The sequence below is a fragment of the Pseudoalteromonas sp. ATL1 genome, assembly GCF_058933015.1.
Genome location: NZ_JBZYXL010000001.1, coordinates 3,017,501 through 3,075,171, shown reverse-complemented (window position 1 = coordinate 3,075,171; position 57,671 = coordinate 3,017,501). Strand labels below are relative to the sequence as shown.

The window sequence follows — 57,671 nt, the reverse complement described above, 5'->3', positions numbered from 1 at the left end:
ACACGCGAGCGCATGAGCCAGATTCTCCAGTATTTGTCAGACCATGATGGCCCTTGTGCTTTTCATGCCTTATTTACAATTGAGGAAGGTCGTAGTGGCGTGGTTGTTACCTTTATTGCAATGCTTGAACTTGTCAAAGAACAGTTGATCACCTGCTTACAAGTTGCACCCAACAGCCAAATTTATTTGAGTTTACAGCTACAAGAGTGAGGTAACCTCTGTCATAATAGAGGTTTGGGTGTAAACAAGTGGCAGATGTATGACAACGCGTCGAATAAGTGATGAACAACTTATTGAGCTAATTGAAGCAGCGATTTTTGTTGCTGATAAGCCGTTGTCAAAAAAGCGTTTAAAAGAAACGGTATTGAGTGACATCGTTGTTTCGAATGTTCGAATAGACAAAGCCATAAACAGCATCATGGAACATTACCAAACAAGAGGGATCCGTTTGGTTGAAGTAGCAACGGGATTTCGCTTTCAAGCTTGCTCGAGTCTCAGTCCTTGGCTGAGTAATCTATGGCAAGAAAAAGCCCCCAAATATTCACGTGCGACCTTGGAAACGTTGGCGCTAATCGCTTATCGCCAGCCGATCACCCGTGGGGAGATAGAGCAAGTTCGAGGCGTTACGGTAAGTTCTAATATAATTAAAAGCTTACAAGAGCGTGAATGGATTAAAGTGGTTGGCTATAAAGAGGTGCCGGGTAAGCCAGCACTGTATGCCACGACAAAACAATTTTTAGATTATTTTTCTTTATCTGGTCTGAACATGTTACCAAAGCTGCCAGAGCAGCATCATGTAAAAATTGATCAGATGTTGAACGATCCTTCTGTGAGAGAACCATCTTAATGAGTGAAAAGTTACAAAAAGTATTGGCCCGAGCGGGTGTGGGTTCACGCCGCGAAATGGAAAAATACATTGAATCAAACCGTGTGAGTGTTGACGGTAAAGTTGCCAGACTAGGCGACCGCGTGGAAGAAAATGCGGTGATCCGCGTCGATGGCCACGTGGTGAAAATTGAACAAAAAGAAGACAGAATTTGCCGTGTGATTATGTATCACAAACCTGAAGGTGAGTTATGTACACGTAAAGATCCTGAAGGGCGCAGAACAGTATTTGATCGTCTGCCTCGTTTGGATGGTGATCGTTGGATTGCGATAGGCCGATTAGATATTAATACTTCAGGTTTATTGTTGTTTACCAATGATGGTGAACTGGCAAACCGTTTAATGCACCCCAAATATGAAGTAGAACGCGAGTACTCAGCACGTGTATTTGGTGAAGTGAGCAACGAAACATTGCGTAATTTAACTAAAGGCGTTGAGCTAGACGACGGTCCCGCTAAATTTCTTAAAATTAAGCCGTTGGGTGGTGAGGGGATCAACAAATGGTTTAATGTGACTTTAACAGAGGGCCGTAACCGCGAAGTTCGCCGTTTATGGCAATCACAAGATGTTGAAGTTTCACGCCTTATCCGTATTCGTTATGGCAAGCTGGAGTTAAACAAGCGTCTACCACAAGGCGGTTGGGAAGAACTAGCATTAGAAGATGTGAACTATCTACGTAAGTCAGTTCAATTACGCAACGAAACCGAAACTAAGCTATCTGTTATGCCTGAAAAGCGCAAAGATAAGCGTAAAAAGGTAAATCAAATTCGCAAGGCAGTGAAAAAGCATAATCAAAGAATGCAAAAGCCAAAGAAACGCGGTTAATTAAAATTTGTCACTAAAAAGCCAGCTTATTGCTGGCTTTTTAGTTCTCGCCAGTTGCTAATGACGTTGTTAAAAAAACCACACTGCTGGTATGAACGTTTTATAAAGCCTACCTCTCTGAGCTTTTTTAATCCTGACTGGAGTGCTTCAAAAACGGCTTTTCCCATAGGGTGTGAGCGTGACACGGCAAAGTGGCGGCTGTCTTGTAAAGGGACTTTAATACCATCAATTGCTACAATTCGATAACCTTCGCCATTGTATTCGAATGGTTCGGTGTTGTTGAATGAAACGAGCATGCCGTCCACCCAGCCGCGGCTTACCATTTTAGCCATGATCACCCAGTCTGATTCATCAATTAAGTTTTTAGGGGTAAGGGAAGTTAATGTTTGCCAGTCCGTATGCCACGCTTTACTAGACACAATGGATAATTGGGATAGATCTTTATCAATTTTGACTTTGAGGGCTTCGATATTGTCTGGCTTAGTATAAATGCCAGCATAGTATTCACCTCTTCGAATAATAGGATCTGAAATATAAAGCTGGTCACGATATTGATTGGCCTGATCTAGCCAAATCGTATCAAAGCTGACTAACAGCATACCATCGACCAATAGCTTGATATTTCTCGCATCATAATTGCCTAAGTCAAATTCAAATTCTAGTGATAAGCCGCCGAGCGCTAGTGCCTTTTGTAAAATGACGTATTCTACAATGTCTCTTTGACATAGCGGGTGCTCAAAATTATCGATGGTATGAACGGTTTGCCCTTTGAGCATAATTTGTGCGTAGTCGTAAATATCTTTTTCTATCGTCACCGTGATGCGCTCAGAGGCGATAGCATTGAGTTGTATTGCAAAAAACAGGCTGACAATAAAGCGCATAGGGGCCTTTGCTGATAAGGGTAACTCTCCTAATTGTAGTGTATGCGTTCATGATGAGAGTTTTTAATGTGACTTTTTCATAGTTGTCTAATATTGTATTGATGTTCGGTGGTCATGAAGTGACATGTACATCGATTGTTAACTTCAAGGAGAAACGGAATGATGAAATTTGAACAACTACTTAACCACTTTGACAGTGGCATTTGTGTAGAGCAGTTGCAAAAAGAGTCACTTTTAGATTTAGCAGTATTATTTGTGGCAGTTGATGGTCGTATTTGTGACACCGAGTTAGCGGTTGTTAAACAATGGGCGAGCAAACTTAATTGGAACTCCGCAGTGAGTCTCGAAAATTACATCGTCGATATGTCAGGAAAATGTGTGCATGCCGTGCAGACGTCTGATGTTGAAGCATTTATTCAACACCGTATGAAGTACATCGTCGACAAACCAATGAGAGAGTTAGCACTTAAACTGGCGCAAAAAGTGGCTGCAGCCGATGGCACGATTGATAGCAAAGAACAATCTGCCATGGACTTTTTGGAAGAGCAGGTTTAACGACTGAGTATAAATTTACTTAGTCTTTATAAAATACCGCCAGCCAAAGTGTGGTTTCGTTGGCTGCGGTTTGACTCACTCTATGCTTGGTATGTGCGGGGATATTAATATAATCACCTCGCTTTAAAGTATGTTTTACGCCGCCTTCAAATTCGATAGTGCCTTCGCCTTCAAGCACGGTGACCCACTCATGTTCTGTTTGGTTATACCAAAATGAGTCTGGCGACCTTTGTCCGTGTGATGTGATACGTTCAATCCTGATGTGTTTATTTTTTATAATGTCTTCGAAATGTTCTACTGATTTATCAGTGGGTAAGTTAGAAAATAGGTTTTGTGTCATAACCAGTCGACCCTTTGAACTGCAGAATTAACTTATTAGCATGTTATTGATTCAAAATCATAGTTTGAACCCTGTTAGATTTATTTTGGACGTCTAAACATCTGGAGGTTGATATTTTTCGGATTATCTTCATAATGACAGCATCGTGATAGTTTGAGAGTGAACATGCCAATAACAGTAAAAGATGAATTGCCAGCCATTGTACGTTTGCGCCAAGAAAACGTGTTTGTGATGCCACAAAGCCGTGCAAAAACACAAGAAATTAGACCAATGCGCTTGGCCATATTGAACTTGATGCCAAACAAAGTTGAAACCGAAGTTCAGTTTATTCGTCTGTTGGCTAATTCACCGCTGCAAGTCAATGTCGACTTATTACGTTTGGATACGCATCGCAGTTCAGAAAACTCAGAGCAGCATCTAGACATGTTTTATCGTTATTTTTCTGATGTGAAAGATCAAAACTATGATGCATTGATAGTGACGGGAGCACCGTTAGCGCATTTAGAATATGACGATGTTGTTTATTGGCAAGAACTCAGAACTTTTTTTGATTGGGCGGAGCATCACGTTACGTCTACGCTGTTTTCTTGTTGGGCGGCACACGCTGCATTATTTCATCACTATGGGATTAAGCGTGATCTTCGCAGTGAAAAGTTATGCGGTGTATTTAAGCACCAGTGTTACTTTGAACATGGTGCATTGACTCGTGGTTTTGACGATGAATTCTTGGTGCCACACTCTCGCTATGGCCATGTTGATCCAGATAAGATAGCCAATGAGAAAGAATTGGTGGTATTAGCAGGCTCGCAAACAGTGGGGGCTTATCTGATTAAAAACTTATCGGGTAGTCAAGTTTATATTACTGGACATCCTGAGTATGATGCAGACACGTTATTGAAAGAATACCAGCGTGACTTACAGAATAGTCCTGATGCACCTAAACCAGCGCACTATTTCCCAAATGATGATGCTTTAAGCAAGCCGTCAAAGACATGGCAAAGTCATGCCTTTTTGTTATTCTCAAACTGGTTAAACTATTACGTTTATCAAACCACGCCTTATGATATTAACCTCGTTAGCCAAGATGTAAGGACTAACAATTATGCCGAATAAACGCGCAGCCTTAACAGAGGCATTAAAACAACGCATTTTAATTTTGGATGGTGCAATGGGCACGATGATCCAAAAACACAAGCTCGAAGAAGAAGATTATCGCGGTGAGCGATTCAAAGATTGGCATGTGTTGATCAAAGGCAATAACGATTTACTCAGTATTACCAAACCAGAGGTAATCGAACAGATCCATCGTGATTTTCTTGATGCGGGTGCGGACATTATCGAAACAAACACCTTTAATGCCACGACCATCTCGATGGAAGATTATGACATGGCCAGTGTCAGCAAAGAAATCAATGTAGCGTCTGCACAGCTTGCACGAAGATTGTGCGATGAGTACACTGCAAATAACCCAGATAAGCCACGTTACGTTGCTGGCGTGTTGGGTCCAACGTCTAAAACGTGTTCCATATCACCGGATGTGAATGACCCAGGGTATAGAAACATCACGTTTGATAAGCTTGTCGAAGCTTATGTTGAGTCAACACTCGCCTTGATTGAAGGGGGGGTGGATCTAATTTTAATTGAAACCATATTTGATACGCTGAATGCCAAAGCCGCTTCTTTTGCGGTTGAAGAAGCGTTTGAGCAAGCGGGACTCACTTTACCTGTGATGATATCAGGCACTATTACCGATGCATCTGGACGCACTCTGTCTGGTCAAACAACGGAAGCTTTTTACAATTCAATTCGTCACATTAAGCCACTTTCGATTGGTTTAAATTGCGCTCTGGGCCCTGATTTATTGCGACAATATGTGGTGGAATTATCAAGAGTGTGTGAAACGTTTACTTCAGTCCACCCAAATGCAGGTTTACCCAATGAATTTGGTGAGTATGATTTGGAAGCACCAGAAATGGCCAAAGAGATCATTGATTGGGGCAAAGAGGGCTTGATCAACATTGTTGGCGGTTGTTGTGGCACAACACCTGAGCATATTAAAGCGTTTGCGCAAGGCCTTGAGAACGTTGCGCCGCGCCAATTGCCTGAACTTGAAGTTCGCATGCGCTTAGCAGGTTTAGAAGCCTGTAACTTGAATTAGGAAGTATCTGATGACGCAACAATCTACCGCCATATTTACCAACGTGGGTGAACGCACCAACGTAACAGGCTCGGCTCGTTTTAAAAAGCTGATATTACAAGAAAACTACGAAGCTGCATTGGATATTGCGCGTAACCAAGTGGAAAATGGCGCGCAAGTCATCGACATCAACATGGATGAAGCCATGTTGGACTCAAAAGCGGCGATGGTAAAGTTTTTAAATCTCATTGCCTCTGAACCGGATATTTCCAAAGTGCCGATCATGGTTGATTCCTCCAAGTGGGAAGTGATCGAAGCGGGCCTTAAGTGTATTCAAGGCAAGGCCATTGTTAACTCTATCTCTTTGAAAGAAGGGGAAGCGCCTTTCATTCGCCAGGCAAAAATTATTAAGCGCTTCGGCGCTGCTGCGGTGGTGATGGCGTTTGACGAAGTCGGGCAAGCGGAAACGGCGCAGCGCAAATTCGAAATTTGTGAACGCTCGTACCGTATTTTGGTTGATCAAATCGGTTTTCCACCTGAAGACATTATTTTCGACCCCAATATTTTTGCAGTTGCGACGGGGATTGAAGAGCATGACAACTATGCGGTCGAATTTATCGAAGGCACGCGTCGTATAAAAGCTGGACTACCGCATTGTAAAGTGTCGGGTGGTGTGTCGAATGTGTCATTCTCATTTCGTGGTAATAACCCAGTTCGCGAAGCTATTCACTCAGTGTTCTTATATCACGCTATTCAAGCTGGCATGGACATGGGGATTGTAAATGCGGGTCAGCTGACCGTGTACGATGACATTCCTCAAGAGCTGCGCGAAGCGGTTGAAGATGTGATCCTCAACAAAGACTCGCAAGCGGGAGAGCGCTTGGTTGAGCTAGCACCCAAGTATTCAGGCATGGCACAAGCTGTCAAAGTGGAAGATTTAGAGTGGCGTAGTTGGCCTGTTGAAAAACGCTTAGAGCATGCACTTGTCAAAGGCATTACCGAATTTATCGAAGAAGACACCGAAGCGTGTCGTGCAAGCAAAGATAAGCCGATAGAAGTGATTGAAGGCCCACTCATGGATGGCATGAATGTGGTTGGTGATTTATTTGGCGCGGGTAAAATGTTTTTACCACAGGTAGTAAAGTCAGCGCGAGTAATGAAGCGCGCGGTTGCTTACCTTGACCCTTACATTGAAGCTGAAAAGCAAGCAGGGGAAACCAACGGCAAAATCATCATGGCCACAGTAAAAGGGGACGTGCATGACATTGGTAAAAATATCGTCGGCGTTGTGCTGCAATGTAACAACTACGAAGTGGTTGATCTGGGGGTGATGGTGCCTGCAGAGAAAATCCTGCAAACTGCCATCGATGAAAATGCGGATGTGATCGGTTTGTCTGGCCTCATCACGCCATCTCTTGATGAAATGGTACATGTTGCCAAAGAAATGAAGCGCCGAGGTTTTGAAATTCCCCTGTTGATAGGTGGCGCGACCACGTCAAAGGCACATACCGCAGTTAAAATTGAACCTCAGTATGATAAAGGCGTTGTTTATGTAAATAACGCCAGCCGCGCTGTTGGCGTGGTTTCAAACCTGCTGAGCAAAACGCAAAAGCCGGAATTTTTGGCTAAGACTGCTGCCGAGTACGAAAAAGTACGTGAGCAACAAGCGCGTAAAAAGCCTCGCTCCAAGCCGGTCACTTTGCAACGTGCGCGTGATAATGCAATCAAAATTGATTGGGATAATTACACGCCTCCGGTGCCAAAGAAATTAGGTGTTACAGAGTTTAAAGATGTAAGCATTAAAACCTTGCGTCAGTATATCGACTGGACGCCGTTTTTTATGACTTGGTCATTGGCTGGTAAATTCCCGCGTATTTTGGAAGATGAAATTGTCGGTGAACAGGCGAAGAGCTTATACGCTGATGCCAATGCGATGCTCGATGAGTTTGAAACAACGGGGGCCTTGCAGCCTTTAGGTGTCATTGGTTTATTCCCCGCAAACCGAGTAGGTGATGACATCGAGATTTATACCGATGAAAGCCGTACAGAGGTACTGGCCCTTTCTTGTCACTTGCGTCAACAGACCGAGAAAACAGACTTTCCAAATTACTGTTTAGCGGACTACGTTGCGCCAAAAGGTATAGCCGATTACTTTGGTGCATTTGCCGTCACTGGTGGACTTGAAGAAGATGACTTAGCGGACGCATTTGATACCAAGCATGATGATTATAATAAAATCATGGTTAAGGCGGTCGCAGATAGATTGGCCGAAGCATTTGCTGAGTATTTACACGAACAAGTTCGTAAGCAATATTGGGGCTATGCGCCACATGAAAACCTGAGTAATGAAGAACTTATTCGCGAAAACTACCAAGGTATTCGCCCGGCACCAGGCTACCCAGCTTGTCCTGAGCACACGGAAAAGAAAAAGATCTGGCAACTACTTAGTACAGAGCAACGTATTGGTATGAAGCTGACCAGTTCTTATGCCATGTGGCCCGGGGCTGCGGTATCTGGCTGGTATTTTTCACATCCTGATTCGAAGTATTACGCAGTTGCTGCAATTCAAAAAGATCAGGTGGAAGATTACGCAAAGCGTACCCATATGAGTTTGGAAGAGGCACAAAGGTGGCTGTCGCCGAACTTGGGCTACGAGCCGAGCTAATCGCTCGACTTTTATCCAAGGATAAGTTAAAAAAAAGAGCTTCCCGTGAAGCTCTTTTTTTAACTAAACAACTTTATGCGCTACGAGTTACTATCGCAGGAGAAACTTTAATCGCTTGATAAACCGGAAGCACAGTGGCAAATTGACTTATAAGCCACATGCATAATGCACCAAAAAACAAATAGCTGGTAGGCACTGAGTTGAGCCCTAATGTATCAATCAGATACATGTTCGTTATCACCGTCAATGCGATACCGATCGCAATGCCAATGCTACAAATAAGTAAGTTTTCCAACATAAAGAACCGTAAAACTTGCATTTTGTTTGCGCCAAGCGCGCGTCGGGTACCTATCTGCTTGCGTCTTGTAATGATTGAGAAGCGTACTTGTCCAAAGAGACCTAATGCGGTTGCTAGGCCAATGATCACAATCACAGCCCAGAGTATGCTCACCACAGCAGCATCGTTTTGATGTGCTTTATCACGTTGTTGTTTTTGCGCCAGCACAAAGGCTGTATTAATTAAAATGGTTAATGTCACTGAAATTTGTAACACGAGCAAAAATACCACACTTTTACGTTGCCTCAGCGATTTGAGAATGGGTAATAGGTCTTTCATCCTGAGGCCTTATAAGCTTTTTAATTGGCTAGATGGTTGTACTTGCATCGCTTTGTAAATAGGCCATAAGCCAAACAAACAAGTAGCCAACACTGACAGCGCAATCGTGCTTATCATGATGATGGCATTCATCTGTATAAAATTGGTATTAAGGAAGTGAAAAATGTTTCTTGCACCGAATAATCCAGCTTGTGCAAGCACTAAGCCAAGCACACCACCAAAAAAGCCAATTAGAGCCGTTTCACAGCCAAACTGAAGCGCAATATTTTGCTTATTTGCGCCTATGGCACGTCTTAACCCAACTTCGCTTCTTTTGTTATGAAACTTATTGATTAACAAACTCATACAGTTCAATAAACAAACGGCTAAAAAAGCAAATGCGAGCCATACTGCCATAGTGGAATTCTCTGGTACTACGCCTTCATAAAGCAGGTTTTCTGAAATGGTCCGTGTATTACTCGGCAGTGGTCTCGGAAAGCGACCCGCTTGTTTTTGCTGCGCATCGTAGTTATGCAGTAGTGCTGTGTAGTCATCTCTGTCTTGTGCACCCGTTAACTCTACCCATAAATCAATCCAGTGACATTCGGCTTGAAGGATCGTCTTGAAAGTAATTATGTCAGGCAATGTGGAGCAAAATGTTGGAAAATAGGGGCCGATATAAAGCTCCGATTTAATTTGTGTTTGAAAGGGTACGTATAAATCATATGGACGTCGATAAGAGTCTGCGGCATAACCGAAATATTTTGGGATGGGGTTCCACTCATCTAGTACACCAGAAATAGTAAACGTGTGTTTTCCAATCATCAGTTGTTGGCCAACAGAATTTTCCCCTGCATAAAGTACTTCATTTAAGTGTTTACTAATGACAACATCTAAGCCGCCTTGTGTATTAGCGCGATCTGTCCAAGGCGCGCCATACAAAAAGGGCGATTCAAACATGGAGAAAAAGTCGTTATTGATTGAATACATATACCGCATCTTGGCTTCATTGAGCGCTTGTGTCGTGGTTCGAACCAGATCTTTATGCGTTGCGACTGGTGTGTATGCGCTCACGAGGTTACTGTTGTCATGTAGCAAAGATAAGTTTACATAATCTTGGTAGGTCAAGACTGTGGGTGCTTGCTCTTCACCAAACCTTTCTTTGTATGGGCGACTTGCATTCCATGCGCTGAGGTATACTTTCACGACCGTGTCAGCTTTGTGTTCAAGTGGATGCTGAGACATCATATACGTTACAGTATAAGTGATCATAGAAGTCGCAATCCCAATAGCTATAATCAACATCATCAATGCACTAAGCATGGGAGTTGAACGAATACTTAGCCAAGCGAGCTTAATGTAATAGCGGATCATAGCTCCTCCATATAATGAGGCGTTTGACGGGAAAAATGCACAATTAGATTCCTTTTGTTAACTTCCGTGACAAGTTAGGATACATCAATTTAACCTATTTTGTCTCTATTTTTGTTACAAATTGTGCTAAGTTTGTGCAAAAAAACGTAATTGTAGGATTGATATTATTCGGCTTTTCTATGGTGTGGTGTTTATACCTTGGCGCTGTATGAAAAGCACCGAGGTATCTGGCGTTAGTTAGGCGCTTCGGGTCACAATTGCGGGTGATACTCTACTGGCTTGATATACAGGTTGCATGGTTGCTAGTTGACTAATTAGCCACATACAGACTGCACCAATGATTAAATAACTTACAGGTACTGGGCTTACTGATAATGTGTTAACTAAGTAGACGTTAGTCATGATTGAAAGCGCGATACCCACTAACACACCCACGCTGCTAACCAAAAAGCTTTCCAGCATAAAAAAGCGTAAAATCTGTAGTTTACTTGCGCCCAGAGCTCGACGCGTTCCAATTTGTTTACGTCGAGTAATGATAGAAAAGCGCACTTGGGCAAAAATCCCTAAAGCGGTTGCGATACTGATGATGCTCATCATGACCATTAAAATGACCACAACGGCTGAGTCGTTTTCATGTGCAGTTTGTCGAATTTGTTCAAAAGAGCGCATTTGATCGACCCACCTGCCCGGTGTTTTCATCAGTAACTCGGTGACATCTTGCATGGCTTGCTCACGCATTCCCGGTTTTGCACGAACAATGATCTTGGGTTCCTCTGCGAGGAAATTCGCATTGGTGACAATGCCATACCAATGGTTTTCCCACCAACTCCAACCACTGCTAGGAAACTGATAAGCAACACCGCGCACAGTAAATGCGTTGCCAGAAGCGTAGATTATTTTACCAACTGCTTGTCGCCAGTCATCAGGAAAGAGTTTTTGTGCTAATGCTTGGGATATCACAAGCGAGTTTTGTCCCATACGGTTTTCGCTCATGTGGGCGTAATAAAAGACTTCATTTTCCGTAAACCAGTCACCAGCTAGGAGTTGAATATCCCACGTGTCTTTCATATCGTAGCCGCCCCAGTGGCTAGCAGCTCGTACTATAACTTCGTCCGGATTGGGTGGTAGGCTGATGTTTTCCGTTCCCCCACGCTGAGAATATGGAATACTCGAGGTGTTCGTTGCATTATGCACACTTGAAAGAGACTTAATTGCTGCCAGATCTTGCTTTAACAAAGCTTCTAGTTCCGACGATTTACCCTGTAGGTTCATGATAAAACTGAATGTATCTGATTCAGCAATGCCACTATCAGCCGTTACGCGTTCTTGTTTTTGTTGCAGCATAAAGGCGGTATTTATCAAGATAGTGAGAGTGACCGAAATTTGAAGTATGAGTAGCAGTGCTGCGCCTTTACGTTGTTTCAGTGATTTTAAAATAGGTAATAGGTCTTTCATCCTTGGATCCTACAAGTTCTTTAACTGGCTAGAAGGTTGTACTTGTACCGCTTTATATATAGGCCAAAGACCGAATAAGCAAGTTGTAAATACCGCTAAAAGAATGGTGGCAATAATGAGTATTGCGTTCATTTGTATAAAACTGGTATTGAGAAAGTTGAAAATTCCTCTTGCACTTAATAACCCGAGTTGTGTAAGTAACAAACCAAATACACCACCCACAAACCCGATTAGTGCGGTTTCACAGCCAAACTGTAGCGCGATCTGTTGTTTACTTGCGCCAATTGCTCTTCTTAAACCTACTTCGTTCTTTTTATTATGAAATTTGTTGATTAATAAGCTCATACAGTTCAACAAGCAAACGATTAAAAAGGCAAAAGAGAGCCAAACCGCCATTTTGGAATGTTCAGGTATGGCCCCGCCGTATATCAAAACTTCTTCAATATTACGTGCCTTGCTGTGCACTGGGCGAGGAAAACGGCCTGCTTGCTTTTGCTGATTATCGTAGTCATGTAGCAGGCTTGTATATGCACCACGGTCACTGCCATTTTCAAGTTCCACCCACATGTTAATCCATAAGCATTCTGATTTTAAAATAGTCTGAAACGTGATTTCATCGGGGTAACTTGGGCAATATGTTGGAAAGTAAGGCAAAATGTAAAGCGGTATATTGATTTGAGTTTGGAATGGAACATAGAGATCATGAGGCCGTTGATATGCATAGCTTGCGTAATCAAAGTACTTGGGAATGGGGTTCCAATCATCTAAAACGCCAGAAATGGTAAAAGTATGTGCACCGATCAACAATGGGTTGCCTACAGAGTTTTCACCATAAAACAATATTTCATTAAGCTGTTTACTGATCACGACATTGAGATCACCACGTATGTCGGCTTCATCCGTCCAAGGTGCACCATACAAAAAAGGTGTGTCGAACATTGAAAAAAATGCATTGCTGATGGTGTACATGTAACGCATTTGTGCGTCGACTTTTGGCTGAGAAGGCGTTCTGACCAAATCTTTATGTGATGCAATGGGAGTTTGTGCTTTAACAAAGCCACTGCTTTTGTTTACTGCGGATAAATTGACATAGTCTTGGTAGGTGATTATATCTGGGGCCTCTTCGCGGCCTTTTTTTTCAACGTAGGGGCGACTAGCATTCCACGCACTTAGATACACCTTCATGAGTGTATCCGCTTTATGCTCTAGCGGATGTTTAGACATCATGTATGTAACAGTGTAAGTGATCATGGATGTAGCAATACCAATGGCAATAATTAACACCATTAATGAGCTAAGCATCGGCGTAGAGCGTGTACTCAACCATGCCAGCTTAAAATAATATCGAACCATTGTTTTCCTTCAGAGATATGAATATAGGCCGCGAGATAGAAAATGCTCGATAACGCAAAAAGCCTTTTATTTTTGATTCCTTTACCTTTTAGGATACATGAAGTTAACTCCGCTTGTCTTTAGAAATTTTACAAAAAAGTAACGTAGTATACATTTTGATGTCAGTTGGTTATTTAACGCTCTACCTTTATGAAAGAGCTAATACTTTTAAAGGTCAGTGCGTTAACTACCGTTGAGTGATTGGTTAGCGCAAAATCGCGCTTAATGAGAAACCTAGAGCATGTTAGAATCACAAAAACCGCTGTAATTAGAGTCAATTCTGTGCTGCCCATACAATCTGTATACCCTCAACTCATTCATGAATTTCAAAACAATAGTACGGTATTGTTGCAAGCCCCCCCAGGTGCGGGTAAATCCACATGGTTGCCTTTGCAGTTAATGCGAGATAACCACTTTAAACGTATTGTGATGCTAGAACCTCGTCGGCTTGCAGCGCGCAATATCGCCCGTTTTTTGGCGCAGCAGCAAAATGAAGCATTAGGGCAGAGTGTTGGCTTGCGTGTTCGCAATGAGGTGCAGGTTTCTGAGCATACGAGGTTGGAGATTGTCACCGAGGGTGTACTTACCCGTATGTTACAAAGTGATCCTGAACTAACGGGTATTGATTTAATTATATTTGATGAGTTTCATGAACGTTCGCTCGCAGCTGATACCGCCCTTGCATTTGCATTAGAAAGCCAAGCCGCATTTCGTGAAGATTTACGTATTTTGGTTATGTCAGCAACGCTAGACACCGAACGTTATCAACAATTTTTGTCCTGCCCAGTGGTAAGTTCACAAGGTAAAAGCTTTACAGTGGATGAGATATATCATCCGTTGCATGATGAAAGCAAGTGGTTAGATGCCTTGCCTAGTTTAACGTTAGAAGCCTTATCGAAACAGCATGGTAGTGTGCTGGTGTTTTTGCCTGGACAAAGAGAAATCACTTACCTCTATCAACAACTACAACACAAAGTGTCTGATGATGTGGATCTGGTCACTTTGTTTGGAGAACAAGATAAGCGTGTGCAACAGGCCGCAATTGCACCTCCAATGGCAGGTCGGCGTAAGGTGGTATTGACCACCAATGTGGCTGAAACGTCATTGACGATAGAAGGGATCCGTGTCGTTATTGATAGCGGAAAACGACGTGCGGCAGTGTTTAATATCAAAACAGGGATTACCGAGCTGACGACCGTGTCAATTTCACGCTCATCAGCGGTTCAAAGAGCAGGTCGAGCGGGACGAATTGAAGAGGGTGTCGTCTATCGATTAGGCTCAAAAGCCCAGTTTGAAAGGCGCTGCCAACATGATGTGCCAGAGATTCTAAGTAGTGACATTAGTAGCTTACTGCTAGAGGCTAAAGTGTGGGGAACCGACATTGACGAATTGCCTCTTTTAGATAAGCCTAGCCCTATCGCTGTAAAACAAGCACTAACGTTACTTAAGCAACTAGAAGCGATTGACGAGCTAGGGAAAATAACTCCCTTAGGCAAAAAAATGCAAGCTTTTGGTACAGAGCCAAGATTGGCACATATGTTAATTAAAGCTCAGCGCTTAGACGCGCAATTACCCGGAATTCTACCGCTAGCATGTTATTTTGTGGCGCTGATTGAAAGTCGAGTGAAAAGTGCGCCCGAGCTAAGAGTTGCGCTACAAAGCCAATGTGAAAGGCCGCATGCAAGCTTCACTCAGTCACTTTCTTCTTGGTTTAAACGTATGCGAGTCAGCGCGCCAAAAGCGCTAGCGTGCGAATATATTTCTATTCTTGTTGCACTTGCTTTTCCTGATAGGCTTGCTAAACGTCGTGGTAATGGCTTTGTCTTAGCGAATGGTGCAGGGGCTGATAGCCATGAAGACTACTGGTTGGACAGTAACTACCTTGCAATTGCGACGCTTGGCGGCCATAAAGGGCAGCGTATTTTCAGTGCAACAGAGCTGGATATCGCTTTAATTGGCGATTATTTACCGCATTTATTGAATGAGCAAGAAGTCTGCGAATTTGATGAAAAAATTGGGCGATTTGTGCAAGAGTGTCGAACGGTGATTGGCGCTTTGATTATTGACGCTAAACCAAGTAAAAAAGCGCTTGATGTTATAGCTCGAACATCAGCGTGGTTAGGGTTATTGCAAAAACAAGGCTTTAAACTTTTTGAGCAGTTTTCAAATGTAGAGCAATTGCTTACGCGAATGAGTTTAGCATGTCGTTTTTATCCAAAAGAGTTTTCATCACTTGAAGAGAGCGCTTTATTAGCGAGTGTGGAACAATGGTTGTCACCCTATTTAAATGAGGTAAAACAACTCGCTCAACTTAAAAAGCTGGATTTGCATCCAGCGCTACTGAGTAATCTAGATTGGTCACAACAACAACGTCTGGATGAGATATTGCCTACGCGTATTCAGGTTCCCAGTGGCTCAAACATTAAAATTCATTATCAACTAGATGGCCCCGCAAAGTTGTCAGTCAAAATGCAAGAGGTATATGGAATGACACAAACGCCCATGTTGTGCAATGGTCAGCTCCCTTTGCTTATGGAGCTATTATCCCCTGCACAAAGGCCATTACAGTTAACCCAAGATCTCGCCAACTTCTGGCAAACAAGCTACAAAGAAGTGCAAAAAGAGATGAAAGGGCGCTACCCCAAACATTTTTGGCCGGACGATCCAAGCACCGCACAGGCTACTAATAAAGTAAAAAGTCGTATGTAGCATTAGGTTAAGGAGAACTTAGAACACATATTTGGCTCTGATGTAAAAGGTTGAGCCTAAAAACGCAGCGCTATATGCACCAATCGAGTTTGTATTACCTGCAGTACGCATTGTTCGGCGAGGCTTGGTATTAAATACATTGTTGACGCCAATTGAGTACTCAAGGCTATCTGAAGCAAGATAATTTAAATTAAGATTAGAATACGAAAAATAATCTAACATTTTGAAAAAAGTGGTTTTTTATTTAGAAATGGTAGCCTAATGCGTTGGGGGGAGGGAGCCTAAACGTGGGTATGCAACTGGACGCAAAATATTGCTGCAGTCCAGTTATATTACTGCATTATGATGCGCGTTCGATTAGCTCAATAGGGACCTGTTGTATGCCATCTTGGATATTGTTTTTGAGAATATAGCAAACCGCTTTTGCAATATCGTCAGCATTTATTTTTACGGTACTTAAAGGAATACTCATCAACTTGGAGTCATCCAAATCATCAAAGCCGACTACACCTATGTCTGCGCCTGGCTTTAAGCCCTGCTCAGATAAAAATTCGATAACGCCATAGGCGACTACATCGTTGAAGCACATCACAGACTCGACATTGGGAACTTGAGCTAAACATTCAGACATAGCCATGCGTCCACCATGCCTATTCGTAGCGCTATTAAATACCCAACTCTGTATGTCATCTCGCTCTGAAATGGCTTTATTGAATCCACTTAATCGTTGGTGATAATCAGAGATTGACGCATCACCGCCAATAAAAGCAATGTGCTTATGGCCTCGGTTAATGAGAGATTGCGTTGCTTGATATGCGCCTAACTCATTGTCGGGTAATACACACGGTACTTGGCTGTTGGTCACTTGTCGCATAATACTCACAACTTGCGTTTGTGGCTTTTGCAATTGATTTAACCAACTGGCTTGGGTATTTGGAGTCGGACAGATGATAAAAGCGCGTACTCTGTATTCTTGTAGTTTTGAAACGATTTGAGTTTGCGTGAGCGCATTTTCGCTCGTGTTTACCAATGTGGCCATAAAGCCTAATTCACGGATATGCTTTTCAAGCGCTACGGCCAGTTTTGCTGAATATGGGTTAGTTAAGTCGTTAATAACAATGGCCACTAAATCCGATGACTTACTGCGCATTGCTGCGGCTTCTCGATTGTATACGTAACCCGTCTCTTGAATTGCCTTGAGTACCTTTTCTTTTGCACGTGTACTGGCTTTATCACTGCCTCTTAGAACCAGCGATACGGTTGATTTTGATACGCCAGCAACTCGCGCAACATCGTGTACTGTAACGGTTTGGTTGTTATGATTGTTCTTGTTCAAAGTGATGCTTTCTATAAAGGGTTGGCAAAGGTTGATGAAATTAAAATTGTGTAAATTTCATCTCAACAACTTGTATTGTAACAAATCGTTAAGTATCTTCAAAAGAAATGATTCGGAACGTTCCATATCGCAGTGAAGTAAAAGAGGTTCATAATGAAAATAACAAGCCATAGGTAGAAGAGCGTGAAACGTTTACCCCACTCGCTGTTTGCGGGAAGCATAATGATGCTGGTGACGTCCCAAGTTTTAGCAAATACACAATATGTCGACCCATTTATTGGCACTAAAGGACCATTTGATCACCGTCAAGCAGCTAATGTGCTTCCCGGTGCGGTTTTGCCATTTGGCATGTTTAACTTTGGGTCTGAACATGCGTATACACAGTCATTGCTCAGTGAAAGTGAGCGAATGAGCAAGCTTATCAATGACGAGAACAAGCGTGTACCAGTTTCTCCTGGTGGGTATAACTGGCAAGTGTCCACTTCCCCGTCAGTGAGACACCTGTAAACTAGAGTTTTCTAACTTTGCTCGGTAAGCTGCTGACGGCAGGTCGCCGAGACTTTCATGTGTACGTTCTTCGTTGTAATCTAATCGCCAGAGCCACACCATTTCTTTCACTTGATTGAGTGTTTCAAACAAGTAAGCATCTAAAAACTCTCGTCTAAATGAGCCATTAAACCGTTCAACAATCCCGTTTTGCTGCGGCTTGCCAGGCTGGATATAAACTAATTCGATGTTATGCGCTTCGCACCAATCTGTTAAATGCGCTGAGATTAATTCAGGCCCGTTATCTACTCGAATTTGTTTCGGTAAACTGCGCTCTGCTTTGAGTTGTTCAAGTGTTCGAACAATCCGTTCCGCTGGCAGCGAAGTATCTACTTCAATAGCCAAACACTCCCGAGTGCCTTCATCAACAATATTGAGCGTTCTGAATCGTTTTCCGCAGTATAAAGAATCATGCATAAAATTTAAGGCCCATTGCTGATTAGCTTGAGCTATTACTTCTAACGGCAGTGGGACTCGTTTTTGCAACACGCGTTTCACTCTGTGCTTTAGTTCAAACCCATTTGGTAATACACAAGATATAAGCGCTTATGGTTACACGGATAACCTTTAAAACGAAGACGACTATAGTATTTCCAGATTCTAGCTGTGGGGGCTTTTTAAATTCTTGCATTGATGGCATCAATGACAGCTGCGTCAGCCTTTCGTAAGTCTCGTTGTGGGCGGTAGTAGGTAGCATGGCCAATACCTACAAACTTACACGCTTTCAAAATACTTAAACCCGCTTTAACTAATTCACTGACGCAACTTCGCTTCTGCGCTGTCACCAACCTTTTTTGCGAATAATTCCTTAATCGCATGGTTCGCTAGGCTGACATCTGCGTACATCTTTTTAAGCTTGGCATTCTCTTCTTCAAGCTCTTTCAGGCGCTTAACATCCGACGCTTCCATGCCGCCATATTTGGCTTTTCAGTTGTAATATGTGGCGCTACTTATCCTATGCTTGCGGCACACTTCTTCAACTTTCATACCCGCATCTGTTTCTTTAAGCACAGTGATGATCTGAGATTCTGTAAAACGTGACTTTTTCATTGTTGTCTCCTGTTTGTGATATTACAGAAAACTCTAATTAAACATGTCTCATGTTAAGGGAAGTGGACACATTGTTGAATTGTCTAGCGCTGTCATTTTGTTCAATATGATAAATTTTCAATATAATAAATGACTTATAAATCAGTGTGCTAAAGAGTTGGGTTTACTTGACATGGTTTCATTGCTTGCATTGTGTACATTTTATGAACACAGTGATGTGCAGGTAAGGCGTTATTCGCTTTATCTGTTAAAGAATATAATCATAACTGAACAACAGGAAACAACATGAAACTCAATAAAGTACAGCTAAAAAAGCTAAACAATAATAAAAACTTAACTGAAAATCAGACACGTCAAATTGCGGGTGCAGCTTATACCAAAGATTATGGTGCGTGTTACACAGCCCCCGTATTTTGCCCAACTGCAACTATTTGCTAAAAGGCAATAGCCCAGTTTAGGCTGGGCCACTTATAAATAAAAAGCCTACAACTAGTCGATTTGTTCGAAGTACAATAAGAAAAAACAACAAGTTTGCATATGAATCGTGCAAATACCTGCCAAGAGTTAATTTCGATATGAATTCGACATTTGAACTATTCGGTTTGACGCTAACGCTCAAAACGGTTGTTACTTTCTTCCCCGCTTTTTTCGCGCTATTTGCGATCACGTTCGCAAAACGGCATGTATCTTTATTTTTGACTTTCTGCTCGGTCTTGCTTGCGCTTTACTTCGAATTGATAGAGGGAGTGGCGCTTTTTAGCATTATGGGTTTATTTATAGTCTGTATTGGATTTGCTCGTGCCGAACACAAAGTGGCTAAGGTTATGACCGGTATCGGGATCTTTGTGCTGTCAGTTTTGCTATTTATCCATGTCGCCCCGGGTTTTAACAACCCATTGATAGTAGAATCTTATCAGGTGAGTAGCGGGGCAGTGCCATATTCGAAACACCTTAATTTCGATAAGTTGTTAGTTGCTTTAGCATTACTTTGTTTGGTCGTACCTTTGAAAAAGGTGAGTATAAACCAACACAAAACCAAAATATTCGCCGTGATAGCTGCGACCTATGTCATAGGGTTTTCAAGCGGCGTGCACTTTGGCTTAGTGCAATGGGATATGAAGCTCAGTCCGATTTTGTTTAGCTGGATACTGACTAACTTGTTTATTACCTGTTATGCGGAAGAGGCATTTTTTAGAGGGTTTATACAAGTTCAATTACAAAACATGTTGACTCGTTTTCCATATGGTAATGTGGTTGTAGTTATCTCTTCAGGCGTCTTATTTGGTCTTGCCCATTTGCCCGGTGGTATGGCCTACACGTTCATTGCATCCATGCTGGGTATTGGTTGCGCCTACAGCTACCAAAAAACACACAATATTTTTGTGCCAATATTAGTGCATTTTGTCTTTAACTTTATTCATTTCTGCTTTTTTACTTATCCGTTCTTAACGCAAGCTCAAGCTACTTAACAAATGAAAGGGTGCAATAGTAAGGTTTAAGCCAATTATGGGCATTGTGCTTTACTTACACCTCGTTTTTAGCCAAGTCTTCATTTGTTTGTTCCATTCACCTTCGCATATGCAAACTTGCCTAATCAATCCATTGTGTTCATTCGCTGCATTGCTCTACTTGTATTATGTGGCGAAGAACACGTAAAAGGCGCTTTAAACAATGTCGCATTATAGGAAGAGTTGAAGGGGGTTTCGAGTATGGCGTATGTGTCAGAATTCTAATCCAACCTGGTCGTAAAATAGGGAAATAAAGCGATAGCAGATAACATAAAGCACCTATTTATTGAGTTTTTATTCTATTTTATGACAGTGTGGAAAACACAAAAATAATGAAAATCTAGCCTGTCACTTAAATTTAATTGTTGCATATGACGGTGTTTTATATGCGTGTTCTAGTATGTGAAAAATCGATAAAACTAAATAATTAGTCTTTTTTCTATTTGAGCATAACGCCACCGGTATTAAATGTAATTTAACCTTAATATTTAAGTGTTAGAGATAATCTTTTTTGTTTCAAGTTCGCTCAAAGAGTGGCCAGTTCTAACTTTGCTTCAATCAGCTTCAACTTCGCATTAAAAAAGCAATCGTCCTTGGTTGTTATTATGCTGTATTTTATGAGATTTTTCATATCGCATGTTATTTTCTCTGAACTGACTAGCATTTTTCGAGTTTTTACTCTCCAGTGTCATTATTTTGAAATGCATTATATTTTTATCCTATTTGTTTTGATAATTGGTTTGTTTACAACGAATAAGCTGACTTAAACTGAAGTGTAATTCAAACTTCACATTGGTTGCGAAGTTGTTAACTATTATGATTTAAGCCCTTTCTTTTCAGTTGTTTTTTGCATTAACATGTTTATGAAAATAATCATATGCGCTATTGATTCGAGAAATATAATAGTGTAAAAATCTCTCCGTACATTAATTGGGTAAAATGTGATCTATGGGCGTGCTGAAGCTATTAATATTCAATGGCTTTTGTTCCTTCGGTTTTTCTTTTTTTATTACTTTAGGTTTAAATGTTTTTATAGATTTTTTATTTTTTTCGATTAATTGCATTTTAATGTTGGCTGTAATTTTTTAGTCATAAAAATCCGTTATTTAAAATTTTTAAAGGAAGAAGTGAAGATGAGTAATGAGCTCTCATGTTCGGAATCAAAAGTAGATTCTGAAATTAAAGTTGAATCAACGATAGATATAGATTTAATAAGTCAACTAACACTGGAAGATATAAAAAAGTTTGTTTCCGAAAATTTTCCAAAAGTGCAGTTGAATGGAGAAGTTCATAAATCACTTATCGAAAGTAACCGCCGTTATATTGATAAGCGCATAGAAGACAGAGAAGATATTTACGGTGTTACAACTGGATTTGGTAACTCAGCAAGTAACCGTATTTCTCCCGCTTTATCCGAAGAGTTACAAAAGAACTTGATGGCTTACCATGGCTGTGGTGTAGGCGATTACCTAAGTGAAGTGGATTGTGCTGTAACCCTATTGATCCGTTTAAATTGTAATGCGCGTGGTTACTCAGGTGTAAGCTGGGAACTACTTAAGCAGATGGAGTTATTTTTACAGCATAAAATTTTCCCTGCAATTCCTGCCATGGGATCGGTCGGTGCAAGCGGTGATTTGACACCACTATCATATATTGGTGCGGCGCTAAATGGGCAAAGAGAGGTTTACTACCAAGGTGTTGTTAGACCTACTGCGGAAGTTTTTGAAGAACTGAATATCAAACCTTATACGCTTAAAGCAAAAGAGGGTTTGGCAATTATGAACGGCACTTCAGTGATGAGCGCGATTGCAGCCAATGCCATCAATGAAGTAGAAAAAGCCATTGATATTTCATGTAAGCTTATTGCTTTGTTTGTTGAACTGATTGATGGCAGAGCATCACCATTTCATCCAAAAGTACATGAATTAAAACCGCATCAAGGTCAAAGATATTGTGCTGATTTAATCTACAAACGCTTATCCGATCCAGAACAAAGATTAGGCCGCAGACAAAGAACGGAAGATTCATTTGAGCACGGCATGAAAGAGCAGTTCCGTCTGCAAGATAGCTACTCAATTCGTTGTTCACCGCAGGTACTAGGCTCATTGGTTGATACCCTAAACTGGGCTAAGTCAGTGTTACAAGTTGAAATTAACTCTGTAAATGATAACCCGCTTATCGATCATGAAAGCGACCTAATTCTAAACGCAGGCCATTTCTATGGTGGTCACGTAGCGGCTATTTGTGACGCGCTTAAGCCTCAGGTAGCCAATATGGGCGCTTTGTTGGAACGTGAATTAGGCATTTTAGTGGACGACAGACTCAATGGCGGCATTCCAAATAACCTAGTGGCAGTGGACGACTTGGGTAATAAAGCGTGGATCCATCATGGCTTTAAAGCCATGCAGATCAGTGCGTCAGCCTTGGTAGCAGAGGCACTTAAACAATCGAATCCTATGTCAGTGTTTTCACGCACAACCGAGGCGTTAAACCAAGACATCGTTAGCATGGGTACCATCGCTGCACGGGATCTTAAAAATATCATGTCACTTATCAAGTCGGTGATCGCAATTCAAGCCATGGCAATTCGTCAAGCTTATTATGTTTTCGATAAAGATAAGTCAGCAGAAAAGCTCAATGGGTTATCTCGTCCATTCTTCGATTCACTAACATCTCAATTTAATCCAGTTATTGAAGATAGAGCGATGGATAAAGAAATTAAGCAAATGGTTGATTATTTATTTAATTAGTTTCTCTAAAAATAAATACAAATAAACATTAAGTCGGAAAAGATAAAAGGAATAATAATGAACACTATCGAAGATATTATCGCATTCATCAAACATGACATTTTAGTTGAAGAGCTAGAAGTTGCGGATTCAGTAGAAGAAATTGATGAGCACGCTGAACTTGTTGGTGCTGGATTAAACTTAGATAGCATTGAGCTATTAGACTTAGTTGCTGCAGTAGAGAAAAAATACCAGCTTAAGTTTAAAGACTTTCCAAGTGACTTAGTCAAGCAAAAAATGGCGTCAATTCACACGCTAAGTGAATTCGTTTCTGAACAAGTAGCTGCATAAAAGTAGATTGCAATATGACGCTCTACACGGCTGGTAAAACATTTAGAGAGATCAGCGAAGGAGATTGTGCTGTGCATAGCAAAACAATCTCCGAATCTGATGTTTACAACTTCGCGGGAATAACGGGTGATTTTAACCCGTTACACGTGGATCGTATTTTTGCTCAGAAAATGGGGATGAAAGACCGGATAGCCCACGCAGGGATAGCGCCAGCCATGATAGCGCAAGTCATCGGCATGAAGCTTCCTGGGGTTGGCTCAATCGTCACCAAGTTGAGCATTGAGAATCATGAACCCCTGTATATCGGAGATACTGTTTATGCCCACGTAAAGGTGGCGCAAAAACTAGAAAATCGACAAGTTCGCTTAGCCATCACTATCTTGAATCAGCATCAAGTGTTGATCTGTAGTGGTGAGGTTGATGTTTTGCCACCCAAAGCATCATTCAAAAAGCGTGTCGCAGAAATAGATTTGAAGGAATCGGTAAATCTATGAATGAGTTTGAAGATTTAACCGCTCGGGTTCGTAAGCAAATATTACTGTCTGTTGAACTAGAACCTTCTGAAATCGAAGGGTTACAAAACCAAGATGACTTAATGGGTAGTCCTTTATTTCTTGATTCAGTTGATTTATTGCAAGTTTATTCGGATTGCCAAAGGCTATTCCACGTTACTTTCAATAATGCTGAGTATACCGGTAAGCATACGGTCGATCAGATAGTTCAGCGTATTACGCAAAGTCAAAATAATACGCTGCCTATTAATGACAATGGTTTTTTCTATTCACCGAACAACGACATTTATAGTTTGCAGCAGTTTGAACAAACCATTGCACAGCTGAAACAACGTTTAGTTGACGCAGACTTGGATCGTCACTTACCGGTCAGAGTGTTAGACAGTGAGCCGGTGAAAATGATGATCCTTGCATCGGCCTTGTTATTGTCTGGATACACCCCTTTGATCAGTGCGCAGCCTAGCGGCGAGAACGCGATTAGTTTCGATGTTTTGATGGCTATGCAAAGCGTGGATGAGCAAGGTGCAACGGCTGATAGTTTGTTAGCTCAATTGGAACGTCTTGCAAGCGATAGCATCATAGCGTTTGAAACATCGGGCAGTACAGGCAAGCCCGTGGTGATCCATAAATCAGTATCGAGCATGTTGCGTGAAGTAACTGAAATTGCCCAATTACTTGAACTAGGCTCACTCGATTTAATTGATGCATATGTATCACCTGTGCACATGTATGGATTTATTTGGTGCTTTTTACTGCCACTTAAACTCAGTTGTGCGGTGATGTATCAGTCAAACACGCAGCTTCGTACCATACCTAGCAACCATGCTCGGGTGATGGCGGTGATCGTGCCGACCATATGGCAAAGTCTTTCGAGCGCGTTATCCCGTCAATATGCTTATGTTGTGAGTTCTGGTGGCAAATTCGGCGAACAAAGAGACGAAGAATTTGCACGTTTAGTACAACAAGGTTCGTTATCTTTGCTGGGTATTGACGTACTGGGTAGTACTGAGACAGGCGCTATGGGTTATCGCTTTATTGGCGATGCACAAAGTAATGTCTATCACTTGTTGCCCACAGTTGCTCTTCAGCAAATTGGTGAAGGCTTTGCTATCCAATCCGCGTTTTTACCCTATGGCACCGATACCGTTAGCTTAGATGACCACATAGAAATTTTATCGGACAAGCAAATTAAACACTTAGGTCGTAAAGACAATATTTTTAAATTCAAGGGCAAACGTTACTCGCTCAAAGCGGTAGAAGACAAACTAAATCAATTATTCCCGGGTTGTGCGCTGCGTGTTTACTTCATAGAAGAAGAAAACAATAAGCGTGGCGGCGAGCTAGTCGCGTTTGTTGCAAAAGCACAAGACAGCTTTGCGGTAACCCAAGATATTAAAAATTTATTTCAAGACTTACCCATCCCAACCATTGAGTTTTTAGAAGCGCTACCAACCAACGCGATGGGGAAGGTCACACTGCAAGGTTTACAGGAGAAGGTAAAAAATGCCCGAGTTTAACTCACAGGTTGTGATAACCGGATACGGAGTGATTTCTTCGTGTGGAGATAATGCACAAGCCTTGTACCAATCAATGCAATCACAACAATCAGGAATTCAATCATTAGATTGCTTTGATGTAACTGGATTGCCAAGTGATAAGGCTGGGATCGTCAGATCTATTCGGGAAAAGTGTGCAGCAGAGCGCGACAACTTACCCGATTTTTCAACTTTATTTGCCATTGAAGCGATAGAAGAAGCGCTCAAAGCGGCGAATGTTTCAAAACAGTCTTTGGCGAATAAGCGCGTTGCTTTGTGTGTTGGTAATGCCAATACCGGCATGGAAAAGCTAGAACGAGGCGTGATCGACGGTCATCTAGAAGCGCTTCAACAATATCCAGCGCACCAACAAAGTGACAACATTGCCAAACATTTTGGCATTGTCGGCCCTGTTTTGACGTTTACCACAGCGTGTACATCAAGCAGCAGTGCAATTGGTTTTGCAAAGCAGTTGCTAGATGAAGGCACGGTCGATCTTGTGATCGCAGGTGGTACAGACGCCCTAGCAAAAACAATTTATGCTGGATTTCACTCGTTACAGTCCGTCGCTGAAGGCGTGTGTTCACCGTACGATGTGAAAATGGGTTTAAGTTTAGGTGAAGGTGCAGGCTTCCTTGTGCTTGAAAACCACGCCCATGCAACTGAGCGAGGTGCGTCAATTGTGATGCAATTGGCAGGCACGGCATCAAGTTTAGATGCCCATCATGCAACCGCACCAGAACCGAATGGTGCTGGGGTAACACGCTCGTTCACCACGGCGCTTGCCCATAGTGATGTATTGCCTACACAGTTGGACTACATCAATACTCATGGCACAGGTACACCTGCGAACGACTCCGCTGAACTGTGCGGTATTTTTGCATCCCTTGCAGGGCGCGACAAAGCATCATTGCCCGTTTCAAGTTCAAAATCGTATTTTGGTCATACGCTAGGGGCCGCGGGGGCGATTGAGTTTATCTCGGCACTGGTTGCCATTGAGCATGATGAAATTCCATCAACACTCAATGGCGAAGGTATTCGTGAAGATTGCTTGGGCTATGACATTGTCGTTAATGGCTTGAAAAAGCATCCGGTAGGTTGCTTTGCTGCCACAAACTCGGCATTTGGTGGTCATAACACCACGTTACTTGCGCGCAAGGACGTGAAAGACATTGCAATCGAGGCGAAGCAAAAAGTGTACGTGTTGAGCTTTGCGAACATCGCTGATAAGGCAGGGTATTCAAGCGCCGCACAAGACGCACAGTTAACGTACGAAGATGCGTTTTCACTGAATGCATTTCAACCAAGCCTGTTTAGAAGACGCATGAGTACGATAGGACAATATGCAATTGGCGCTTCACATCTTGCATTTTGCGCCGCCGATGTTGATTACACCGATGAACAAAAAAACCCGATTGGTGCGTATTTTGGTACCAGCACGGGCGCGTCTCAGGTGCAACAACGCAACTTGAGCGACTTAGTTGAGCGTGGCCCAAGCGGAGTAAAAAGCACGTTATTCCCAGATACTGTGTTAAATGCGCCCTTGGGCAATTTGGCAGTTGCATTTGATTTAAATGGCTGTTCAGCAAACTTCAGTGACTTAGGCAATGAAGGCATGCATGGCCTATGGCACGCATATACGGATTTAGGTGAAAACAAAATTTCTTGCGCCCTTGTCAGCAGTTCGGAAGATAAAAGCGAGACATCCGATCAACTATGGCAACAATTTAACGTTGCAGACGAACGTTTAGAATCCAACGCAAATGCCATGTTAGTGGTGAATGAAGGCGATCCTCGCAGTGCTCGCGCGTTGGCGCAGCTGAGCCACTTTAATGCGGGTCGCTGGGTTTACGATGAAGGCCAACAACAGTGGCAATGTCATGCACTGATTGACTACTCGCTGGTACCCGATGTGGTTGTACTTGCCATGGTAGATACCAGCTTGTTTGACCAATATGCCGAATCGTTAAAGCGTCAATTTGCCAATGTCGAAGTGCTTAACTTTAGGCAAATCAAGCAATCAGGGCTGGGTTGTCAAAGTTTGGATGCAGTCGGTGTGGCAACTGCGCTGGTCTCAAATAAGCCTGTTATGGGCAAACAAATCGACCTATCAGTAAAAGATCCTCAAACAGTGTTAGTCATGAGCGTGAATGTTCAACAAAGCGCATCAGTATGTGTTGTATCTAAGATAAAAGGGAATACCCATGTCAGTGATCATTGATGTTGTAGATCTGAAAAAGTCATATGACAAAAATGCAGTCAACGTATTGAAAGGTTTATCTTTTCAAGTGAAAAAAGGGCAGTGTTTTGGACTGTTAGGACCAAATGGCGCAGGCAAATCAACGACCTTGGAAATTCTCCAAGGCCTTAAAAAGCCTACATCAGGCAAGGTCTCACTATTTGGTTTGGAGTGGAAAAGCAACGAAAAGCAGATCAGAAAGAAAATTGGTGGCTTGATGCAAGCAAATAGCTTGTATGGCCGAACAACCATCAAAGAAGCGGTACGACTGTTTGCCAGCTTTTATAAAGATCCGATGGATGTTGATGAGTTAATCGGGCGATTTGGCTTAAGTGATCACGCCAATGCTTGGTTGGATAACTTAAGTGGTGGTCAAAGACAGCGGGTTTTTCTTGCCATGACGATTGTCGGTAAGCCGGAACTTATCTTTTTAGATGAGCCAACAACGGGTCTCGATCCAACCAGTCGTCAAAGCTTTTGGGAAATCATTAAAACACTCAAAAATGAAGGCATGACCGTTATTTTAACCACCCATTACATGGATGAAGCGGACTATTTATGTGATGAGTTATTGATCATTGAAAAAGGGCAGATCATTGAGTCTGGTACACCGGACGCCATCATTCACCGTACCTTTTCGGATCCAGTTATACGCGAGCCGCGCAAAGCAACGCTAAACGATGTGTTTTTGAAGCTGACGGGTCAAGATATTATCAAACAGGAACAAGCACATGCCTAACATACTTACCAGAAAACCATTTTGGCAACTTATGTTACTTAACATCAGGCCATTTTTTCGCGAGCCAGCAACGTTGTTTTGGACCTTTGGATTTCCGGTCTTTATGGCATTGTTGTTGGTGCAGGCATTCTCTGGCGAAAAACCACTAGAGTCGATTAACTTAGCCGTTGTTGATGCTGCGCAAATTGATGAGCAATGGTATCAATCAATCGAGAAAGATAAAAAAATCAACTTGCTAACGATTGAAGATCCACAGTTGATTGAAAAGCTGACGGAACATACGCAACAGCCAGACTCTGAGTTGGCACCGGGCAGTGCTTTAAAATCAATTTTATCAAGCCACAGCAACGTGTTGATCTTAACCCCAGAAGGGCTGTTTTCAACCCGCAATAGCCATGAGCAAGCCATTGCATTTAGTTATGTGACGGCACTTAAAAATAAAGACGATCATGACTCGTACATTGATGGCGTGGTATCGCTGGAAGGCTTCAGGTATATCGATTGGTTGATCCCCGGCATTATCGTGCTACAGATCATTGGTATTGGTATTACGTCCATTTCAAATGGACTTGTGTCTGACCGCCAGCAAGGCTTTTTTAAACGACTGAAGCTATCGCCGTTTAATCGCTTAGATTATGTGATTGGTATTGTTTTTGCTCGAGTATTTCTGCTGGTGTTCCAGTTAGTTGCGCTATTTATTACCTTTTATTTTCTATTTGGTTATCAGCCACTTGGTAACTGGCTGAACATTTTAACCGTGTTGTTATTGGGTTCTATTGTACTGTGCTTATTGGGTGTTTTGGTTGGTGCCCGCAGCCAAAAAGTGGAAGTGGCTACCGGCATTTCAAACTTGTTGTATTTTCCGCTGATGTTCTTATCTGGCATTTACTTTGATACCTCTAACTTCCCTCAAGCCATCCAAAGTGTTGTGCAATTTCTACCGTCAACAGCGTTTTTAGATGCATTTCGTTTAACTGCAAACCAAGGCGCTTCGCTTGCTGAGGTGAGCATGCAGCTTAACACCCTAATTGGTTTTGCACTGGCATTATTGGTGCTGATTTACTTCCTATTTGATTGGGGAGATGAAAAATGATTTCACCCAATAATTTACCGCATAAGCCGCCATTTAAGTTTGTTGACAACATCGTAGAGGTTCAGGAAAACGAGTACATCGTCGCGCAAAAGTTTATTGGCTACAACGAACCCGGATTGGAAGGTCACTTTCCCGATGAGCCAATTTTTCCGGGGGTGTTGATACTAGAAGCAATGGCACAAGCCAGTGGTTTGTGTATCACAGGAAAAACCAAAGGGGTGATAGCGGGCATCGATAAAGTGAAGTTTCTCACGCCTGTTTTACCGGGGCAAATTTTAGAAATTCGCTCAAACGTGGATGTGTCTTTGGGTGAGCTGGTGAAATTTAAAGTGACGGCGTTTGTTAATAACGAACAAGTTGCGTCGGCTGTGATAGCAATCAGGTACTTGCAAAGTGTAGGAGCCGCTCATGTTTAAAAACAAAGTGGTGATTGTAACGGGGTGCTCCAAAGGCATAGGCGAAGAAATTTGCCTGCAATATTTGCTGCAAGGCGCAAAGGTGTATGGCGTTGCGCGTTCGCCGGTCACTGAGCTGTTATCTGTACATGAAAATTTCACTTGGCTGCAAGGCTCTGTGAGTGATGAAGGTTTTGTCACCGATAGCATCGAGAGTATCCAACACCAACATCAACGCATTGACGTACTCGTAAATAATGCCGGCATTAACCACGATGGTCTCGTACAGTTGTTGGCACTTGAAGATTGGCGAAAAGTGTTACGTACCAACTTAAAAGGTACGTTCAATTTTTGCCAACAAGTGTTACCTACTTTTAAGACGCAGCAGTTTGGACGCATTGTCAACATGGTGTCCAAAAGTGGTGTGACGGGCCGTGAGGGGCAGCTTAATTATGCAACTTCAAAAGGCGCGATTATTGGGCTTACACGCAGTATTGCCAGAGAATACGGCCAATACAATATTATCTGTAATGCCATTGCGCCCGGCTTGGTTGAAACACAAATGGTGGATAACGCTGAGCAGTCAATCATTGCCCCCATTCTTGAGTGTACCAGTGTAAAACGTATGGCGCAGTGCAGTGAAATTGCCTGCGCTGTATTGCACTTAACCGCTGAGGAACCCAGCTACCAAAATGGTGAAGTTATTCACTTAGATGGAGGGTTTTTAATATGAGCCATACACAAACACTTATCGTGCTCCAAGCGAGCAGCGATTTCGATCAAGCATTGATCAATTTCTATCTTGAGGCGGGTAATTCAGTCGTGCTCGTTGAACCAAGTGAGCAGCTAAAGCAACACAATGCGGCTTTGCCTATGTTTGATTTAGCGCAGTTGCAAGAGATGGCACAAACGCAAAACCCAACATTCGCGCAAGCACTAGAGGCTTTAAATATTGATGTTGAAAGTACGCCTTTGCTGTTAGTGCAAGGCGTGCTTGAGGCAAACGAACACGCTTTGTTTGAAGGCGCGCAATGTATTGAAAACACCATGGCTTACCTCGATAGTGTGTTTTTAATTTACCAATCGCTCGCTGGCTTTATGAGAGATGTTGGATGCAATGTGGTTTTTCCTCTGCATTCCGACAGTTCACATTATCTGGGTCACGCGGTAAACACGGTTGCAAACCACGCTTTGAATTCGTTTATGAAAACACTCGCCAAAGAGCTAACAAGCGACAAGGTATTCATCAATGCGGTGACTATTCCCTATCTGGCTAAGGATGAAAAAATGCGCAAAACAATGCGCAGAGATCTAAAGCGCTCAGTGTTTGGTATGCGTCCTACCGTGTTTTTGGAGCAGCAGTTGATAGCGTTTATTGCCGACTTTAGTAAACACAACAAGATGATGACAGCGCAATGTTTGACCTTATCTCCAAACACTGAAATTACCGTTTAACGCCATATGAACACACATCGTATTTCATTGTGAAGTTTGGTACAGGTAGCAAAAAATAGAAGAAATGCCCTATGGAAACGATACAAAAAAACAACAAAGCGCTGCGAGTGTTGGTGCTCGGTGCAACCTCAGATCTTGGCACACAAACATGTAAAGATTTGGCTAACAAGGGCTATGAATTGCTGCTTTTGGGGCGCAATGCAGACAAGCTTGCCTCTTTGGCTTATTCATTATCCGGTGAGCACAAAATTGCGGTTGTTGACTTAGAACAACCCGACGATTTAACTCCCATTATTATCGATAATGCAAAGCAATTTGGACCATTTAAAGGGGGCGTGTTTTGTGCCGGTGTACATGCCATGACGACACTTCGTCAATCCTGCTATGCCGACTTTGAACAAATTTATCGCGTTAACTGCGGTGGTGCATTAGCCATGATCAAAGCGTTCACTCGTCGAAGTGTGCGCTTGAGCGATACGGTGACGTCACTGGTATTGCTCTCTTCGGTCAGTCAGGCCGTGGGAGAACAAGCGATTTCAGGGTATGCCGCCAGTAAAGGTGCTTTGGCAAGCTTGTGCCGCTGTGCCGCGCTTGAACTTGCTAGAGACAAAGTGCTGGTTAACTGCGTGGCGGCCGGCATGATCGAAACCAAATTAAACAGCGGCTATCAAGATATGGCTCCCCCAGGTCACTTCGAAAAACTTGCCAGCATGCATCCACTTGGTTTTGGCTCACCAGAGCACGTATCAAAAGAAATTATTAATTTATTAGAAAGTGAGTGGACGACCGGAAGCTCAGTGTTTGTAGATGGTGGTTACACATGTATCTAGTTTAATTCGTTAGTTTATCGAACAGTCACAAACAGTGTTATCTGATCTGTACCGATCAGAGTTTTATGCAGTTTTATAAAAATAAAGGAAGTATGCACCCCATGCGTAACGACAACTATCAATCACTTTCTCAGCGACAAATTCAAGTTTGGCAAGGTCAGGAAATTGCGCCGAACAATCCAGTATTTAACGTCTCTTGTGCGTTAAAACTCACCTTAACTGAGGGAGCTGCTCAACTAGAGCCCATTTTGGCAAAGCTGATAGCGCGCCACCCGGTCATTGATAGCAGAATAGACAACAGTGGTGTAGAGCCACAGCTTGCTATAAATGCCCAAGCATCAAGTGATGTGTGTTGGCAACCCATGGTTGGGGAAAACATCAGTGACGCGCAGTTATGTGACGCGTACAACAGCCAAGTGATTGACATAAGCCGTAATACTTTTGAGTTTTATTACAAAGCGCTGCACAACGATGAAGTGTTGGTACTCGTGAAAGGTCACCACATCGTATGTGATCAGTGGTCATTGCAAATTTTAGTAAACGATTTGCTCAGACTATTGGTACTCAAAAACGAAGACGAAACACTCGAACCTGATATTGAATATTACACCAGCAAAGAACTCGCTCTAGTAGACAGCAACGCTTACCCAGTTGATTTTATTAATAGAAAATCGAATAACCCTGAACTTGCTGGCAAAGTGTCAGTGCTGCTGGATAACACCACAGATAGCATTGCGCCAATCAAACAGGTTGCAGCAGAGCATGGTATTAGCCCATATTGCGTGATTTTAGCGAGCACCTTGCTCACGGTAAGCCGTTTAACCAACGATGCAGATATTACCATCGGTGTGCCTATCGCCCGTAGAACCCGTAAAAACCGCTACTTGCTTGGTCATTTTGTTGATCTTGAAGCGCTTACCATTGAAAACATTCACGACAAAACTGTACTAGAGCTACTTAATGCGGTGAATGAGCAATTAACGTCATTGTTACTGACAAAATCGTCTTCCACTTTAAGTAGTAAAAATATCAATGTGGTATGTAACTACTTAGCACAGTTAAAGACGGCACATATTATCCCTGAATTGATGTTGGTGCTTGCCGGGCTACCTGACCATCAAATCGTGATTGGCGATGAACAAGATATGGTCATAGAAGGTGTGCCTTTGACACCGGTTGCCGCTCAATTTGATTTAGACTTTACCCTATTTGAAGCGGGTGCAAACTTGTGGCGCAAAGTTGTGGCTGAAGCGGACCAATTTAGTGCACACAACTTAGCGCAAATTGGCGACGTACAAACAGGTTTCATAGCGCATTTAGCGCAAGATAATACGCAAGTGTGCGGTCAGATTAGCACGCTTACTACAGAGCAAAAAACACAGATTGAGCAACAGTGGAATGGCGATACGCGCCAATATCCCGCTTATAATTTAATTGACGGCTTTAATCAACAAGTTGTCGCACGCCCTGAGCATGTCGCGGTTATTTCATCCACTGAGCAAACTACTTATCGCGTCCTAAACGATTACCGCTTTGGTATTGCTCATGCGTTGTCAGCGCAATCTGTAGCCAGAGGCTCGTTAGTGGCAGTCATTTGTGAAAAAGGCGCGTATCAAGTGGCCTCATTACTGGCGATTAATACGGTTGCATGTGCCTATTTACCTATTAACGTGGCATGGCCAAACTCTCGTATTCACCAAGTCTTAATGGCTGGTGGAGTTAAGCATCTTCTGGTGAGTGAGACGTTATTTGCACGCTTAAAAGACGAGCCTTGGCTAACTGACTTTAACCTCATTCATGTGGAAGAGGCGGCTCAGCAAAGCGCACTTGCAACCGAACAATGGCAAGCGCAACTTGTTCCTGCAACGCCACAAGAAATTGCTTATGTTATCTTCACCTCAGGCAGTACGGGTCAGCCTAAAGGGGTGGTGATCACACACGAAAGTGCCATGAACACCATTTTTGCCGTCAATGAGCGCTTTAACGTCACAGACAAAGACCGCGTTTTTGCTATTTCAGACTTGAGCTTTGATTTATCGGTTTACGATATTTTTGGTGCGCTGGCGGTGGGGGCCGCGATGGTGATGCCAGATCAAGACAAAGTGCAAGATACCCATCATTGGCTGCAAATGGTGGATGAACATCAAGTGACTATTTGGGACTCGGTGCCGCAGCTTGCGCAATTGCTCGCGGATGAGCAAGGGCAGCAGTCTTACTCGGCAACCAGTATTCGTGTTTACATGATGAGTGGTGACTGGATCCCACTGAGATTGCCAGAGCAACTCTTAGCGATTAATCCGCAAGCGGATGTTATGAGTTTAGGTGGCGCAACAGAAGGTAGTATTTGGTCAATTTGGTACCCGGTTAAAGCCGTTGACCCAAGCTGGCAAAGCATTCCTTACGGTATAGCGATGCCTAACCAAGCGATGTGGGTGCTGGATAAGTTTGGTAACCATTGTTCGCCCGGGATCATGGGTGAGATCCACATCGGTGGTATCGGCGTCGCACAGGGCTATTTCAATGACCCAGAACGCACCGCGCTACAGTATTTTGAACATCCGACGCTTGGCCGTTTGTACCGTACCGGTGACAACGGTGCGTGGAATGAAAAAGGCTATATCGAATTTAAAGGCCGCAAAGATTTCCAAGTTAAGATCCGAGGTTTTCGTATCGAGATGGGAGAAATTGAGCATTGTTTACTACAACGTGATGACATCAAACATGTTGCAGTGATTGATAAAACCCACAATGGGCAAAAGATCCTCGTCGCATATTTGGTACCAGAAAGGCAAAGTGCGTTGAATGTTGACGCGTTACGTCAGTTTGTTGCAGCTAAACTACCTGAGTACATGGTGCCAGCGGCACTTATGGTGATTGATGCGCTACCTTTGACTCTCAATGGTAAGTTAGACCGTGGTGCACTGCCAGAGCCTGACTTTTCAGCGAACGAAGCATATTGCCCGCCAAGTACCGAACTTGAAGCGCAGTTGTGTGATGTATGGCAGCAAGTACTTGGCATGGAGCGCATTGGTGTTAAAGATAACTTCTTCCAAATTGGTGGTGACTCTATCGTCAGTATCAGCCTGATCTCGGCGCTACGTCGAGCAGGTTTCCAGCTACAGGTCAGAGATATTTTTACCGCGCCAACGGTGGCACAACTGGCATCATTGATAGAGCAACAAGGTGGTCATACCGTGGTGAGCGTGCAAACTGAGCAGGGCTTGCTATCAGGCCAGTTTGCGCAGCATCCAACACAAAAATGGTTTTTTGCACAGCAGCTAGGTAATCCGCATCATTTTAATCAGGCATTTATTGCATACAGCCCAACAGGCTTATCGCTTGATGCGTTAGCCGATGCATTAATGAAACTGAGTATTCAGCACGACATGTTGCGCTGTCGATTTACCTCAGAGTTGGATAACGAATATACAGACACAGGCTTATTCGAGTTAACTGAGCGTAACATTGCAGGCATGAGCGACGATGAACTCGAGGCGGTGCTCGGCGAGCAGCAAGGTGCGCTTGATATTCATCACGGTCCTACATGGCGTGTGATCAAACTAGTTGGCCATGCAGATAACCAAGATCGTCTGTGCTTTATCTTCCACCATTTGATCATCGATACCGTGTCTTGGTCAATTGTGCTAGGGGATTTGCAACAGTTGATTGCGGGACAGAAGTTGCTTGATAAGCAAACTAGCTACCGTCAGTGGGTTGAAGGTTTAAATCAGTATGCGTCAGCCAATCAGCAACAAACGACCTATTGGCAAACCGTGTTGAGTGCAACAACGAACTATCCGGTTGCTCAGCAATCTCAGCAACTATCGTTAATGCTTGAAAAAGCACAAACCGAAGCCTTGTTACAGCACGCTAACTCAGGCTACCAAACGCAAACCCAAGAATTGCTGTTAAGTGCTTTGGCGATCGCAATGGAAACCGTATTGGGTGGCCAGTCTCACACTATTTTGCTTGAAGGTCACGGTCGCGAATCCATCGCGGCTGATTTAGACGTGAGCCAAACTTTGGGTTGGTTTACCAGTATTTATCCGGTCAAACTGACTGCTGAGCAAAATATTGAGCAAACACTGGTTGCGACCAAAGAGATGATGCGTGCCATCCCAGACAAAGGAATTGGCTTTGGTGCGTTATATCAATTCGACGTTGCAAAAATGCCAAGCGACTTGCCTAAGGTGTGTTTTAACTATTTAGGTCAGTTCAAAGCCAATACAGAGGCGCAAGATTGGCAGATCACCGGGGAGTCAGTAGGGGCGCTGAGTGACTCGCAAAATCACAGCGATACGGTGCTAAATATTCTGAGCTTAGTGAAAAACGAGCAGCTAAGTGTTGAAGTAGAGTCAAAGCTGCCCGCAGAGTTGGGTCAGCAGTTTATGAGCGCCTTTGAGCGCGCGCTGGAGCAAGTCATTGCACAAGCGGTGAACGCCGCGCAAGCGGGCGGTGTTACGACACCGAGCGACCATGCACATGTTCAGTTAAGCTTCCCGTTATTAAAAGATCTCAACGAGCGTTACAACGTAGAAGCGCTTTATCCTGCCAATAGTTTGCAGCAAGGCTTTATTTATCATGCGCTAAATCAGCCAGATGACGATGCCTATCGTGTGCAATTGCTTCTGGACTATCACACAACGTTAGATGTTGATTTGTACAAAAAAGCATGGCAATTGGCGGCCAATAAGCATCCAGCTTTGAGAATGGCGTTCAACTGGCAAGAACAGCTACTTCAAGTTGTGTGTAAAGGCATTGAGTTGAATGCCCAGCACTTTAATTTGGTTGATTTAAGCGAGTTAACTCCCGATGAGCGTGATCAACAACTGGCCAGTTGGCTTGCCCACGACCGACTTAAAGCCTTTGATTTAGCACAACCCGGTTTGTTCCGCGTTACAGTGTTCAAACAAAGCGATACACATTACACGGTATTAAAAACAGAGCATCACAGTATTGGTGACGGTTGGAGTGTGGGCAATTTACTGGAAACTGTAAACACCTTCTATAACGCGCTCAATCAGGGCCATGTACCACAACTGGAAGTTGAAACTGGCTACTTGGCGGCGCAGGCTTATTTGTCTGAAAATAAGCAAGCAACCAGTGATTTTTGGCAACAAAAAGTCAAACAGTTTGAGCATGCTAACGATATTAACTATTTGCTGAGCCAGTCGCAGGATTTATCGCAAACAAACCTTGTGGCGCAACCGGCGAGACGCTGTTTTGAAATCGCGGGTGATGACTTCTTGCAATTGAGTAAAGTGTGTCGTGATGCGGGCGTGACGCTAAACGCAGCAATGCAATTTGCTTGGCATAAACTCATTCAAAGTTACTGCCAAGATCAGCAAACCTTGGTGGGTACTACTGTCTCGGGGCGTGATATACCCGTGAGCGATATTCACGCTGGTGTTGGTTTATTTATCAATACTTTACCACTGGCAGTGAATTGGCAGCCAGAACACAGCATTGCCCAGATAATGACGCAAATCCAGCTTGAGATTGCCGATGTAAATACCCACAGTGGTGCGCAATTATCGCGCATTCAAAGCCAAGGTGCCGCGCTGTTCCATACCTTGTTTGTGTTTGAGAATTATCCAATTCCAACGGCTGATGACACTAACCCTGATCGTATCGAAAGCGCCATGCGTTATCGTGAAACGCGTGAGAAAAGTGATTACCCGATCACCGTTATTGTAACTGCCACGCCAGAGCAGATTGAGTTTTCACTGAACTATTGCGAGCAGCAAATTGCACCAGAGCAGGCTGAGCGCTTACTGTCGCAACTGCAAATGATTGTCAGCGCTATCATTGCAGCGCCACAGCAGCCACATAGTCAAATCTCATTATTAACCGAGCAGCAGGCTAATGAATTGCTGATGCGCATTCAGCCAGAGATAAAAATACCGCAAAAACGAGGCACGTTAAGCGAGATTTTTGCTTCGCAGGTCGCACAATACCCAAACAACATTGCCTTGAAATACCAAGACCAAGCGCTGACCTATCAAGAGCTTGATAGCAAAGCCAAGGCATTGGCGAATGCCATTATTGCGCATTACCCGCAAGTGCTTGAGGCGTCGACTAGCAATCCGGTATTCATCGGTTTGAACTTTAATCCAAGCCTTGAGTTGATGATAAGCATGTTGGCTATTTTGAAGCTAGGGGCGACTTATGTGCCACTGACGCCGGAATATCCTAAATCGCGAACTCAGTTTATTCTGTCGGATACCAAAACGCCGATCGTACTGTGTAGCGACGATCTCGTAGAAGAACTAACGCACATCACCGACGAGTTAGAAACACCGCCACAGGTACTCAGCTATGAGTCGCTCGCGCAGCAACAAGCGCCAGAACAGTTGCATAATGTGACCTTAAGCGCCGATGATTTAGCTTATGTTATCTATACCTCAGGTACGACTGGGCAACCAAAAGGCGTGATGCAGTCACACCATAATGTGGTGCGTTTGTTTGATTCATGCGAGCGTGAGTACCAGTTTAACGACTCAGACGTATGGGTGATGTATCACGCTTGTACTTTCGATTTCAGTGTATGGGAAATTTGGGGCGCGTTTTTAAACGGTGGCTGTTTGGTGGTGCCAGATAAAGCCTGCACTCGTGATCCACGAGAGTTTATTATGCTGTGTCAAAAGCAAGGTGTGACGGTGTTAAACCAAACACCAAGTGCATTCTATTCCTTTGTCGACATGGCAGTGGCGATGAATGCCGAGTTACCAGATTTACGTTATGTGATTTTTGGGGGTGATAAGCTCAATCTTGCACGCTTAGATGCATGGTGGCAAACATACGGCAATACGCAAACGAAACTCATCAACATGTACGGGATCACAGAAACCACAGTACACGTTACTTACCAAGAGTTAACGCCAGAAAATAACCGTCATCAGTCCATTATCGGTCGTCCACTGAGAGATATGGCGGCCTATGTACTTGACCCGAACCAAAACCTAGTGCCTGTGGGCGTAGTGGGTGAAATGTATGTGGGTGGGGCAGGTCTTGCAGCGGGCTATCTGAATCGTGAGGAACTTACCGCCGAGCGCTTTATTGATAACCCATTTGCCGACAAAATCGAAGCGCTTGCTGAGCACCGTTTATACCGCAGTGGTGACTTGGTGCGTTGGTTGCCTGATGGTCAGTTGGAATATATTGGTCGTAACGATGAACAAGTTAAGATCCGAGGTTTCCGCATTGAGCTGGGCGAAATTGAAAATGTGCTCATTGAACACTCGGCGGTTAAACAAGCGGTGGTGGTAGCGCATAAACGTCAGGGTAATACTCAGTTAATCGCTTACGTGGTTTTACAACAAGGCGCTGAGCTTAACAATAGTGATGCCATCAAGTACCTTGCAGCCCAATTGCCAGAGTACATGGTGCCAAGCACCATTATGGTGATTGACAACATACCGCTGACGGTGAACAACAAAATTGACCGTAAAGCACTGCCAGAACCTGTGTTTAATGATGACACTGATTATGTTGCGCCAACGAACGAGTTAGAAACGCAATTGTGTGAGATTTGGCAAGCGTTATTGGGCATCGAAAAAGTGGGTATTGAAGATCACTTTTTCCGTATCGGTGGTGATTCAATTATTAGTATTCAGCTCACGTCGCAATTGCGTCAGCTAGGTTACACCCTGAAAATTAAAGAAATATACGAATCGCCAACGGTAGCACAATTGGCAAAACGCATCGCGCAATTACCTCAGGCTGAGCAGCTACAAACCGAGCAAGGGGTATTGAGCGGCGAATTCTCGTTATTACCTGTGCAATCTTGGTTCTTTGACTTACAGCTGTCTGAGGCATCTCATTGGAATCAGTCATTTATGATGACGGTACCAAGCGCTGTGAGCACCGAGCAAGTACGCGCAGCGTGTCGTGAGTTGATGTTACATCACGATATGATGAGAACGCGCTTTGTGGTCGACAACGGTCAATATGTGCAAGCGTATTTAGAACTTGAAGAAGCCGAGCTTGAACAGTGGAGCCAAGTTACCAGCATCGATGTGCGTGGCCTTGATGATGCACAAATAGGTCAGCAGTTGAACGTGTGGCAGCAATCATTCGACTTATCGCAAGGGCCGCTATTTAAGCTTGTACATTTGCACGGTTATGAAGATGGCTTGGCGAGAGTATGCTTTATTTTCCATCACCTCATTATTGATGGTGTATCGTGGCGCATTTTATCTCAGGACATGCAATCGTGCTTAACGGGCAAAACCTTGGGTAGTAAAACCAGCAGTTATCGCCAATGGGTTGAGCTGATGCGTGACTATCCAAATAGTCACAGCGCTGAACTGGCTTATTGGCAAAATGCCTTGGACAACAGCGCAGCAGCGATTGCCGTTGAAGATGCGGTGTCAGAACATGAACTGGCACTGTCTGCTGAGCACACGCAAATGTGCTTAAGACAATCTAATGCAGGCTATAACACCGAGATCAATGACTTGTTGTTATCGGCACTTAGCGTCACCTTGTCGCAGGTTTTATCTGGCTCACAGCACCTTATCACGCTCGAAGGCCATGGCCGTGAAGAACTGTCGCCAACCATTGATGTGTCGCGCACTTTGGGCTGGTTTACCAGCTTATACCCAGTCAAGCTGACAGACTTTGGTGACTTGGCAACCACGATTATTCAAAGCAAAGAAATGCTCCGCCGTGTTCCAAATAAAGGCGTGGGTTATGGGGCGTTTTATCAGGCGGGCTTACTACAACAGCAGCTACCTTTGATCAGTTTCAACTACCTTGGTCAGTTTAATACGACCAGCAAGGCCGATGAGTGGCAAATCGTTAATGAGTACAGTGGGCAAACCATTGGTAGCAATAATGAAATGGCATTGGCACTCAACATTAACGGTGCTGTGAAGGGTCAGCAATTAGTATTCTCAGTGCAGTCACGTTTAGATGCATCGCAAAGCGCTGAATTTGTACGCCGCTTTAAACAGAATTTAGAAATGGTGATTGAGCACACTAAACATGTGGCTGAGCAAGGTGCTGTTGCAACGCCGAGTGACTTTATTGCTAAAGATTTGTCTGTTGAACATCTTGCTCATTTGAACCAAGTACTTGAGCAAACAACCCAGCCAGAGCAAGAACAAACCACTTGCGACAACGAAAACATCATGGAGTTTTAAACGATGTTATTGATTAAGGAAATTAGCGCGCAAAACCTATCTATCTGGGCTGAGCAAGGTAAATTAAAACTGGCTTTTGGAGAGCAATCTCCTCAAGCCTCACTGATTGAGCAGATCAAAGTCAGTAAAGATGAGTTAGTTGAATTTTTAACGGCTAAAAATATAGATTCAGCACAGGCGTTTAAAAGTTTTATGCAGAGCATTAACAAGCCTGCTAACAATATTGTCTCTGTGTGTCCTGCCAATAGCTTGCAGCAGGGTTTTATTTACCATCACCTGAATCAACCCGATGACGACGCATATCGGGTGCAGATGATGCTCGATTACCTAGAGCCAATTAATGTGCCTTTATATCGACAGGCGTGGCAGTTGACGTCGCAGCGCTTTCCAGCGTTGCGCACATTCTTTAACTGGGATGAGGCGCTATTACAGGTTGTAGCGGCGAAGCCGAGCATAGATGAAAGTAACTTTAACTTTGTTGATTTTAGTGCGTACCCAGCACAAGAGCGCGATGCAAAAATAGATGAGTTGCAACAACATGACCGTCAACGAGGCTTTGATTTATCAAAGCCAGGTTTACTGCGTATTACGCTGATAAAGCAGTCGGAGCAATTATACACTTTGCTAAAAACGGAGCATCACAGTATCAGTGATGGTTGGAGTGCGCCGTTATTGCTGCGCAGTGTGCACGAGTACTATCACCAATTACTACTGGGTGAAACACCAAGCGTACAAGTTGAAACGGCTTATTTGGCGACTCAGCAGTACTACCAAGATACGCAAGAACAAACGCAGCAATATTGGCACGCTACTAAGCAGCTTTTTGGGAGTGCCAATGACATCAATGGCATGCTAAGCAAAACCCTTGATTTGTCAGCGCCGTTGCAGGTAACGCAGCCAGACTCACAGCAGTTATTAATCTCGGGTGAGCGCTTTAGAACGCTCAAAAGCATGTGTCAAAACAGTGGGGTTACGCTTAACGTGGCGCTACAGTTTTGCTGGCACAAACTTATCCAAGAATACACTGGCGATGAACAAACGTTAGTGGGTACTGTGGTATCGGGTCGTAACTTACCAGTGGAAGGCATTGAAGATAGCGTTGGCTTGTTTATCAATACCTTGCCTTTACATGTTGAGTGGCCGAGTGAAGCGACTTGTGAACAGGTTATGGCAGAAATCCAGCTGTCAATTGCCTCACTCAATAGCGCCAGTAGTATTGCTTTAGCAGAGCTACAGCCAAAAGGGGCTCGGTTATTTCATACCTTATTTACCTTTGAAAACTATCCAATTAGCCACCATGGCGACACGCGTAAATGGCAGCTTAGGAAGGTTGTTGAAAAAATTGATTATCCGCTTTCTATCGTTGCGACTGAGCAAGGAGAAGAGTTGGAGATCACCTTAAATTACAGCGCTGATTGGCTTGATAACAACAAAGCTACGGCGCTCGTTGCTCAATTAGATAATTTGCTGCAACAACTCAGTGGCTCGCCTACACAAAAACACGCCAAGTTATGCGTGCTTGATAAAGTGCAGGTAACGCAAATGACCGAGCAGTGGAATAGCAATCAAGTTGCCTACAACTTGGATACGGATGTAGCTGGTTTGATTGAGCATCATGCGCTCAATACACCCAACAAGGTGGCATTAAAAGCTGGTGAGATAAGCCTAACTTATGGTGAACTGAATGCCCGAGCAAATACGCTCGCTGTGCAAATTGAGCGCCATTATGCAGAGCAAGGTTTGAGCATCGAACCCGATACGCTTATCGCCCTGTATTTTAAACCCAGTATTGAAACGCTTGTGGCCATGTTTGCGGTGCTGAAGTTAGGCGCGGGTTATGTTCCCGTCTCCCCAGACGCCCCGAAAGATCGGGTGTTATTTATGCTCAACGACACCAATACCCGTTTGCTGCTTACGCAATCGCAGTTTGATAGTAAGTTAAGGGATTGGTTGGCACAGTCTGATGTTGCTCACTTGGTTTGCGATAGCGACGTGTTGCAAACGAATTTAGTCACAGAGTTTTCTCGCGCAAACGTGCATTTGAGCGGCCTTGCTTATGTTATTTATACCTCGGGTACGACGGGCACACCGAAAGGCGTCATGATTGAGCAAGGGCAGTTGCTTAATTACTTCAATGCTGTGCGGCAAACATTGGGCGATGCATTTGAGGTGACTGATTTTTCGACTAATTACTGTTTTGACTTAACGGTGACGACCACACTTTGCCCATTGATGGCTGGTGGTAGCGTATGTGTTTACCAAGACGACATTGGCAATGTGTCTGCTTATCAAGCGCATGTTCGTGATAACCAAGTTCGTTTTGTTAAAACCACGCCAAGTCTTGCAAGCATATTACTTGCCGACTCAGGCATTTCACTCAAGCGCTTAATGCTTGGTGGTGAAGCACTCACCAAACAGGTGGTTGATAAGCTTGCGAGTGTAACCGAGCAAATTATCGATGAATACGGCCCAACGGAAGCCACCGTGGGGGCGATGCACAAATTAGTTGACCCCAACAAAACAGTGAATGGTATTGGCCAAGCCTATACCAATGTGGCCTTGTACGTACTCAACGCGGGTTTACAGCCAGTGCCCGTGGGTGCCATAGGTGAGTTGTATATTGGTGGTGCGGGTGTGGCGCGAGGTTACTTAAATCGCGATGACTTAACCGAGGAACGCTTTATTGCTAACCCATTTACTAGCTCATTTACTAAACCAGGCGAGGCAGCAAACCAACGTTTATACAAAACGGGCGATTTGGTCCGCTGGCTTGCAAATGGTGAGATGGAATATTTAGGGCGTAATGACAGCCAAGTGAAGGTGCGTGGTTATCGTATCGAACTGGGTGAAATTGAAAGCGTACTTGGTGCAGTGTCAGGCGTGCAAAATGTGGCAGTGATCGCCGATAAAAAAGCGCAAGATGCCGTTTTAAGAGCTTACTGGGTGGCACAGCCTACTGTGCAAATTGATACCGACACACTCAAAGCCGCGGTCGCAGTATCATTACCTGATTATATGATGCCGAGTAGCTTTACACAGTTAGAGCAGTTACCACTCACCGCCAACGGCAAGCTTGATCAGGGCGCATTACCTGCACCAGAACAATCACAAGAGCGAAATTACGTTGCGCCAACAAGCGAATTACAACGCCAGCTATGTACGCTTTGGCAACAGGTGTTAGCGGTTGAAACGGTGGGCATTGATGATAACTTCTATGAATTAGGGGGTAATTCTATCACCGCGATTAGGTTGTCTGCGCAAAGCCGCAAATTGCTCAACCGTGATATCCCCCTTGAAATGCTATTTAAAAATAACACCATTGCTAAGCTTGCCAATGTGATTGAGTCGCAAGAGGTGTTGGTGATCCCACGCAGTAACCAGCCAATGCCGCCATTGTCTTTTGCTCAAGAGCGATTATTGTTTATCGACGCCTTTGAGCGAGGTGGTAATGCCTACCATATTCCTGCGTTGTTTAAAGTGGGCAATGAACTACAACTTGAAGTGCTGCAACACGCATTAAATCAAGTGGTGAGCCGTCACAGTGTGCTGAACACGGTATTTAAAGCCAGTGACGACGGCACCTACAGCCAGCATGTACTGGATACGAGGGTGTTGATTAAAAAACACGTGCTGTCGGAGCCAGAAATACTCGCAGACGTTGTGCAGACTTTTGCTAACACCGCGTTCGATTTAGCCAACGAAAGCCCAATGCGTGTGCATCATATTCAAAGTGGCGATGAGCGTTACTTGTTGTTTGTTTGGCACCATATTGCGTTTGATGGTTGGTCGACGTTTGTGTTCACCGAAGAGCTGACAAAACTCTATTTAGCCAATTTAAAGGGCGAACGCTTAACGTTACCAGAGCTAAGTATTAGTTATGCTGATTATGCTTGTTGGCAACGAGACTACTTGCAAGATGAACGTTTAGCCAAACTACAAGATTATTGGCTGGGTCAATTAAAAGACCATGAAACACTGACACTACCATACGACAAAACAAGACCTGAAAACGTGCGCTATGAAGGGCAAAATGTTGATATTGCCTTAACTGCAGAGTTATCAGAGCTTGTTTGTCAGTGTGCTAAAGCGCAGCAAACCAGTGTATACACCGTTATGTTGAGTGCATTTTATGTGGCGCTGGCGAGTATCTCTGGTCAGCAAGACATTATGATTGGCACACCATCTGATAATCGCCATCATGTTCAAGTGCAAGCTTTGGTTGGTTTTTTTGTGAATTCATTAGCTCTGCGCAGCCATGTGGACAAAAACGTTTCTTTTGATGCGTTTATTAAGCAAGTGCATGAGCTGGTTACGCAGGCAAAAATTCATCAAGAACTGCCGTTTGAGCGCGTGGTTGAATTATTAGAATTAGAGCGCGATGCGTCTCGCCACCCGGTATTTCAAGTGATGTTCAGTGTGCAAAGTGTGGATGCCAAGGCCATTAATACACAAGGTGTGACCTTAGAGCCTGTAATGGGTGAGCTATTGAGCGGCCATGTGGCCAAGCATGATTTAACTTTGCTGGTAGATGATTCAGCCGAGCAATTCAATCTGCAATTTAACTTTGCCACGAGCTTGTTTGAACAGCCTACAATTGTGGCCATGGCACAGCGGTATATTCGCTTGTTAGAGAGCATGCTCAGTGCGCCAAACAGACCGTTAAATCAGCATGAACTGCTCAGTGAAGAAGAGCGTCAATGTGTGCTGTATGATTGGAATAACCAGCGCGTCGCAACGCAAAATTCGTTGTCTATTCAGCGTATTTTTGAGCAACAAGTGGCACAAAATGCGGATAAAGTGGCGGTGGTATGTGATGATGAACAACTTACTTATGCACAGCTAAATCAGCGGGCGAATAAACTGGCACGACAAATTCGTCAACGTTATGAAGCGCAACATCACAGCGCTATCACCCCAGATACGCTGATAGCGTTATATTGTTCGCAAAGTATTGAAATGCTCGTAGCCACCTTTGCGGTGTTAAAAGCCGGGGCGGCGTATGTGCCGCTCTCCACCGACAATCCGCAGGAGCGCACGCGCTTTATTTTGGATGATGCCAACGTCAATCTCGTGATCACCGAAGCTGAGCTTGAAAATGATGTACACGCTTGGTTTGATGGCGGTGCTGCGCCGGTTGTGTTGGTTGAAAATCAAGATGTAGTAGCGGATAACACTGATCTTGAAATAGACAATCAATTACACGATTTGGCTTATGTGATTTATACCTCAGGCACCACTGGGCAGCCAAAAGGGGTTGAGATTGAACACCATGCGGTGAGTTCGTTTGCGTTGAACAACAACTACCTTGATGCGAGCAAAGTGAATAACATTGTTAGCATGTCATCGTATGCGTTTGATGGTTTTATTTTTGATGCTATGTTCAGCTTGCTCAATGGCTTATGTGTCCACTTGATCGATAAGCATACGCGCTTATCACCGCCATTATTTGCGCAATACATAGAGCGAAACAAGATTGACGCCAGCTTTATGACCACGGCGCTGTTTAATGCGCTTGCGGCCAGCGAGTGTCTTAAAGACAGCCCGCTCAAACATATTCTGTTTGGTGGTGAAGCGGTGAATTTACGTGTGGTGAGCGAATTTATGCAAACCACGCCACAGGTGAAGCTCAGTCATGTGTATGGACCAACTGAAACCACCGTGTTTGCGTCGGTGTGTCATTTAGATACCACGATGACAAACGCGCCAATTGGTCATGGCTTGGTGGGTAAATCGCTTTATGTGTTAGACGAGCACGGCAATCCTGTGCCAGCAGGTACGCCGGGTGAGTTATACATAGGCGGTTTGGGTTTAGCGCGCGGTTATTTAAATCGCCCTGAATTAACCCGTGAAAAGTTTGTAGCCAACCCATTTGCCGATGAGCATGCAGGCGAAGAAACGCGCATGTATCGTACAGGCGACATTGTAAAATGGCTGCCAAATGGCCTTATTGAATACATTGCCCGTAACGACAACCAAGTGAAAATTCGCGGCTTTCGCATTGAATTAAGTGAAATTGAAAGCGCAATAACAGCCATTGAAGACGTGGAACAAGCGGCGGTTATTGCCTGTGAAAATGACGCAGGTAAATACATCGCGACTTACGTCGTGACACAACCAAACAGCGCGTTATGTGGTGAGCAAATTATTGCGCAGTTACAAGAGCAACTACCTGACTTTATGGTGCCATCGGCGATTAACTTGATTGAGCGTATTCCGCTGAATACCAACGGTAAGTTAGACCGAAAAGCACTGCCTGAGCCAGAGTTTGTTGGCGGTAGCAGCTATGTTGCGCCACGGGATCCATTGGAACATAAGTTATGTGACATTTGGCAAGATACGCTGGTACGCAGCCAAATTGGTATTCAAGACGATTACTTCAATTTGGGTGGCACCTCAATCGCAGCTATTAAATTGATGAAGCTCATTAATCAGCAACTTAATTGCGACTTGTCGATTGCAGACCTATTCACGGAGCGCACCATCGCAGGGCTTGCCAACCTGTTGCGTAATCAAACCCGCGATGGCCAATTGCTCAAGCGACTAAATACCTTTAAAGATGGGTTACCAACCCTAGTTATGGTTCATGCAGGTAGTGCCGGATGTGAGGTATATCAAGGTCTTGCCAATGAACTGGCAGGTTCGTTTAACTGTTTTGGTATCGATAACTACAACTTGTTAAAAGAGGACAAAATCAGTGATCTTAGCAAACTGGCAGAGGTGTATTACGCAGAGCTAAAAGCAAATATACAGCTTGATGATCTGACATTGTTGGGTTGGTCGCTTGGTGGGAATATTGCGCTTGAGATTGCCTACAAACTTGAACAACGCGATAACATCAAGGCGAATGTATTGCTGTTAGATACCATCGTGAAATCAGGCCGACTAAGAGAGTTAACGCATCTTTTTGAAGCCGATAACGAGCAACAGTTGGTTGAGAGGATGTTAGAACTCGGTCACGATAAATCTAATGTTGAGGCTATGCTGCTTGCCCGCGAGGCAGAAGGGCTGTTGGACTTATGTTCACTCAGCGGAGCGCTTGAGCACACGCAAGTACACTTACTCAAAGCGGGTTTGTTTGACTTGAATGTGGCAACCCAGTTGGCGCATGAGTGGACTGAGATCTTAACGGCAACAGCAGATAACAATGTGCGTGAGTTTATTGGTAAGAAGATGACCACGCAGTTGCTAGATAAACGTCACCACGGCGATATTTTGCAAGACGTTGCATTGATAAAAGAGGCGTTGAAGCACGCATTCAAATAGGTTTAATAACTATAAGCTAGCACTAAAAACCCCGACTAAGTTCGGGGTTTTTCTTTTCTTTTTTATGTCTAAAAAAACTCTGGGTTTTTATGGATCTACGTGTTCATCTGGATATATAAACGCGTGAAGAGCGGGGCGAATCACAGCTAAAATGAGAACAATTAAGACCAATGCGCCTAACGCGAATCTTGTTATTTTCATAAACCAAGGTTGCTCCCATATTGGAATGAACTTTTGCTTGTCTTCTTGCTGCTTTACAAACGCTTCATACGCTTTATTTAAATCGCTGTGCTTGGTGATGGTTGGATATTCAATAATAAACCCAATTTTAGCCAGCGCGAGGCGAGCTTGTTCAGACTGAGATTGGTCGACATAAAGCATATGGTTTTTAACGTCAGCATAATAATGAATACTCTCTTGGTCTAATACATCTGCAATTTGTACCGAATCAACGAGTCGTAGATCTTGCACCAGAGGTCGGTAGATAGGCGCTTCCTGTCTGGCCCAAGTAATAATAAATATTGCCAAAGCAACAGATATTATCAAAACCAAGATTAGCTTTGTTTCTTTATTGAAAGAAAAGTTCATTTGAGTATTCATATAAATAGCCGCTAGCTACTTTTCAGCAGAATAAGGATCTTCAGCCAATAAGTAAGCTCTTAAATCCGCCTTTTGCTCTTGCGATAAGAGCCACACGCGCATTTCTTTGACCTTTTCGTATACGTCGTCACCAAACTTGGCGCGGTAGCTATCGGTAAACGTCTGCTTGGCGCTATCTTGTCTTATCCAGCGTTGCCAGTTTTGTGTTACCACAGCGTTTAAACATCCAGCAATACCTTCTTGTTTAAGCAGCTCCCACTCGCCTTTGTCGAGCCATAGCCCTCCGGTTGCAGTGCTGTAGTCGAGTCTATGTTCATGCTCTGCGGTGATCTTGAACTTACGCATGATGGTGCTGGAGATAGGGCAAATGAGCGCTGTTTTTGTATCAGTTACATCGTCCGCTTCAAAGCTCACATCGGAAGTAAATTGATGTTGTGGGTTTCGCTCTTTCCAAGAAACAAAATCTTCGATCAGTATCCAATTACCGCCGCATTGGTCGCAGGTGTGGGCTCGAAACAATCCCTCGATAAAGCTGGGTACTAAATTGCCGTTTTTACAGCTTGTACAGTTCATATGCGTCTTCGCTCCGTAAACTGATAATTAACAAAAGTACCTATACTAACTACTTTTAAGTGTGTCAGCCACCAAAAAGTCGTCACCACGACATTACGGGCATAGCGTCGTTATGAGTGAAAGTGTCAAATCTACTGACATTCACTGTCAGCGCTACACAATATAATTTGTATCTAGATTTAATGGAGAAACACATAATGAAGATGAACTATTTTGTAGTAGGTACGAACGACATGAAAGCGGCGGTTAATTTTTATGACGCACTTTTTGCACAGACGAAGTTTAAACAAACATTTGCAAACGCGAGCATGACATTTTGGCAAAGTGAAGACATGGACGCGGCGTTTGCCGTTGCAATACCGTTTAACAAACAACAAGCGACCAATGGTAATGGCACCATGCTGGGTTTCAATGTGGGCTCAGCGGAAGAAGTGACGAGACTATATCATAAAGCGCTAGAACTAGGTGGTACATGCGAAGGGCAGCCCGGACAGCGTGGACCAAAGTTTTCAGCTTACGTGCGAGATCTAGATAAAAATAAACTGGTGTTTGGGGATTAATGCTAGCAAATAAGCGGGTTGAAACTTGATATTGAGACGCAAAAGGCGAGCAAGTTTAGTATTACTTGCGCAGAGCAATTTTTTGCAGTTGCTGTGAAACCGCTTGTCCTGAAGGTAAACTCGGCAGGCTTTGGGCATTCACAACGCGTTGCATAATTTGTCGCTTGGCCGACTCTAGTCGTTATGCCTTGTCGGCTTAAGCCACAATATTTGAACAGCGTAGTTAAATATTCCAGCTTGCTTTACACCAGTAAGGACTCGTGGAGAATTTGCGCGTCCTTCTCATCAATATGGGCATCGAATGTTAAAAGGTAGCTAAATAGCGAAAGGCCGCCGTAAATCGGATTCACAAGCAGCTTTTTGACCAAATTAATCACATCATTGATGAGCTTAAATAGTACAACCGAAAACTTAAATCCCCTTACTTTAATGGATAGCGCATTCACAAATGACGCAACGGTGTGTTGGGTTGCGCTTTTATCAACAGTCACGTAGTAGTCCATATCCAATTGCCGTTTCATGGCAATTTGCTTATTAGAGCCAGGTACAAGTGCATTGAGCAGTAAAGCGAAGCCTTCTGACATAGCGGCACTTGCACGCTCAAAAACCAACATGCCTTTAAAAGCCAGTTGTTTGGCAAGCTTTAAAACTCGCACTACGGTATCGCTAAGTTTGCCAACAATGTTTTTAACTTGATTGACGACCCAGTTTATCGAGCCTTTTATGACGCGCCATATACGTTTGGCCCCATCGAGTAAAAAGTTACCAAAACCAACAGACTTCCAATCCTCGTTCGTAATGTTATTGTCTGGATTACTCAGTACTTTAACAATGTTGATGGCTCTTTGCGCAGAGGGTTCTTCGGCTTCATCTTCAGCATGAGCACATACTAAAATATCGATGATCACCAGCGCATTCGTCACTTGCCCAGTAAAAATTGCGAGGTGCATTTCGGGGGTAGACAAATGTAGACAGGCTATGCGCTGAGGATTAACAGGGGCTTCTTTAAAAAAATGTCGTGCTAATGAGAGTAGCCCGCCGAGCCTGACTTTATCAACGCCTGAAACCCTCTTGGGCCTGCTAAATCCATGTTTATCGAGCTTGGTTCTTTTACGCGACAAGGTATGGCAAATATTCAGCTTTTCATCATTGGGGCTGATCACCGTACTGTCTGGGTCATCATCATCGCCTTTATGGTAACCGTGTAGCCATAACTCAACTTTAGCTAAATGGCCTAAAAACCTTAATGCATGACTTAATACGGGATCGTGCTTATCTGCTGACTGCGCTTCATACAAAGACACGTTCATTAACTGTGCGCGCAGATTTATGCGCTGTTCATAAACGAGTTTAACCAATCGATCTTGATCAAATAACAACGTCATTAAAGGTGTTGTGAGTGAATTTTCGTGAGGGAGGTTTTGCGTATTGAGTTTTAAAGCAAGCAACAACTGACGAAATTTAAGTAAGCCTTTATCCACAGTGGATCTTCTGAGTTGTTGTTCACGCTCCGTGATGGATAGGGGGTTCTCTAGATCATTCATCGCAGCCTGTGCAAATAATATGCGAGTATCTTCAATTATACCTAAAGCACGCAGGCGAACATAGGCAGCACGTAACATAAATTCACAGGGCCGTTCATCATCCAGCCATTTTTCTAATTGTATGGGCTCTTCAAAGGTAAATACTTGCTGAATTGCCTGCCAAGTTTGGTACCCTAACCAGCCATCTACAGTTAGGCCAGCTTCTCTTTGTAGTTGACTAATGGCTTGTGTGAGCCGCGCGTTTGAAATTTTACTTCGACTATCCAAATACTGCAGGTGTACAAGCCTGTCGATAACCACTTTACGTAGTTCATCGTTCATGCCTATTTTGTTCTTGCCCGGCTTGGTATTAGGCAGTTTCGGTAAATATCCATCTTGAATGCCACGAGCTATCTCTTGTTCGAGTTTAAGCACGCCCTCAGCGTTACTGATCCCTTGCATCGTTGCTCTATTCTTTGGTTAATTTTTGCTAAGTGACTGAATTGGATGTGCCGGTTTGGCGCTGTTACTTTTTTACCAAACCTTGAATGCTATCTTTAAAAATCTCAAAAATTCCTGAACGGAGTGCTTGACCTGCCACCACGGCATTACTATGTGCCTGCTCAAGTGTTTTCATGTCGTCATTCGCTACGGTATTGCTTCTAAATATAAAAGCATCACCGTCTAACTTATAGCTATCAATCGCAGCGATGGTGATACCGCTTGTGATCTCACCCTTTGCCGCTTTTTTAAATAGCTCTTCCATATTCACATTATTTAAATCATCACCTTCTACTTCACTTGAAAGTGCGGCGTTAATATCGCCAGTAGCCGTCGTTACAGTCAGTGTTGAAAAATCGACGGCTGTTTCTTTGAGGTTTTCAAGAATAGAGCCAAAGGTGGCTTTAGTTGTGTCGCCCGGCATAATGATATTCCTTATATGTGTTGTGATTATTGAATGCCAACTGATTGATAAATAATTGATACTTTTCGTTTTGCAATCCCACTATAAGCAAAGTTTATGACTTGCACAATACCGCTTACTTTTTAACAATGGTTGTTACCTCTCAAACTGAAGCTATGTGTAATGCCTTAATAAACATTGAAAGAATTAGAACTAAGAATACACATTAAGGTCTTGGTGATTTGCTGCCAGAAGCTTGCCGAGCAAAGTTGGAAAACTCTAGTTTACAGGTGACTCAATAACGGGGAGGTTATAAACGCTTTCGTGCGGTTTTTTGTTTTCTGAAACCGTGAATTCAGTATTATGTATCTATTAGGTGCAGAGGAATGTTTATGGATAAGGACATAGAGCTAGCAATTAAATCGATTGAAACTCACTCTGGCTATATGCTTTAAGGAGATGATGCAATACTCCTGTGGCTGCAAGGTCACGAGGCATGGAACAAGTGGATGGAGAAGCATCCTAAAACAAGAGTAAGTTTTGAAGAGGTTGATTTCAGGTATGACCAATTATTAAAGAAATTCCCAGAAAATGAAAAATTACTCGAGCTTAAAAGAGGGCACGGTGAAACTGAAAAAATAGTATTCAGTGCCTATCATTTTAATGATGTTGTTTCATTCAAAAATGCGAAATTTAGTGGGGAAGCGCTATTTATTCAAACAGTTTTTGATGCTTTAGCGATCTTCAATTCAACAAGATTAGGGCAGGCAGACTTCAGCGACGCAAAATTTAATGGCATTACAAACTTTAGGAAAGCTCATTTCGCAAGCGCCGATTTTGTAAGGAGCCACTTTGGGAAGGAAGCATACTTTGAGCGAGCAGTTTGTCATGGTGATATGGTCTTTGGGGAATCAAGCTTCTGTATATCATTTCACTTCCATCTTGTTATATGTCATGGTCAGTTATCTTTCTATGAAATTACTTTCGAAGAAGAAGCCAATTTTTTTGGTTTAGAATGCAAAAACACATTTAGAGCGAGCCATTTAAAATTTCGTAAACCAGTAAAATTTAATGAAGCTGAGTTTGGCAAATTGGTTGATTTCAACAGGGTCAAATTCTTTGATGATGCGGATTTTAATTTAGTAAGGTTTGGTTCGGTTGCTAGTTTTCATGCCAGTGATTTTTTTGGAGCAGTTAGTTTCAAAAGTGCGGTATTCAATGAGCGTACTCACTTCATTAGTATAAATTTTTTGGGAGAGGAAATCTCCTTTGCCGGAAGCGTTTTTAGATCATCCATGCTGTTTGAAGCACTAGGCATCTCTGAAGTAGTAACATTGGACTTTTATGGCTCATCATTTGATGGACCGGTCACTTTATCAGGGAAATTCCATTGTATTCCCGATTTAAGACAAACGAAAACTAGCCACCATGTCGATCTGAGTGAGTTACAAGCTAAACTAATTAGAGGAAAACGGTTCTTTCTGAAAGTAGCTCAAGATCCTAAAGATGCAGAGCGCCTATGCCGATTAAAGGAGATAGCTGAGTCCAATAAAAACTATGAAAGAGCTCTAGCATTTCACGCTGATGAACTAAGAGCGAAACGAGCATGGAGTGCTAAAACATGGCCCATGAATGTGTTGGATTGCCTTTTCTCTGCCGTTAGCAACTATGGACAAAGCATACTAAGACCTTTTGTATGTTTGATGCTATCGATTTTTATGTTTGCTCAGTTGACTATTAGTTTTGCAGAACCTGATAGTGAGCCATGTTTTAAAGATGCACTTACTGTATCAATAGCGACAGTTACTCCATTTATTTCTTTGTCCAAAGGTGCAAGGGATAGAGGACTAGAGAGGATATTTGGTGATGACATTCCGAAGGACTATGACCTTCTAAGTTATGGGCATGCATTTGCGTCATTTACGTTTATTTTTCTTATGGGTCTGGGCCTGAGAAACAGGTTTAGGATTTAAAGTTAATAGACTCTTTTACAACCCGCTCACTAGCGGGTTTTTTGCGTCAAAATCTTAGAAGTAGTGGATAAGCTAAATTAACACGGCGGGATCGCACTTTGTAAAAAGGCTTTAACACCCGCCTCTTTTCTGATCTAATAACGCCCACATTGTCACTATCTACTTGTTAATTATGTCGTTATTTAGCCACCTTGAACTTGTTGAAGATAAGCGTTCTTCTATCAATCAACATCATGATCTTACTGATGTTTTGTTTCTTATCATCTCGGCGGTTTTATCCGGTTGTGAGGGCTGGAAAGATATTGAAGTGTTCGGGCACAGTAAACTCCCTTGGCTCAGACAGTTCAGAGCCTTTAAACACGGTATTCCAACGCGACATAGCATTGCACGAATTCTTAAAACAGTGGAGACTGATTCATTGGTTTTGGCCTTGTTCAGTTGGGTCAACGAGCAACGGTCTCAATCTGATAAGCCAATCATTGCGTTTGATGGTAAAACCTTGCGCGGTGCCAGTAAAAAACGTGAGGATAACTTACACTTGGTGTCCGCCTTTGATTGTGAGTCCGGCCTAACCTTATACCAGCGCACGGTTGAGAATAAATCCAATGAAATTCCCGCAGTCAGAGTACTATTGGATGTACTAGATATTTCAGATTCAATCGTCACATTGGATGCGTTGCATTGTCAAAAAGCGACGCTATCAAAACTTACCTCACGAGGGGCTGATTATCTGGTTCAGGTTAAAGCAAACCAGAAAACACTCTATAAAGCAGTCACTTCGTGTTTTGAAACTGCCTTTGCCCAAGAGGAGAATTTACCTGAAGATGTACAAGTCAGCAGTGGTCATGGGCGTCAGGAAACGCGCATCACTTATGCACTGAAAGCAGATAAACTGCCTGAAGAGATAAAAGCAAAATGGCCTGGACTCACTTCACTGGTTGCGGTTGAAAGACACAACAAGTCCGGCTCAACAACAAAAATAGATACGCACTTTTATGTTACTTCTGTCGAGCCAGATGCGCAGATGTTGCAAAAAGCCATCCGCCATCATTGGCACATCGAGAACCAACAGCACTGGGTGTTGGACGTGGTGTTTAAAGAAGATGCCTGTCAGATAAGTGAGCCGATTTCTGCGGAAAATATGGCGCTATTCAGACGGGTTGTTCGCAATCTGGTAAAACAGCACACAGGCCGTAAAGATTCGATACGTGGTAAATGCGTTCGGGCTAGTTTTGACGATGAATTTAGGGCAGAGCTTATCTTCGGTTAATGGTTGTTAACGAAGTATGCTCTCACCCTGGCTAAATTAAGGATAAACCCTAATCTGGCAGACAAACTGGTACACTAAATGCTGATTATTAATACTATAAATACAGTTATAGTGTTTGCCGTTGTTTACCTCATAACAATCTAACATCATCATTGCGATAGCGACCCGAGTAGTGAAGCAAATAAAAATTTGATTAGAAGACAAGTTTTTGAGATTCAAAATTAAAAACGCATAAGTTTTTTGCTGAAAAATATCGCTAAAGCGCTGAAGTTGCCCAAATAGGGCAGTTACAGCGAGTAGAAAAAATTCTACATGTAGAATAATTAGCAGTGAGTTGGGCGTTGAATATTTATTTTTTTACTCGACGTTCGGGTTGCTCTAAATACGTTAACATCAACATAGATAGAAAAAGCACAATCCACCAAACGAAGTGGGTATGTATGGCTGCAATGCTGAGGTGAGAAGCAGTAGCTAGTATAGGTAATTACTGTATGGCAAAGAATAGTAAAAACTCATTAGAGATTAAAGGAATAATGAGCCAGCAAGGAGCGGATCGAGCTGGTTTGATACAGGCGATTGGATTCGCATTGGTTGGGGTCGCCGCAATTGTTGCATCGATTAGTCTTTTCTTTAGTTAAAAGGCTAATCGATAAGCGAAGAGCTGCGTGCAAGTGTTCATATATTTACACAGGAATACAGATTACAAAATATGTATATGTCTTGTGGCGTGCGTATGAACATAAAAGGTATTCAAAAGTGTTTGGTTAATTTTTCGTAGGGTGAAAAGTAAATTGAATAAGCGTATCTATTGAGCCAATCTCGGAGAACTAAAATACAAAGGCACGTTGCTGGTACAGAGTATTAGATTTGATAATTGAGAACGAGATTTAACTAATTGAACAGGGTAAGGAAAAGCTGGTCGGCATAGCAGGATTTGAACCTGCGACCCCTGACACCCCATGACAGTGCGCTACCAAGCTGCGCTATATGCCGACTTGGGTGTAACTATACGGATATTTTTTGGAAAGGCAATAAGTAGTTGGTTTGTTTGAACATTAAATGAGCTTGTAGGCGTGTAACTGCCTGCTAAACAAGCAGTCACACAGTTTTTACCTATTAATACCAGATCCCTTTGGGTAAGGTCTTTTTCATTTTGGGGTGCTGGTTTGCATCAAAAACAGGTGTTTTGCCCGATTTAAGTTGTTGGTTGTAATCTTTATATAACCAAATCACAAAACCCGAAAGCATAAATAGTGCAACTACGTTGACGATTGCCATTAGGCCCATTGATACATCTGCCATGGTCCAAATAACACCAAGCTCTCCTATGGCACCAAACATCACCATGCCCAACACACATAAACGGAAAATAAGCATGCCGTGTTGGTGGTTATGTTCCAAGAACATTAAGTTGGTTTCAGCATATGAGTAATTCGCGACAATCGAAGTGAAGGCAAAGAACAAAATCGCAATCGCAATAAAAGTCGCGCCCCATTCACCAACATGCTCAACTAATGCGGCCTGTGTGAGCGCAATACCAGTAATGCCAGATTCAGGCACAAGTTGATTAGATAACAAAATGAGCGCAGCGGTTGCACTACAGATCACGATGGTATCTACGAATACGCCCAGCATTTGTACATAACCTTGTGATGCAGGGTGGTTAGGGTTAGGTGTTGCTGTCGCAGCGGCGTTTGCAGCGCTACCCATACCCGCTTCGTTTGAAAA

41 protein-coding genes, 1 tRNA gene and 1 pseudogene (2 of these 43 running past the window's edge) are annotated in these 57,671 nt (G+C 43.3%); 28 read left to right on the top strand and 15 right to left on the bottom strand.

Annotated elements, in window-relative coordinates:
- The 3 genes in view from AC5FX4_RS13370 to rluB are tightly spaced (at most 49 nt apart) and all read left to right on the top strand, a layout consistent with a single transcriptional unit that may run on beyond the window.
- Nucleotides 1–210, top strand: partial view of a segregation and condensation protein A gene (locus AC5FX4_RS13370; protein WP_493606865.1) — the 3' portion only. It extends 594 nt beyond the left edge of the window; 210 of the gene's 804 nt are visible here — the last part of the coding sequence; the start codon falls outside the window, past its left edge; the stop codon is at nucleotides 208–210.
- Between the two features lie 49 nt (nucleotides 211–259).
- Nucleotides 260–847, top strand: a complete 588-nt coding sequence (scpB, locus tag AC5FX4_RS13365; RefSeq protein WP_493606864.1) for an SMC-Scp complex subunit ScpB — start codon at nucleotides 260–262, stop codon at nucleotides 845–847.
- Nucleotides 847–1,710 carry a 23S rRNA pseudouridine(2605) synthase RluB gene (gene rluB / locus AC5FX4_RS13360; RefSeq protein ID WP_493606863.1) on the top strand — a complete coding sequence of 288 codons (864 nt, stop codon included), beginning with the start codon at nucleotides 847–849 and terminating at the stop codon, nucleotides 1,708–1,710. The genes scpB and rluB overlap by 1 nt, the downstream gene beginning before the upstream one ends.
- Nucleotides 1,711–1,736: 26 nt before the next feature.
- Here rluB and AC5FX4_RS13355 read toward each other — a convergent pair whose 3' ends face one another.
- Nucleotides 1,737–2,591 (bottom strand): hypothetical protein, encoded by an 855-nt coding sequence (locus AC5FX4_RS13355; RefSeq protein ID WP_493606862.1) that lies wholly within the window; start codon nucleotides 2,589–2,591, stop codon nucleotides 1,737–1,739.
- Nucleotides 2,592–2,750: 159 nt separating this feature from the next.
- Here AC5FX4_RS13355 and AC5FX4_RS13350 point away from each other — a divergent pair, with 159 nt between their 5' ends.
- Nucleotides 2,751–3,146, top strand: coding sequence for a tellurite resistance TerB family protein (locus AC5FX4_RS13350; RefSeq protein WP_493606861.1), 396 nt, complete (start codon nucleotides 2,751–2,753; stop codon nucleotides 3,144–3,146).
- A gap of 19 nt (nucleotides 3,147–3,165) precedes the next feature.
- On the opposite strand, the gene AC5FX4_RS13345 is transcribed toward AC5FX4_RS13350, so the two are convergent.
- A complete protein-coding gene (locus AC5FX4_RS13345) occupies nucleotides 3,166–3,486 on the bottom strand; it encodes a cupin domain-containing protein (RefSeq protein WP_493606860.1) in 321 nt (106 codons plus the stop codon).
- Between the two features lie 165 nt (nucleotides 3,487–3,651).
- Here AC5FX4_RS13345 and AC5FX4_RS13340 point away from each other — a divergent pair, with 165 nt between their 5' ends.
- Genes AC5FX4_RS13340 through metH form a run of 3 tightly spaced genes read left to right on the top strand, consistent with a single transcriptional unit; the run spans nucleotide 3,652 to nucleotide 8,288 of the window.
- Nucleotides 3,652–4,599: a homoserine O-succinyltransferase gene (locus AC5FX4_RS13340; RefSeq protein WP_493606859.1), complete on the top strand. Its 948-nt coding sequence runs from the start codon at nucleotides 3,652–3,654 to the stop codon at nucleotides 4,597–4,599.
- On the top strand, nucleotides 4,589–5,644 hold the full coding sequence (locus AC5FX4_RS13335; protein WP_493606858.1) for a homocysteine S-methyltransferase family protein: 1,056 nt from the start codon (nucleotides 4,589–4,591) through the stop codon (nucleotides 5,642–5,644). Before AC5FX4_RS13340 ends, AC5FX4_RS13335 begins: the two co-directional genes overlap by 11 nt.
- A 10-nt stretch (nucleotides 5,645–5,654) precedes the next feature.
- The gene (gene metH / locus AC5FX4_RS13330; RefSeq protein WP_493606857.1) at nucleotides 5,655–8,288 is read left to right on the top strand and encodes a methionine synthase; all 2,634 of its coding nucleotides are present in this window, start codon (nucleotides 5,655–5,657) and stop codon (nucleotides 8,286–8,288) included.
- A gap of 73 nt (nucleotides 8,289–8,361) precedes the next feature.
- Here the strand turns inward: metH and AC5FX4_RS13325 are convergent, their stop codons facing one another.
- The 4 genes from AC5FX4_RS13325 to AC5FX4_RS13310 all read right to left on the bottom strand — a co-directional run bounded on the left by AC5FX4_RS13325 (nucleotide 8,362) and on the right by AC5FX4_RS13310 (nucleotide 13,065).
- A complete protein-coding gene (locus AC5FX4_RS13325) occupies nucleotides 8,362–8,904 on the bottom strand; it encodes an ABC transporter permease (RefSeq protein WP_493606856.1) in 543 nt (180 codons plus the stop codon).
- Nucleotides 8,905–8,913: 9 nt separating this feature from the next.
- Nucleotides 8,914–10,257 (bottom strand): ABC transporter permease, encoded by a 1,344-nt coding sequence (locus tag AC5FX4_RS13320; protein WP_493606855.1) that lies wholly within the window; start codon nucleotides 10,255–10,257, stop codon nucleotides 8,914–8,916.
- Nucleotides 10,258–10,494: 237 nt separating this feature from the next.
- Nucleotides 10,495–11,712: an ABC transporter permease gene (locus AC5FX4_RS13315; protein WP_493606854.1), complete on the bottom strand. Its 1,218-nt coding sequence runs from the start codon at nucleotides 11,710–11,712 to the stop codon at nucleotides 10,495–10,497.
- Nucleotides 11,713–11,721: 9 nt separating this feature from the next.
- Nucleotides 11,722–13,065: an ABC transporter permease gene (locus tag AC5FX4_RS13310; protein WP_493606853.1), complete on the bottom strand. Its 1,344-nt coding sequence runs from the start codon at nucleotides 13,063–13,065 to the stop codon at nucleotides 11,722–11,724.
- A 321-nt stretch (nucleotides 13,066–13,386) separates the two neighbouring features.
- Between AC5FX4_RS13310 and hrpB the strand changes: the two genes are divergently transcribed.
- Complete coding sequence (hrpB, locus tag AC5FX4_RS13305) at nucleotides 13,387–15,813, top strand: ATP-dependent helicase HrpB (RefSeq protein ID WP_493606852.1); 2,427 nt, start codon at nucleotides 13,387–13,389, stop codon at nucleotides 15,811–15,813.
- An 18-nt stretch (nucleotides 15,814–15,831) separates the two neighbouring features.
- Here the strand turns inward: hrpB and AC5FX4_RS13300 are convergent, their stop codons facing one another.
- Together AC5FX4_RS13300 and AC5FX4_RS13295 are read right to left on the bottom strand one after the other, a co-directional pair.
- The gene (locus AC5FX4_RS13300) at nucleotides 15,832–16,035 is read right to left on the bottom strand and encodes a hypothetical protein (RefSeq protein WP_493606851.1); all 204 of its coding nucleotides are present in this window, start codon (nucleotides 16,033–16,035) and stop codon (nucleotides 15,832–15,834) included.
- Nucleotides 16,036–16,153: 118 nt separating this feature from the next.
- The gene (locus AC5FX4_RS13295; protein ID WP_493606850.1) at nucleotides 16,154–17,149 is read right to left on the bottom strand and encodes a LacI family DNA-binding transcriptional regulator; all 996 of its coding nucleotides are present in this window, start codon (nucleotides 17,147–17,149) and stop codon (nucleotides 16,154–16,156) included.
- Between the two features lie 183 nt (nucleotides 17,150–17,332).
- On the opposite strand from AC5FX4_RS13295, the gene AC5FX4_RS13290 reads away from it, so the two are divergent.
- Nucleotides 17,333–17,656 (top strand): hypothetical protein, encoded by a 324-nt coding sequence (locus tag AC5FX4_RS13290; RefSeq protein WP_493606849.1) that lies wholly within the window; start codon nucleotides 17,333–17,335, stop codon nucleotides 17,654–17,656.
- Here AC5FX4_RS13290 and AC5FX4_RS13285 read toward each other — a convergent pair.
- Nucleotides 17,639–18,745, bottom strand: a pseudogene (locus AC5FX4_RS13285) (IS3 family transposase). The gene AC5FX4_RS13290 and the pseudogene AC5FX4_RS13285 overlap by 18 nt on opposite strands.
- Before the next feature lie 285 nt (nucleotides 18,746–19,030).
- Between AC5FX4_RS13285 and AC5FX4_RS13280 the strand changes: the two are divergent.
- From AC5FX4_RS13280 to AC5FX4_RS13210, 15 genes are all read left to right on the top strand, one after another.
- Complete coding sequence (locus AC5FX4_RS13280) at nucleotides 19,031–19,183, top strand: hypothetical protein (RefSeq protein WP_493606848.1); 153 nt, start codon at nucleotides 19,031–19,033, stop codon at nucleotides 19,181–19,183.
- Between the two features lie 137 nt (nucleotides 19,184–19,320).
- Complete coding sequence (locus AC5FX4_RS13275) at nucleotides 19,321–20,214, top strand: CPBP family intramembrane glutamic endopeptidase (protein WP_493606847.1); 894 nt, start codon at nucleotides 19,321–19,323, stop codon at nucleotides 20,212–20,214.
- A gap of 1,172 nt (nucleotides 20,215–21,386) precedes the next feature.
- Nucleotides 21,387–23,003 (top strand): HAL/PAL/TAL family ammonia-lyase, encoded by a 1,617-nt coding sequence (locus AC5FX4_RS13270; RefSeq protein WP_493606846.1) that lies wholly within the window; start codon nucleotides 21,387–21,389, stop codon nucleotides 23,001–23,003.
- Between the two features lie 57 nt (nucleotides 23,004–23,060).
- On the top strand, nucleotides 23,061–23,333 hold the full coding sequence (locus AC5FX4_RS13265; RefSeq protein ID WP_493606845.1) for a phosphopantetheine-binding protein: 273 nt from the start codon (nucleotides 23,061–23,063) through the stop codon (nucleotides 23,331–23,333).
- Between the two features lie 14 nt (nucleotides 23,334–23,347).
- Nucleotides 23,348–23,827, top strand: a complete 480-nt coding sequence (locus tag AC5FX4_RS13260; RefSeq protein WP_493606844.1) for a MaoC family dehydratase — start codon at nucleotides 23,348–23,350, stop codon at nucleotides 23,825–23,827.
- Entirely contained in the window at nucleotides 23,824–25,362 is a 1,539-nt protein-coding gene (locus tag AC5FX4_RS13255; RefSeq protein WP_493606843.1) for an AMP-binding protein, read from the top strand. Before AC5FX4_RS13260 ends, AC5FX4_RS13255 begins: the two co-directional genes overlap by 4 nt.
- A complete protein-coding gene (locus AC5FX4_RS13250) occupies nucleotides 25,349–27,601 on the top strand; it encodes a beta-ketoacyl-[acyl-carrier-protein] synthase family protein (protein ID WP_493606842.1) in 2,253 nt (750 codons plus the stop codon). The genes AC5FX4_RS13255 and AC5FX4_RS13250 overlap by 14 nt, the downstream gene beginning before the upstream one ends.
- Entirely contained in the window at nucleotides 27,585–28,358 is a 774-nt protein-coding gene (locus tag AC5FX4_RS13245) for an ABC transporter ATP-binding protein (protein WP_493606841.1), read from the top strand. The genes AC5FX4_RS13250 and AC5FX4_RS13245 overlap by 17 nt, the downstream gene beginning before the upstream one ends.
- Nucleotides 28,351–29,451, top strand: a complete 1,101-nt coding sequence (locus AC5FX4_RS13240) for an ABC transporter permease (RefSeq protein ID WP_493606840.1) — start codon at nucleotides 28,351–28,353, stop codon at nucleotides 29,449–29,451. Before AC5FX4_RS13245 ends, AC5FX4_RS13240 begins: the two co-directional genes overlap by 8 nt.
- Entirely contained in the window at nucleotides 29,448–29,867 is a 420-nt protein-coding gene (fabZ, locus tag AC5FX4_RS13235) for a 3-hydroxyacyl-ACP dehydratase FabZ (protein ID WP_493606839.1), read from the top strand. The genes AC5FX4_RS13240 and fabZ overlap by 4 nt, the downstream gene beginning before the upstream one ends.
- A complete protein-coding gene (locus AC5FX4_RS13230; RefSeq protein WP_493606838.1) occupies nucleotides 29,860–30,579 on the top strand; it encodes an SDR family NAD(P)-dependent oxidoreductase in 720 nt (239 codons plus the stop codon). The genes fabZ and AC5FX4_RS13230 overlap by 8 nt, the downstream gene beginning before the upstream one ends.
- A complete protein-coding gene (locus AC5FX4_RS13225) occupies nucleotides 30,576–31,301 on the top strand; it encodes a Rossmann-fold NAD(P)-binding domain-containing protein (protein ID WP_493606837.1) in 726 nt (241 codons plus the stop codon). Before AC5FX4_RS13230 ends, AC5FX4_RS13225 begins: the two co-directional genes overlap by 4 nt.
- 71 nt (nucleotides 31,302–31,372) lie before the next feature.
- A complete protein-coding gene (locus AC5FX4_RS13220) occupies nucleotides 31,373–32,131 on the top strand; it encodes an SDR family NAD(P)-dependent oxidoreductase (RefSeq protein WP_493606836.1) in 759 nt (252 codons plus the stop codon).
- A gap of 101 nt (nucleotides 32,132–32,232) precedes the next feature.
- Complete coding sequence (locus AC5FX4_RS13215) at nucleotides 32,233–41,277, top strand: amino acid adenylation domain-containing protein (protein WP_493606835.1); 9,045 nt, start codon at nucleotides 32,233–32,235, stop codon at nucleotides 41,275–41,277.
- A gap of 3 nt (nucleotides 41,278–41,280) precedes the next feature.
- Nucleotides 41,281–48,540 (top strand): amino acid adenylation domain-containing protein, encoded by a 7,260-nt coding sequence (locus tag AC5FX4_RS13210; protein ID WP_493606834.1) that lies wholly within the window; start codon nucleotides 41,281–41,283, stop codon nucleotides 48,538–48,540.
- Nucleotides 48,541–48,627: 87 nt separating this feature from the next.
- Here the strand turns inward: AC5FX4_RS13210 and AC5FX4_RS13205 are convergent, their stop codons facing one another.
- Together AC5FX4_RS13205 and AC5FX4_RS13200 are read right to left on the bottom strand one after the other, a co-directional pair.
- Nucleotides 48,628–49,128, bottom strand: coding sequence for a hypothetical protein (locus tag AC5FX4_RS13205; RefSeq protein ID WP_493606833.1), 501 nt, complete (start codon nucleotides 49,126–49,128; stop codon nucleotides 48,628–48,630).
- Nucleotides 49,129–49,155: 27 nt separating this feature from the next.
- Nucleotides 49,156–49,713 (bottom strand): TFIIB-type zinc ribbon-containing protein, encoded by a 558-nt coding sequence (locus AC5FX4_RS13200; protein ID WP_493606832.1) that lies wholly within the window; start codon nucleotides 49,711–49,713, stop codon nucleotides 49,156–49,158.
- A gap of 197 nt (nucleotides 49,714–49,910) precedes the next feature.
- On the opposite strand from AC5FX4_RS13200, the gene AC5FX4_RS13195 reads away from it, so the two are divergent.
- Nucleotides 49,911–50,273, top strand: a complete 363-nt coding sequence (locus AC5FX4_RS13195; RefSeq protein ID WP_493606831.1) for a VOC family protein — start codon at nucleotides 49,911–49,913, stop codon at nucleotides 50,271–50,273.
- Between the two features lie 242 nt (nucleotides 50,274–50,515).
- Here AC5FX4_RS13195 and AC5FX4_RS13190 read toward each other — a convergent pair whose 3' ends face one another.
- Both AC5FX4_RS13190 and AC5FX4_RS13185 read right to left on the bottom strand, forming a co-directional pair.
- The gene (locus AC5FX4_RS13190) at nucleotides 50,516–52,258 is read right to left on the bottom strand and encodes a peptidoglycan-binding domain-containing protein (RefSeq protein ID WP_493606830.1); all 1,743 of its coding nucleotides are present in this window, start codon (nucleotides 52,256–52,258) and stop codon (nucleotides 50,516–50,518) included.
- 64 nt (nucleotides 52,259–52,322) lie between these two features.
- The gene (locus tag AC5FX4_RS13185; protein ID WP_493606829.1) at nucleotides 52,323–52,721 is read right to left on the bottom strand and encodes a hypothetical protein; all 399 of its coding nucleotides are present in this window, start codon (nucleotides 52,719–52,721) and stop codon (nucleotides 52,323–52,325) included.
- Nucleotides 52,722–53,209: 488 nt separating this feature from the next.
- Between AC5FX4_RS13185 and AC5FX4_RS13180 the strand changes: the two genes are divergently transcribed.
- From AC5FX4_RS13180 to AC5FX4_RS13170, 3 genes are all read left to right on the top strand, one after another.
- Complete coding sequence (locus tag AC5FX4_RS13180; RefSeq protein ID WP_493606828.1) at nucleotides 53,210–54,673, top strand: pentapeptide repeat-containing protein; 1,464 nt, start codon at nucleotides 53,210–53,212, stop codon at nucleotides 54,671–54,673.
- 172 nt (nucleotides 54,674–54,845) lie between these two features.
- Entirely contained in the window at nucleotides 54,846–55,943 is a 1,098-nt protein-coding gene (locus AC5FX4_RS13175; RefSeq protein WP_493605927.1) for an ISAs1 family transposase, read from the top strand.
- A 491-nt stretch (nucleotides 55,944–56,434) separates the two neighbouring features.
- A complete protein-coding gene (locus tag AC5FX4_RS13170) occupies nucleotides 56,435–56,581 on the top strand; it encodes a hypothetical protein (RefSeq protein ID WP_493606827.1) in 147 nt (48 codons plus the stop codon).
- 278 nt (nucleotides 56,582–56,859) lie between these two features.
- Here AC5FX4_RS13170 and AC5FX4_RS13165 read toward each other — a convergent pair.
- Both AC5FX4_RS13165 and AC5FX4_RS13160 read right to left on the bottom strand, forming a co-directional pair.
- Nucleotides 56,860–56,936: transfer RNA gene (locus tag AC5FX4_RS13165), tRNA-Pro, on the bottom strand.
- Between the two features lie 123 nt (nucleotides 56,937–57,059).
- Nucleotides 57,060–57,671, bottom strand: partial view of an alanine/glycine:cation symporter family protein gene (locus tag AC5FX4_RS13160; protein WP_493606826.1) — the final stretch only. It continues 804 nt past the right edge of the window; 612 of the gene's 1,416 nt are visible here — the last part of the coding sequence; its start codon lies off the right edge, out of view — the gene reads right to left on this strand; its stop codon occupies nucleotides 57,060–57,062.

Bases quoted from the DNA above. Each gene is read 5' to 3' on its own strand.
- scpB (WP_493606864.1), top strand. From the start codon at position 260: ATGACAACGCGTCGAATAAGTGATGAACAACTTATTGAGCTAATTGAA.
- rluB (WP_493606863.1), top strand. From the start codon at position 847: ATGAGTGAAAAGTTACAAAAAGTATTGGCCCGAGCGGGTGTGGGTTCA.
- AC5FX4_RS13355 (WP_493606862.1), bottom strand. From the start codon at position 2,591: ATGCGCTTTATTGTCAGCCTGTTTTTTGCAATACAACTCAATGCTATC.
- AC5FX4_RS13350 (WP_493606861.1), top strand. From the start codon at position 2,751: ATGATGAAATTTGAACAACTACTTAACCACTTTGACAGTGGCATTTGT.
- AC5FX4_RS13345 (WP_493606860.1), bottom strand. From the start codon at position 3,486: ATGACACAAAACCTATTTTCTAACTTACCCACTGATAAATCAGTAGAA.
- AC5FX4_RS13340 (WP_493606859.1), top strand. From the start codon at position 3,652: ATGCCAATAACAGTAAAAGATGAATTGCCAGCCATTGTACGTTTGCGC.
- AC5FX4_RS13335 (WP_493606858.1), top strand. From the start codon at position 4,589: ATGCCGAATAAACGCGCAGCCTTAACAGAGGCATTAAAACAACGCATT.
- metH (WP_493606857.1), top strand. From the start codon at position 5,655: ATGACGCAACAATCTACCGCCATATTTACCAACGTGGGTGAACGCACC.
- AC5FX4_RS13325 (WP_493606856.1), bottom strand. From the start codon at position 8,904: ATGAAAGACCTATTACCCATTCTCAAATCGCTGAGGCAACGTAAAAGT.
- AC5FX4_RS13320 (WP_493606855.1), bottom strand. From the start codon at position 10,257: ATGATCCGCTATTACATTAAGCTCGCTTGGCTAAGTATTCGTTCAACT.
- AC5FX4_RS13315 (WP_493606854.1), bottom strand. From the start codon at position 11,712: ATGAAAGACCTATTACCTATTTTAAAATCACTGAAACAACGTAAAGGC.
- AC5FX4_RS13310 (WP_493606853.1), bottom strand. From the start codon at position 13,065: ATGGTTCGATATTATTTTAAGCTGGCATGGTTGAGTACACGCTCTACG.
- AC5FX4_RS13300 (WP_493606851.1), bottom strand. From the start codon at position 16,035: ATGTTAGATTATTTTTCGTATTCTAATCTTAATTTAAATTATCTTGCT.
- AC5FX4_RS13280 (WP_493606848.1), top strand. From the start codon at position 19,031: ATGAAACTCAATAAAGTACAGCTAAAAAAGCTAAACAATAATAAAAAC.
- AC5FX4_RS13275 (WP_493606847.1), top strand. From the start codon at position 19,321: ATGAATTCGACATTTGAACTATTCGGTTTGACGCTAACGCTCAAAACG.
- AC5FX4_RS13270 (WP_493606846.1), top strand. From the start codon at position 21,387: ATGAGTAATGAGCTCTCATGTTCGGAATCAAAAGTAGATTCTGAAATT.
- AC5FX4_RS13265 (WP_493606845.1), top strand. From the start codon at position 23,061: ATGAACACTATCGAAGATATTATCGCATTCATCAAACATGACATTTTA.
- AC5FX4_RS13260 (WP_493606844.1), top strand. From the start codon at position 23,348: ATGACGCTCTACACGGCTGGTAAAACATTTAGAGAGATCAGCGAAGGA.
- AC5FX4_RS13255 (WP_493606843.1), top strand. From the start codon at position 23,824: ATGAATGAGTTTGAAGATTTAACCGCTCGGGTTCGTAAGCAAATATTA.
- AC5FX4_RS13250 (WP_493606842.1), top strand. From the start codon at position 25,349: ATGCCCGAGTTTAACTCACAGGTTGTGATAACCGGATACGGAGTGATT.
- AC5FX4_RS13245 (WP_493606841.1), top strand. From the start codon at position 27,585: ATGTCAGTGATCATTGATGTTGTAGATCTGAAAAAGTCATATGACAAA.
- AC5FX4_RS13240 (WP_493606840.1), top strand. From the start codon at position 28,351: ATGCCTAACATACTTACCAGAAAACCATTTTGGCAACTTATGTTACTT.
- fabZ (WP_493606839.1), top strand. From the start codon at position 29,448: ATGATTTCACCCAATAATTTACCGCATAAGCCGCCATTTAAGTTTGTT.
- AC5FX4_RS13230 (WP_493606838.1), top strand. From the start codon at position 29,860: ATGTTTAAAAACAAAGTGGTGATTGTAACGGGGTGCTCCAAAGGCATA.
- AC5FX4_RS13225 (WP_493606837.1), top strand. From the start codon at position 30,576: ATGAGCCATACACAAACACTTATCGTGCTCCAAGCGAGCAGCGATTTC.
- AC5FX4_RS13220 (WP_493606836.1), top strand. From the start codon at position 31,373: ATGGAAACGATACAAAAAAACAACAAAGCGCTGCGAGTGTTGGTGCTC.
- AC5FX4_RS13215 (WP_493606835.1), top strand. From the start codon at position 32,233: ATGCGTAACGACAACTATCAATCACTTTCTCAGCGACAAATTCAAGTT.
- AC5FX4_RS13210 (WP_493606834.1), top strand. From the start codon at position 41,281: ATGTTATTGATTAAGGAAATTAGCGCGCAAAACCTATCTATCTGGGCT.
- AC5FX4_RS13205 (WP_493606833.1), bottom strand. From the start codon at position 49,128: ATGAACTTTTCTTTCAATAAAGAAACAAAGCTAATCTTGGTTTTGATA.
- AC5FX4_RS13200 (WP_493606832.1), bottom strand. From the start codon at position 49,713: ATGAACTGTACAAGCTGTAAAAACGGCAATTTAGTACCCAGCTTTATC.
- AC5FX4_RS13195 (WP_493606831.1), top strand. From the start codon at position 49,911: ATGAAGATGAACTATTTTGTAGTAGGTACGAACGACATGAAAGCGGCG.
- AC5FX4_RS13190 (WP_493606830.1), bottom strand. From the start codon at position 52,258: ATGCAAGGGATCAGTAACGCTGAGGGCGTGCTTAAACTCGAACAAGAG.
- AC5FX4_RS13185 (WP_493606829.1), bottom strand. From the start codon at position 52,721: ATGCCGGGCGACACAACTAAAGCCACCTTTGGCTCTATTCTTGAAAAC.
- AC5FX4_RS13180 (WP_493606828.1), top strand. From the start codon at position 53,210: ATGGAGAAGCATCCTAAAACAAGAGTAAGTTTTGAAGAGGTTGATTTC.
- AC5FX4_RS13175 (WP_493605927.1), top strand. From the start codon at position 54,846: ATGTCGTTATTTAGCCACCTTGAACTTGTTGAAGATAAGCGTTCTTCT.
- AC5FX4_RS13170 (WP_493606827.1), top strand. From the start codon at position 56,435: ATGGCAAAGAATAGTAAAAACTCATTAGAGATTAAAGGAATAATGAGC.